This window comes from Vibrio sp. V30_P3S12P165 (genome assembly GCF_009904905.1).
GTDB classification, from domain to species: domain Bacteria; phylum Pseudomonadota; class Gammaproteobacteria; order Enterobacterales; family Vibrionaceae; genus Vibrio; species Vibrio fujianensis.
Genome location: NZ_WXWH01000030.1, coordinates 173,015 through 230,685 on the forward strand (window position 1 = coordinate 173,015; position 57,671 = coordinate 230,685).

The window sequence follows — 57,671 nt, forward strand, 5'->3', positions numbered from 1 at the left end:
GTTCAAAGCCTGACGAAACAAACATCGCCACCGGTAAGATCAATACCATAACTTTATCCGTTAATGAACGCGCACTGAATGTCATCCATACGGCCAGACAGACCAAGATATTACACATTAACCCGAGCGAAAAAGCTTGGAAGAATCCATGGTGCAGCTTATGTTCAGCAATAGCCATCGCATTCAACCCCAACTGACCGCCATCCTCCATAAATTGCCGAGTCGAAAGCATAATAGCCACAAGCAAAACAGAACCGCATAAATTACCAAAATAAACCACGATCCAGTTTTTTACTAATTGAGGCCACGAGATTTTTCCACTGGCTTTGGCTACCAAAGTTAATACTGAACTGGTAAATAATTCACCACCAGTAATCACAACTAGAATAAGGCCTAAACTAAAAGCTAAGCCACCGATTAATTTAGTAATACCATAAGGAATATCTTGGGCTCCGGTCGTGACCACCGTATAAAAAATAAAAGCAATGCCGATATGTATACCCGCAGAAATGGCTAATAAAAATGATTTGTAGATAGGCTTGGTTGCTTTACTTTCCCCTGTTACCGCCGCACGTTCAGCCATTTGTGGTGGAAGAAGAGAGTCAAATTGGTTCAGATCCATAAATAATGTTACATTTTGATACACACAAAAGAATGGCGGATAATCGCTCTATTTCTACGATTATTCAAGAGTTATTGTTCAGGTTTACTAAAAATGTTTTAAACGTGATTCTTAGCACAAAGATAGCACTTTCCCTGACCAGATAAATGCGCAAAAAAAACACATAATGGTTCAAGATAACAGTTCTACCGCATAATAATTGCGTCTTCCAGCGTCGCCCTTTATGGTAAAAAGAAATTAACCATAGAGGGTTTGCGATGAAGTTTTCACCCCATCACCTTGATGAATTAAACCTGCTACTTCAGTTTGATGTCAGCAGTGCAGCAACCGGAATCAAAGTCCACACTGATGCGGCAGAAACAATCAAAAATGCCGTTCAACGCCTGTATGATAAAGGGCTATGTACTTTACCAGACGGTGGGTACCTTACTCATGAAGGCATTGTCATGGCTGAGCAAGCGGATCGCATTTTACAAGTTCTCTCCCACCCTTAATGACGGCTCCCTAAGTCACCGACCATGACTTAGGGTTCTGGTATTTCTAATCAGCACCCCTTAGTATAGACAGTACGTTTACTCACAGAAGTCATCACATGCAACGGATCGCCATCATAGGAGCGGGCTGGTTGGGCCTACCTCTTGCACTGCATTTACAGCAAGCCGGTCATTGGGTTTGTGCTAGTCGTACCAGCCAACAAAGGCTGATAGAATTAGAAGCAAAAGGCATTACTGGTTTTGTTTGCCAATTACCCCAAGCTGAGGCATTAGCGGAGACATTAATCCATAATCGCTGTGACACGTTGATCGGTTGCTTTCCTCCTGGCTTTCGCGTGCGGCAAGAGACACAGTACATGGCAAGCTGGCAAACGTTGGTCGCCCAAGCTAAACGCGCACAAGTAAAAAAAATCATTATGATCAGCTCAACCAGCGTCTATCCAAACCAAGCAAAAGAGATGTTGGAATCAGATGCTTCATTGTCGCTTGCTAAGCATAATGATCTTTTTTCAGAAAAAGCCAACATTTTATTAGCCGCTGAGCAATCTGTGATTGACAGTGGGATTGATTATACCTTACTACGATGTAGTGGGCTTATCGGCCCCAATCGACATCCAGCCCGATTTGCCGCACGACTTTCTCAAGTCAGTGATTTAGCGCCCGCGAACATGCTGCATTTAATCGATGCCATTCGTGCCATTGATTTTTCTCTCCAACACCTAAGCCACCAAGTGGTCAACGTCACGACGCCTAATACCGTGAGTAAAGCTGTGTTTTATCAAGCGGCACTTGAGTCAGTCAACGCTGAGACCCCACTGCCCCCTATCGTGCATCTTGCCGATAAACGTATCCTTTGCAACAAGCTGCTCGATGCCGGTTTTTCTTTTCATTATTCTGATACGCTAAAGGCATTAGATCACCATGAGTAACCATCTTTATCAACATTTAGAAACACTGTGGCAATTTATGCAAATGGGTCATGTGCTTCAGCCTGCCGATGTTATTATTGTGCCTGGGAGTAATGACACTCGGGTCGCCGAAGTGGCCTGCCATCTCTATCAACAAGGGTTAGCACCATGGGTGCTTTTTTCTGGTAATGTTGGACGATTTACCCAAGGGTTATTTGATCAAAGTGAAGCAGAAACCTTTGCACAGATCGCAAAAGAATGCGGTTTACCAAGTGACGCTATTTTAATTGAGCCTCAGGCCACCCATAGTGGTGAAAATGTCTTGTTGAGTTATCAATTACTAAAAGAAAAGGGAATAAAAACAGAGCGTATTTTGGTTGCTCATAAGCCGTATATGGAACGCAGAGCTTATGCGACGTTTATGAAACAGTGGCCTGAACAACTAAAATTACTCCAAGTGACTTCTTCTTCGGACACACTATTTGATTACCTCACTGAAGACTTAACCTTAGATTTTATCATTCAAGCTTTAGTCGAAGATTTTGAACGTATTCAGCATTATCCTGCGCAAGGTTTTCAAATAGAACAAATGATTCCAGATGATGTGTTGCTTGCTCACCAAGCCCTCAAACCACTTACGATTTGACTCGATCAGGATGGGTTTCCCATCCTGATTTAATCTCAAACTTTATCGTCCTAATGCTTCTTTATAGTGCTGACGACACACTGAAACATATCGATCATTACCACCAATATCGACTTGATCACCTTCAGAGATTGCTTGACCATTTTTATCGGTACGAATTACCATGTTGGCTTTTCGTCCGCAGTGGCAAATGGTCTTCAACTCGATCAATTTATCTGCCCACGACAGCAAATATTTACTACCTTCAAACAGTTCACCTAAAAAATCAGTCCGTAACCCATAACATAAGACCGGAATACCTAGTCTATCGACCACTTCTGTTAACTGGTAGACTTGTTGACGAGTCAGAAACTGGCATTCATCGACTAAAACACAATGGCGTTTTTGCTCACGGTTGAGAACCGTGATGGCTTCGAGTAAATCAGTTTCTTGTTGAAAAAGGTGAGCATCCGCTTCCAGACCGATACGAGAACACACTTTACCGACCCCGAAACGATCGTCTATCGCGGCGGTAAAGATAACCGGAGTCATTCCCCGTTCTTGATAATTGAAGGAAGATTGCAATAAAGTGGTCGATTTACCCGCATTCATTGCTGAGTAATAAAAATACATCTGAGCCAACGGAAAGTTTTCCTTTAAAAACATAAAAAGCGCATTATTGTAGCAAATATTTATAAGCTGTGGATTTATCTGACTGACAATATGGCGATAAAAAAGGGTGGCATTGCCACCCTAAAGTAAAAGAATCTTGGTTATTCTGCTTTTGCTTGAGCCAGATTAACCGCAATAGCTAACTCGTCCAAAGCGGCAGGATTAGCCATGCTAGGCGCATCGGTCAATAGACATGCGGCTGCCGTCGTTTTCGGGAACGCAATCACATCACGAATGTTTTCTGTACCACACAACAACATCACAAGGCGGTCTAAGCCAAAGGCTAATCCAGCATGTGGTGGTGTGCCAAATTTAAGCGCGTCAAGTAAGAAACCAAATTTCAAGCGTTGTTCGTGCTCATCAATTCCTAAAATATCAAACACCGCCGCTTGCATGGTTGCATCATGAATACGAACCGAGCCACCGCCGACTTCATACCCATTGAGTACCATATCATAAGCATTTGATAGTGCTTCGCTTGGGTTTGCTTTTAGTTGTTCGGCGGTCATATTCAATGGTGAAGTAAATGGATGGTGCATGGCGGCAATATTGCCTTCTTCATCCGCTTCAAACATGGGGAAATCGATCACCCAAAGAGGAGCCCAAGCCATTCCATTGGTAATGTTAAGATCTTTGCCAACTTTAAGACGCAAAGCTCCCATCGCTTCCGCTACAACATTGGCTTTATCTGCACCAAACAAAATAATATCGCCATCTTGGGCTTGAGTACGCTCAATAATAGCATTTACGATGGCTTCATTGAGAAACTTAGCCACAGGTGACTGGATGCCATCGATACCGGCATTCACATCATTAACTTTTAACCATGCCAAGCCTTTCGCACCATAAATAGCAACAAATGTCGTATATTCATCAAGCTGTTTACGAGATAACGCTGCGCCACCCGGCACGCGAAGTGCGGCAACTCGACCTTTCTCATCATTGGCAGGTGCTGAGAACACTTTGAAGTCAACCGCCTTGAGTAAATCTGCGACGTCGATAAGCTCCATCGGGTTACGTAAATCGGGCTTATCGCTACCAAAGCGGCGCATGGCTTCACTGTATGACATGACAGGGAACGGCCCCAAATCAACATCGAGTAACTCATGCCACATCTCACGAATCATTTGCTCGGTCACCTCACGCACCTGATCCGCTGTCATAAATGAAGTTTCAATATCGATCTGGGTAAATTCTGGTTGACGATCGGCACGTAAATCTTCATCACGGAAACATTTTACGATTTGGTAGTAGCGATCAAAACCAGACATCATTAATAGTTGTTTAAACAACTGAGGAGACTGAGGCAGCGCGTAAAAACTCCCTTTATGAACTCGGCTAGGCACAAGATAATCACGAGCACCTTCTGGTGTTGCTTTGGTCAGTACTGGGGTTTCAATATCTAAAAAACCTTGATTATCAAGGAAGCGACGAACAAAACTTGAGGCCTTAGCGCGTAACTTAATACGGTCACTCATTTCTGGACGACGTAAATCAAGGTAACGATATTTTAAACGCTGTTCTTCTGAATTTTTCTGGTTAAAGTCGAGTGGTAATACATCAGAACGATTAATAATCTGCAATGCTGAGGCCAAAACTTCCACTTCACCGGTTGCCATACTTTGGTTAACTTGGCTATCTGGACGAGCGCGGACTTCACCGGTGAGTTGAATGCAAAACTCATTACGAAGTTGGTTGGCGACAGAAAATACATCGGCCATATCGGGATCAACCACAACCTGAACGATACCTTCACGATCTCGCATATCAATAAAAATAAGACCGCCTAAGTCACGACGGCGATTAACCCAACCGCATAATTCTACGGTTTGTCCTGCAAGGGACTTGTTCAGGTGACCACAATAATGGCTACGCATAATGAAATTCCCAACCTCTATATTTATCATCTAATTTTCAAGCCGCAGATACTACGATTATCCCTACGACACATGATTCCATTTATACGCTGAAAGCGGGTGAAGATCGACCTTCCAGAATATAATTTTACTGTGTTTTATTCCGCACGCTTTACTTTGCTTAATAATCAATCAGATTTTGATTAAAGCACCAGCAATGGAAAAATTGGCGCTGATTATAGCGCTAAAATAGCGTCTTCTTCAAAGAAACGCGTCCTCGTTTTATTGAGTAGGCATGTTGGGGCTCCCCGTAGAAGTAACCGAACAAACCACGTTCCCACCACAGACCCTAATGACAGAAACTGAAAATTTTCATAAAATGTGCCCCTTTTCCATCTTTGAGCGATACATTTAGTTCAATTGATACCGGCATAAGGTGCTCCTATGAGCTCAAAAGACACTATATTCTCAGCCCCAATAGAAAAAATCGGTGATTTTACCTTCGATGAACGGGTGGTCGAAGTCTTCCCCGATATGATTCAGCGCTCAGTGCCAGGCTACAGTAATATTATATCGGCGATTGGCATGCTTGCTGAACGCTTTGCAAAACCGCATAGCCATTTATATGACTTAGGTTGCTCCTTAGGGGCGGCCACACTTTCTATGCGTCGCCACATTAAGCAAGAAGGCTGTAAAATCATTGGGGTAGACAATTCATCGGCGATGGTTGAACGCTGTAAACTACACGTGAATGCTTACCGTTCTGATACCCCGGTCGAAATCATTGAAGCCGACATTCGTGATGTGACGATTGAGAATGCATCGGTAGTGGTACTTAATTTTACTTTACAGTTTTTATCGCCTAACGATCGCTATACACTGCTTGAAAAAGTCTATGCAGGCTTGCGTCCGGGCGGAATTTTAATTATCTCAGAGAAATTTATCTTCCCTGATGAGAGCGCTCATGAGCTATTGATCGATTTACACCATGACTTTAAACGCGCTAATGGCTATAGCGAGTTAGAAATTAGTCAAAAACGCAGTGCTATCGAAAACGTCATGCGTCCTGATTCGGTAGAGAGCCATAAAAAACGCTTTAAACAGTTGGGTTTTTCAAGCTACGAAGTCTGGTTTCAATGCTTTAATTTCGGCTCTATGTTCGCCATAAAATAATTCTATCGACCCCATGGCCAATCACACATCACTTTTGTTTGGACATCGGGTTTGTGCACGATTTAGGAACACATTCCATGTTTAATTTTGGTCCACTTTATCAACGCCTTGCTCAAGATACTCGTCTACAGCCTTGGTTAGACGTTCTGCCTAAGCAACTGTCTGATTGGCAAGAAAAACCTCATGGCGATCTGGATCGCTGGTTACGTGCTTTACATAAAATTTCTGATACTCCACCGGATACCGTTGATTTAAAAACAGCAGTGAATGTCTACAACCACCAGCCACTGACGACCGGAGAGCAGAAGAAGTTAGAAAACTTGCTAAAAACGTTTCATCCATGGCGCAAGGGCCCCTATTTTCTTCATGGTATTCATATTGATACCGAGTGGCGAAGTGATTGGAAATGGGATCGCCTTCTGCCACATATTTCACCGTTAAAAGGTCGCTCAGTATTGGATGTCGGTTGTGGCAACGGCTACCATATGTGGCGTATGCTCGGTGAAGGCGCATACCAAGTGATCGGCATTGACCCATCAGAACTGTTTCTCATTCAATTTGAAGCGGTTCGCAAGTTAATGGGGAACGATCAGCGCGTCCATCTCGTTCCATTAGGCATTGAACAACTCCCGATGTTACAAGCCTTTGATACGGTATTTAGTATGGGCGTCTTATATCACCGACGCTCGCCGCTAGATCACCTGATGCAACTAAAAAGTCAATTGGTCGAAGGCGGAGAATTGGTTCTAGAAACCTTAGTGATTGAAGGGGATGAAAATGCAGTATTAGTGCCGTTTGATCGCTATGCTCAAATGCGTAACGTTTACTTTTTTCCTTCCGCCAAAGCGCTCAAAGGTTGGTTAGAAAAAGTCGGGTTTGTCGATGTCCGTATCGTTGATGAAAATACCACTTCATTCGAGGAGCAAAGAACCACAGAATGGATGACGCATAATTCTCTCCCCGACTACATTGATGCTGATGATGCAAGTAAAACGGTTGAAGGATACCCAGCGCCAAGACGGGCAATTTTAATTGCCAAAAAACCATAATTGACACAGTTTTAACCCGCTCATTGGCGTATAAGTCTACCCTAGCAAAGGATGTGCTGCGCATCTTTTGCTATAATTAATGAAACAAACTACCAATAAAAATAAGGTCGCAAATGTTTAAGCGAATAGTCCCTCTTGTCGCACTTAGCCTGCTCTCTGGTTGCACACTTTTAAAAGGCGACGAATACCATCAAGCGACGCTGGCTGCCATTCATCGCTCCGAATCCAATATCTCCAACAAAATGACAAATTTAGAGCTGCATATTAGTAACCAAATGGATTATATCGACAGCCTCGAAACCCAGCTTGTCGAACTCAAAGACCAGCTCAAAGCACTAAAAACCTTAGCCGATCGTCCTGTCATTGTGACCAAAGAAGTCTCTCAAACTCCAAACTCGTCGGTCGCCAGTAACACCACACCAAGCGTGCCGCGTCATGATGTGGTTTTGGGTGAAATTGAGAAAGTGACCCTTGATGCTATCGAACAAACCTTTGATGCCCGAGTCGATACAGGCGCTGCAACGTCCTCTTTAAATGCCATTGATGTTGAAGAATTTGAGCGTAACGGGAAAAACTGGGTACGTTTCCACCTCGGTGGTGATGACAGTGTCAAAGATGAAACAAATTGGATAGAAGCGCCTATCGTACGGTTTGTGCGTATTCGTCAATCAACCGCCGAACAAACGGAGCGTCGTCCCGTCGTTGAATTATGGGTAAAACTGGGTGCAATTCATGAAAAAGCACAATTTACACTGGCTGACCGTTCGCAAATGAGCCATCCAATTCTACTCGGTAGAGAGTTTATCCGTGACATTGCAGTCGTGGATGTGAGTCGGAAATACATTCAGACAGAAACAAAATAAAATACATAAGGTCAGTTATGACATCACGAGTTCCATTCTATTTATCCATTTTCTTGCTGGTTGCGGTCGGTATTACCTTAAGTATGATACGCCACCAAAGTTATGGCGTACCTTGGACACCGGGAGAAACCCGCCAAGTATGGGATATTGAAGCGCGTATTGAGTTTAATGCCCAAGGAAAAGAAGTTAAAGTTTCCCTAGCCGCGCCTCATACACAAGATGGTTTTACCTTAGTGGGCGAAAATGCTTCCTCGCCCGGTTATGGTATTTCTTACATTAGCACCGATAGCGGGCGACGTGCCGAGTGGTCTATCCGTCAAGCCAGTGGGCCACAAACCATTTACTATAAGGCACAATTTTTAGTCGACCCGCAAGCGAAAAGTACGCCGATTCCTCCGGTTCAAACGCTCAACAAACCCACCTTTGATGGGCCAGAAGAAATCGCAGCGATTGCGCTCATTGAGCAGGCAAATCGTCATTCTGCCGATGAAGTTACTTTTACTCGTGAGCTAATAAAAACGCTCAATGACAGCGAAAACCAAAATGCCGCTTTACTTTTGAATAAAATGAGTAAAGTCGACGCGGCACAAAAATTACTCTCTTACCAGCATATTGCTAATAAAGTAGTCGGCGTGATTAAGCTAGAAGATGGTCGTCGTCGTCAGTCCATTCAACATATGAATCAAGTCTGGGATGGGGGAAAATGGGTTCTATTCAATCCAGAAACGGGGATTCAACCCACTCAACCTAACCTTTTAGTATGGGATGAATCGAATATTTCGCTACTGGATGTGATCGGCGGCCAAAATAGCCAAGTTCATTTTACCATGATTGCGCAAGAGGTTTCTCCCCAGCAAGCCACGACCAGTAAAGTGGAAGCAGATGGTTTACTCAACCTCTCGATTCATAGCTTGCCTTTGGAAGAGCAAGCAATGTTTAAAACGATTATGCTTATTCCTATTGGTGCTCTGATCGTGGTATTTTTACGTATCATCATCGGTTTGAAAACCTCTGGTACTTTTATGCCAGTACTGATTGCCGTGGCCTTTGTACAAACACAACTGACCACTGGCATTGTGGGTTTCCTACTGATTGTCGGTACCGGTCTGATTATCCGCAGTTATTTATCGAAACTCAATTTATTACTAGTTGCTCGTATATCGGCCGTCATTATCTCGGTTATTTTAATTATTTCTGTCTTTACCGTGGTGGCGTTCAAAATTGGGTTAACCGAAGGTTTAACCATCACATTCTTCCCGATGATCATCTTGTCATGGACCATTGAACGTATGTCCATTCTCTGGGAAGAAGAAGGAGCAAAAGAAGTCATTCTACAAGGTGGCGGTTCACTATTAACTGCCGTGCTGATCTATTTAGCGATGACAAATAGTTATGTCCAGCATCTTACCTTCAACTTTATTGGCTTACAGCTGGTTGTGTTAGCCGCTATCTTATTGCTCGGAACCTATACCGGTTACCGTATCACTGAGTTGCGTCGCTTTAAACCTTTGGTGGATGGAGATTAAGATGTTTCTCTCTCTTTCTGAGTACACCTCCCCTTTCAAATTGCGCCGCAAAGGGATCATGGGGATGAACAAACGTAACCACAGTTATATCGGCCGTTATAATGACCGCTCTAAATACCCCTTGGTTGACGATAAACTGCAAACAAAATTAATTGCTCAACGAGCAGGCTGTACGGTGCCTAAATTAATTGGTGTGATCAGCAACCAAGGTGATGTAAAACGAATTCATAGCATGGTTGAGCACTGGCCTGGTTTTGTTATTAAGCCAGCTCGTGGTAGTGGGGGAAAGGGAATTTTAGTCATTAGTTCTCATCAAAATGGGCTATATACCAAACCATCCGGTTCAACCATTACTAAAGAAGATGTTGAAAGGCACATCAGCAACGCTTTAGCTGGATTATTCTCATTAGGCGGTAAAAATGACGTTGCCGTGATAGAAAACCTAATCAAGTTTGACGATTGCTTTGATGGCTTTAGCTATGAAGGCGTACCTGATGTACGAATTATCGTTTTTAAAGGTTATCCCGTTATGGCGATGATGCGTTTATCGACTTCAGCCTCCGATGGAAAAGCAAACCTGCACCAAGGAGCGGTCGGGGTTGGAATGGATATCGCTACCGGTAAGGCTGTGCGTGCCGTTCAGTTTAACCGTCCAGTCACCCATCATCCGGATACCGGCAAAGATCTTTCAACCCTGACCGTACCACATTGGGAACGGCTTTTAACCTTAGCGTCCAGTGCATGGGAAATGACCGGGCTTGGTTACTTAGGGACAGATATGGTACTCGACAAAGAAGAAGGCCCCATGGTGCTCGAACTCAATGCTCGTCCGGGGCTAGCCATTCAAACCGCCAATGGTGCTGGTTTGCTTCCTCGTCTCCAACATATTGAAAATTTAGGTTCATCATTGATTTATCCGACCCCAGCTGAACGGGTAGCTTATGCGGCAAAACAGTTTGGTAACCCAGAAAAATAAGTGACCAAACCGCTAATCTATTTCTGCCGATACAAAAACGCCTTCATATCGAAGGCGTTTTATGATCAAAGCGAACCGTTAATTTAACGCTTCAGCCAATTGTTGCGCTTCACTTTTTACTTGCTCTTGATTTGCAAAACCACGTAAACCTACCACATGGACATGTTCGTGATCTTTAAAGACTTTACGAACAAGCTTGTAAGTTGTGCCCTTCTCTGGGCTAATATTTTCCGGCGCGGCGATCAACAATTGCATATCCAAACGCTCACAAAGCTCAAATAAGGTAGCGATTGACTTTGCATCCAAACGTGCTGCTTCATCTAAGAAAAGCAAGCGACAGGGAACAATATCTTTACTGCGTAAACGACGAGATTCTTCTTCCCAGCTTTGTATCACCATCAGCAGGATCGATTGCCCCGTACCAATAGCTTCACCAGTAGACAATGCGCCAGACTCGGCTTGTAGCCAACCATCGGAGCCACGGTTCACTTCAACACTTAGCTCAAGATAATTACGATAATCCAGCAGCTCCTCCCCCAGCACCTGAGGTGAACGCTGTCCCATATCAATGTGTGGGTTGACTCGTTGGAACAGTTTCGCCATTGCTTCAGAGAAAGTATAACGAGTGCTTTCAAACAGGTCTTTATGCTGCGTTTGTTGCTCAGCTAGCCCACTGAGCAAAATTTCATGACTTTCACGCACTTTGACGTTAAGACGAACGCCTTTCACTTGACCAAAGGCAATATTCGATAGCCCTTGGTTAAGCATGCGAATACGATTTTGCTCACGTTGAATCGTCTTACGGATAATACTAGCAACAGAATCAGAGCTGATCGCCAAGCGATTTTCTCGCTGAGTCAGTTCTTCTGTTAGACGAGCAAGCTCAACCTCCATTTCCTCAATCGCTTCAACTGGATCATCTGTTCGAATGATATCTTGACGAATACGTTCCCGTAGATGCTGATAAACAGCAATATAAAACAGCACCTTACGTTCAGGATGTGCATTATCTTCTGATAAGCGTAACGCATCGCGTAATTCTTCATTATTAGCAACCGCTAAACGCAAAGCCCCTAGTGACTTATCCGACATCGAACGGAGTTCACTGGCTGATAAATACGCCAGTTCACGCTTATGTAAACGACGTTCGACATCATTTTCACGCGCCAGGCGCAATACTGAACACCAACCCGCTTTTGCATTCACCACCAAGGTACGCAGGTCTCGATATTCTTTTTCCAATTTTTTCAGTCGCTTAACTAACGACTTCATTTCCATTTCGGTCGAGGTGATCGTTCGCTCATATTCACTCCGACGACCACGAGAGCTATGTAAACGTTCATGCAGATCATCACGACGTTGCAAAGCACGACTTAATGCGCTCTCATCGGCCTGAACCCCAAATTCTTGTAGCTCTTGCTTAAATTCCTGTACTGTTTCCAGCTTGGCTTGATGAGAGCTTTTTAAAGACGCCAAGACTTGATGATACTGACTCAACTGAGTTTGTGCTTGCTTTAATTCATCGCGACGACGGTTTCGAATGCTTTCCGCTTGTATGAGTTTCCCTTTTAACTGCTCACTTAACTCACTACTCTGGCTAAGTAGATGAACAGAGTCAGAGTAAGAAAAATGCTGGCGACGCTCATAGAGATCAGACAGAGCAAAGATCTGACTTTTTAAGCTTTGCAGCACCTGATCCGCTTGTTGATATTGCTGCTCGAGTGCATCAAACTGCTCTGGATCCAGCTCTAGAGCAGAAGCCAGCGCCTGTAACTGTTCAACCGTTTGACGATGCTGAGCAAGAAAGACCTTCGCTTGGCTCAGATGCTCCAATTTATCATTCAGTACAGTTAAGCGCTCCTGCAAGGTATTTTCAGCCAGCAGACGCCAATTCGGAGCAATACTATCGAGTGTCGATAAGGCTTGTTTACTCAATTGGCGTTGGCTGCGTTGTTGCAGCTCTTGATTTTCCAGCTCAGTTAGCTGACGAAGTACCTGATTGCGTTTTTCACGTGCCATCAATAATGCTTGCTCAGGATCATCTTCAAATGCGCACTGTAAATGCTCAGCCACAAAAAGGTTAAAACTGCTGTATAAACGTTGCAGTTTTTGCGAATCAAAAGCCGATTTGGCATGCACTTCAACAATCTCTTCTCGTTCTAAACGAAGTTGCTCTAAACGTTGCTCACGAGCAGCTCGCCCAAATAAAGGGATCTCTGGAAAACGAGAATAGCGCATTTGTCGATCATTTAACTGAACACAAACCGCCCCGGCTAACTCTTCAACATCAATCGAACTGTCATCAAAGGCATCGATATCCCCTTCGATTAAATAGAGATCTTCAGGACAATCATCCAGCTCAACCAACTTCTCTTTTATGCCAGATAAATCAGAGACCACGATCGCATGCCGAGCAGGGCCATACATCGCACTAAAATAAGGCGCATCCTCCAGAGTAATATCATCATAAATTTCAGACAATAAAACGCCACCTAGTGTATCGGCCAACCCTTTCAAACGAGGATCGTTTGAACCGCCCGGTGAAGCAAGCCGCTCAATTTCGCTATCAAGTAAGGCTCGACGCTGAGCCAGTTTGTCCTTCTCCAGCGATTGTACTTTTTCACGCTCTAGCAGCGATTGCATCTCCCGCATGACAGACTGGCGGTCATTTAACTCAGCACCACTTTGTTCGCGTAAAATTGCTAAAGCATCATTGGCTTGAATCCATGCTGGAGCAATGCTTTCACAACGGGCAATATCAGAGTGTAGTTCTTGCTCAAGGCGACGTTGCTGACTTCTCTGCTCACGTAGCGTTTCTTGGCTCTGCTCCAAACTCTCTAACAACGCTTGGTGGCGTTCACGCTCTAACTCAAGGCTATCTTCTTCACTCAGAAGAACCTGATGGTGCTTGTAATAGTCATTGACTTGCTGCTGTACAAGGTTTTGCTGTTCAATTCGATGGTGCAGATCTCGCTGTTGCTCCAACCACGACTGTTCATTTTGTACTACCTGTTGAGCATCTTGTGCTTGACGTAAAATAGTTTTCGCATGTTCAGCCGCTTGGCTACGGTCGACGTCTCCCACCACGCTTTTCACTAAACTCAGCGCTCGTTCAAACTGCTCAGCCGCCGCTGATGACATATCCAATTTGTGTTTTACTGATAATAGCTCGCTGGTTTTTTGCTCTTGCTGGGCATTCAGCTCACTGATTCGCGCATGAGCAACTTCTGCGGAGAGAGTGGGATCATTAAGCTGCTGGCGAGCTTTGTCGAGGGCTTGTAACGCTTGTTGGTATTGCAAAGCGCGGGTCTGTTGTACATCAAGCGCTTGTTGATAATCAGCCAATTGCGTTTTCAGGCTATCGACTTCTTCCTCGGCCATCGTCGCTTGTTCTTCCGCCAACATGACACGTTCTTGCGCTTCTTCGACCACCATTAACTGCTCTTCAAGACGAATACTGAGCTCTTCTAAATCCTCTTGATAACGAGCAATTTTTTCTTGCTGTCGCAGGGCATTTTGCATCAGTTGTAAATGATCAGAAGCGCCTTGGTAATCTTGCTCTAGTGCAGACTCTTGTTCAGCCAGCATTTCTAACTCTTCATGAACACGATTAAGTAACTGGTTTTGCTCAATTAAGGTTTCACGAGCGGTAAAAAGCTCTTGGCGCAGCGACAAGGTTTGCTCAACGTTAATACGACGCTCATTCGCGTGGCGCATATAGTCAGCAGCAACATATTGGGTTGACTCAGCAATTAGATGTTTGAACAGATCTCGATCTGCTTGCGTGTTTTTAATGGCTTCTAAAGTCATGCGATTTTCACGCAATGCCGATTCCATATCTTGGAACGCTTTTTTCACTCCGCCATTTTGTGGCAATAAATAATCACGCAATGAGCGGGTAATCGCGCTGGAAATACCGCCATATAACGAGGCTTCAATCAAGCGGTAAAATTTGGAACGGTCACTGCTATTTCGCAGTTTTTTAGGCACCACGCCTGATTCAAACATCTGACTGTGGTAATCCACAATCGAAGCAAATGGTTTGAAATGTGCCCCTTCGATACGACTCAGGGCTTCTTTCACTTCATTGAGCTGACGAACACGAGCATGATGATCTGAAACACTTTCTACCAAAATATCCGTCGGTTTGATATGGCTAGGTAGGCCTTGAATAACAAAGGGTTTAATATCAACTTTCTTATCTCGCCCAGCCACTTGCTGAAGTTTGACCGCAAACAAGAAACGTTGATGACGTGAATTCACCACATCAAGTGCCGCATAACAAGCTCCCGGCTGCAATTTACCATACAGTCCTTTATCACGAGAGGCTTGTGAGCTCCCCGCTTCCGTTGTATTACGAAAGTGCAGTAAGCTTTGGTCAGGAATTAATGCGGTGATAAACGCCGCCATTGTGGTCGATTTGCCTGCGCCATTACCACCAGATAATGTGGTCACTAAATTATCGATATCAAAAGTTCGGGCAAAGAAGCCATTCCAGTTGATCATGGTGAGTGATTGATATTTACCTCTTTCAATCATGCTTCATCTTCCCATACTTCATCTTGTTCATGTTGTGGTTGCAATTCAACTTCATCAGTTAATAAGCTTGGTTGGTTAGGCTCTTGGTTATGGACGACCGCCTCACCATCGCGGATCAAACGTAATTGTGCTTGACGCATATCATCCCCTACTCGCACATCGGCCCCAAAACGGAAAACCGCCTCGGTAATACGAAACTTGGTTGTCTCGCCGATATGAATAAGCATACCCAAACGACGTAATCGACGTAACGAAGAGCGAACTTTTTCAAACAATTTTTCTTTATCTAAATCTGAACCTGTGGCACGGTGAGTGACCAATTTCATCAGTTTTTTCTCATCAACTAATGAGAGCAGTTCTTCATACAACTCTTGGTTGGTAAAAATGCCTTCGTGCGCCAACCGCTCAGGGCTTAAATAGAGAAAACAAAGGACTTTACCCACCAGCATATCCAGTTCAGATAGCACGCTGCGGTTAATCAAGGAGGTTGAACGCGGCCGAAGATAGAAAAAACCTTCTGGCGCACGAACTAACTCCGTATTATAACGTTGGTAAAATAATGCCAACTCAGGTTCAAAATCGGATAAGAAAGCATGGTTATCTAGATCATCACTAGACACATGCCGCCCTGCGCGCAATTGGCTATCTAAAGCCGGGAAAAGCGGATTCACTATCGCTTTGGCCAGTTGCTCTGGCATATATTCATTAATATCGGTCGATGACATTTGCTTGTACCTTTGCCCCAAATTCGTTAATGGCTTGCCAGTTTGGTTGAACGGCTCGGTAATCCGATTCAGAATAACCGAGACGCACGGCTTGATCGACGACGATTCTAGCCAGATCAAAGTGCTGTGTACGCGGATGTGAAGCGAGGTAATCACGTAACACGATACCTAAATCGATGGGTAACTGCTGTTCTTTATGAGCTTTAAGCATATGGCCAATACGCTCTGAAATTGCGTCGTGCACTTGCTGAAACTCTTCATATTCCACGTCCATTGGCCGCTGCCCTGTCACCTCATCATCTCGGAGCACTAATGCTTCATCACGCAGATCGGATAAGCGTTCTGCCTCTGCAAATGTTAATAACCATGGCTGGGTAAAATAATCATTCATTGACTGACGAAGACGTTGACTGAAGGCTCGATTTTGATCCATATCAATGGCCGTTCGGATAAATTTATGCACATGTCGGTCATAACCTATCCATAAATCAATCGCTTGTTGGCCCCAATTGATGATGCGATCCAACTTCATTTGCAGTGAAAATAGCACTTCTTCAATAAATTCAAGTTCAGGATCGCCATAAATTTTTTCTTGAATATCGAGAATCTGGGTTTGCAGTTCATCTCCTGCAGCCTGCAAGGTATCTTGCAGTTCTCGCAGTGTCGATGAGGTTTCTGATAATAAACGTTCACACTGTTGAATGGCGTCTCGCCAATCTTGATTGAGCAGGTCAGCAATTTGCTGTTTTACCGATTGCTGCTGTTCATCCAAAACGCGTTGGTTAAGATCAATGCGATCAAAAATCTCTCCGACAGAGTATTTCAGTACGCCATACACGTTTTTTTTCCAGTGCTCTGTTGTACCGCCCTTCTGAGCAGATTCAGCCGCTTTCGCCATTTCATCGGCGACCATCGAAAGCTGAATCGAGAGCTTTAATTTGGAAAACTCACGATGACGAAGGTAGTAGTCAGTGATCCCCATTGCAAGTGGTGAAAGACGATAGATACTCATTCCTTCTGTCACTTCGCTAGTAAATCGACTGATCAAGCGCTGTTTGACTAATTCATTAATGGCATTATTTGCTCGAAAAGCCGAAGGCTCCCCCGTATCCGTAAATAGTCGAGTTACAATGGCAAAAGCATCATGCAACTCGCCTTCACCAAGCTCTTCATCAAACCGTTCATGGCTCAACACGGCAATGGCAATTAAAAAAGCTAACCGCTCTGCACTGAGGTTCAAGGAGAAATCATGCTGCTTAACCCAACTCACCAATTCATCAATGGGCTGCTCTGCAGCGTTTTGAGTTAATTCACTCATGTTATACCTGTTCTTTTTTCTTAGCCCAAACATGGATATAGCGACCTAATGATAGATAAGGTTCTTGACGGCAATAATGTCGTTCCAGAGCCAAAAGATCTTCATATTGATATTCACCCATATTTTGCATGTTACCAATATAGTCACTAAAACAGCGAATACCGGATTTTCCACAAATTTCAAATCCGGCTTGTTCAATCCACTGATAAACGTCGGTCGGCAATAAACCTTGTTGAGGCTGAAGTTTAAAACGTTTGCGGTGGGGCATTCCCGCTAGAATATGAGGAATATTGCCACACACTGCATTTTTGTACACCAAGCCATGTTGGTTATAAAACATAATCGATGCCATTCCACCCACTCGCACTTGGTTCAACAAATGGTGCAATGCCTGTTGAGGATCTGCCAACCATTCCATGACTGCATGGAACATCACGATGTCGACAGGTGCTGGTAAATGTTTATCGATCGCTTGGACAGGGGTATGTACAAAGCAATACCGTTCAAGTAAACCGTTCTGAATAACCGCCTGTTTTGCCAAATGCAACATTTCAGAAGAAAGATCGCATAGAGTGACATTGTGACCAAATTTCGCTAATCTTTGTGACATCTGTGCCAAACCACCGCCCGCGTCTAAAATGTGCAACGGAGCTTGTGCTTCATCGAAATGGGTAAGTAGACTCATGAGGTCTTGCCAAACAATTACTTGGCGAATCTCACCTTTGTCAGAACCATAAATGTTTTTTGCAAATTTGTGGGCAATATCGTCGAAATTACGGTCTTCTGTCACTGTGGCTTGAGCTATGATAATCAATCGTGCTGCTATTCTGTCATAGGAATGGCAGGAATAAAGAATCTTTCGCTGATTTTACTATCAAGTGCTGTTTTTTCGGACTATTTTGTTTATGTTTGAGCTGAAAAAAATCGTTTCCTCGCTTCTGATGCCTTTGCCAGCACTGCTGATCATTGGTTTTGTCGGTTTAATGTTAATCATGTTTACCGCCAAACGTAAAACAGGCTGTCTTGTGGTGCTCTTTGCATTGAGCGGTCTGTTTTTAATTGCCTTTCAACCCCTTTCTAGCCGCCTCTTAATGCCTTTAGAGCGTCAATACAGCGCGTTTCTGCCCGTCGACGGTTCCGTTGATTATGTGATGGTGCTTGGCAATGGCCATGTTGTGGATGGTACGATTCCACCCACCTCGGAGTTAACTCGAACGGCATTGATGCGCTTAACGGAAGGCATCCGTATTTTACACATGTACCCTGGCGCTAAGCTGATTTTATCAGGCTATGCCGGTGGTACTGAATTTAGCCATGCGAGAATGCTCGCCAAGGTGGCTCTCGCGCTTGGTGTGTCAAAATCTGATATTATTTTACTGGAAACCGCACAAGATACTTGGGAAGAAGCGCGGCAAGCTGCTGCTTTTGTTCAGCATAAAAAACTGGTTCTTGTCACTTCTGCAAGTCATATGGCACGAGCGATGAATGAATTTCACTCTGTTGGACTCACGCCTATCCCTGCTCCGACCAACTACCTAGCCCAAACGAAGGTGAGTCAAGCTTGGGATAAATACATTCCCAAAGCCAAATATCTAGAACAAACAGAGCGCTATTGGTTTGAAACGATGGGACTGATGTGGCAATCAATGCGAGATTGGGTCAGTCAGCATAACAACGCTGAACTCAGTGATACTCAATAACCAATAAACCAGCAAATCAAGATACACGGCTCTTGCTCACAAATTGCTACGTTTACTGACAATTTTGTATGGTTATAATGCATATTTAAGCTAAATTTCATTGCGGGTTGAGTCGTTGCAGTCTAAAATCTTGCTCGCTACTGACAAGATGAATGTAAAAATCAAGCCGCTATTTAACAGCGGTTTTTGTTTTTTTATTACTTTTAGGCTAATTAAAGCCGGTGCCCAAATCATGAAGCGTTATCGTCAAGCAACAGGCAAAATGGCTATTTTTCTCAGCCAGTATCATAAAATCAACATCGCCTATCGCATCATAACGCCGAATGCCCCTATCAGAGGGAAGCCTGGGTATAACTACTGCTGCACTCAATGAAGTGAAAGCCTATGCCGGCTCCAGCAGTCATTGATAGGATAAATTTATGGCTACGATTAAAGACGTTGCACGCTTAGCGGGTGTATCCACAACGACCGTATCTCATGTGATCAACAAAACCCGTTTTGTTGCAGAAACGACACAAGAAAAAGTACTCGAAGCAGTTAAGCAACTGAACTACGCACCAAGCGCGGTGGCAAGGAGCTTAAAATGCAACACAACACGTACAATTGGTATGCTCGTCACGCAATCAACCAATCTTTTCTTTTCTGAAGTGATTGATGGGGTTGAAAGTTATTGCTACCGCCAAGGGTATACATTGATTTTATGTAATACCGGTGGGATTTATGAAAAACAACGTGACTACATTCGCATGTTGGCAGAAAAACGTGTCGATGGCATGTTGGTCATGTGCTCTGACTTAACAGAAGAGTTACTGGAAATGCTCGAAAGCCACCCAGACATTCCTAAAGTCATTATGGATTGGGGGCCAGAAACATCTCAAGCGGATAAGATCATTGATAACTCAGAAGAAGGGGGTTATCTCGCAACGAAGTATCTGATTGAGAAAGGGCATAAAGCTATCGCTTGTCTTAGTGGTCATTTTGTCAAAGCCGCTTGCCAAGAACGGATTACTGGATTTCGTCGTGCCATGGCCGAAGCGAACCTTCCCGTTAATGATGATTGGATTTTAGAAGGTAACTTTGAATGTGATACCGCCGTTTTAGCGGCCGATAAAATTCTCGCCATGGATACTCGCCCAACCGCTGTATTTTGTTTTAATGATACGATGGCACTTGGCTTAATCAGCCGTTTACAACAACGTGGAGTTAGAGTTCCTGACGACATGTCCATTATCGGATACGATAATATTGAACTTGCTGAATATTTTTCGCCACCATTAACTACCATTCACCAGCCCAAACGCCGAGTCGGTAAAAATGCCTTTGAAATACTGCTGGAACGAATTAAAGATAAAGAACACGAACGCCGTACATTTGAAATGCATCCAGAAATTGTTGAACGCGATACGGTACGAGACTTAACCAAAAAATGATGGATAAGCGTAACTAAACCGATTAAAATCACTAAAAATCGAACCAGAGTCACATTTTCAAAAAAATGAAAAGTGACAACGGTTCAGTTTTAATGACTTTATCATCCGTATTCTGAGGTAATACTCGGAATACAGTATGTCACGCACAGGGCAAACCATCTGAAAGGGTGGGACGCAAAGCCTCCGGCCTAAACCCGAATGTGGTAGGTAGCGGGGTTGCCGATGGCTAAACTGCATAGACAGGAAGTTAACTTCTTATTGACATCTTTTAGCAGTTTTTTGCTAGTCTCTCGGACCTGATTTGGTGGCGAATTAGTTAATACACCGAGATTTACAACATGGATAAACCCGTATTAAAAGACTCAATGCGACTTTTTGAGCCACTTGGCCGTATCAAATCGCGTTCAATGTTTGGTGGTTTTGGCATTTTTACTAATGACACGATGTTTGCGTTAGTGGTTAATAACCAACTGCATATACGAGCAAACGATAAATTAGCCGCCAAATTTAAACAACAAGGTTATCAACCCTATGTGTATACAAAAAAAGGGTTCCCCGTTGTGACCAAATATTATGCTTTTCCTGAAACGAGCTGGTCAGATCCGCAATTCATCTTATCTGAGGCACAATCCGCTTTAAAAATTGCTCAACTTGAACGAGACAACCAAGAGCAATCAAAACCAGAACGGCTGAAAGATTTACCAAATTTACGACTAGCCACTGAGCGCATGTTGAAAAAAGCCGGCATCAACTCCGTTGAACAACTGCATCAACAAGGCGCACTAGCTGCTTATCAAGCGATACAACAAAGCCATTCCAGCGAAGTTAGCCTAGAGCTATTGTGGGCATTAGAAGGCGCAATTGAAAGAAAGCACTGGTCAGTCATTCCGCTTTCGCGACGCGAGGAACTTATTAAGCGTTTATCTTAAAAACACTCTCTTCATGCTTTTCAGCACTCAAACAATAATTAGTCCCTCAGCGAGTTGTATACCCAACCAACTTGCGTAGGGCTAATTATTGTCATGGTTTAACCTAAATCACACGATACCCAAATATGTTCTATTCTGTATCCATTGGATAACGCTAAATTTTGCCACTAATTAAATTTTTCCACTATAGTATAGGCCGCTCAATGACCCGAAAAATGCTGGTTGGATTGATACTACTTGCGATAGTGATCTTGCTCACTGTCAATTTACAACAATATCTCAATCTAAGCTCGATCAAACAGCACCACACTCAACTATCTCTATGGATTGATGAACATTTTGCCATCGCAGCTCTGCTCTATTTTGTTTTTTATGTCTTATTAACCGCCTTTTCCGTTCCTGGCGCGGCTGTATTTACTCTTCTTGGTGCGGCCTTATTTGGTTTTTGGATCAGTTTATTTTTAGTGTCTTTTGCCAGTACACTGGGAGCAACGATCGCCTTTTTGATTAGCCGCTATTTGCTCAAAGAATGGGTATACCGCCGCTTCTCTGATAAGTTGATTACACTCAATCATGGAATCAGTCAAGATGGTGCCTTATACCTATTTTCGTTAAGACTGATGCCTATTTTGCCTTTTTTTCTGATTAACTTATTAATGGGGCTCACCTCGATAACGACTTGGCGCTATTACTGGGTCAGCCAATTAGGTATGCTACCTGGAACGGCAGTGTATATTAATGCGGGAACTCAGTTGAGTGAAATAGATCAGCTCTCGGGGATCATATCCCCTTCTGTGTTATTTTCTTTTGTATTACTTGGCCTTTTTCCATTGCTGGCCAAATGGCTAATTAAACGATTACGCTATCAGCGGACAAAGCACCATTAATTGCTTTGCTGGTAAATAAAATCGATAGAGACTTGATTAAACAAACGCGGCTGCTCAACGTTACAGACATGGCCGCAATCAGGAATTTCTACTAATTCACTCTGCTGATGTGCTGCAACCATCTCTCTAACGGGATGAAGAAACATATAATCACACGCCCCCATTACATATAACGTAGGAATCGGTAACGCTCTTTCTTTAAAATAACGCATTAATGGATTCACTTCAGCCGTCAAGGTAAACCAGCGTTTAAACTCTTTTTGACAAAGCTTCTGGGCCTCTCTGACAAATAAGTGTCTAGATTCTTTTTGGCTTGATTGCGGCATGACAACGTATGCAAATAAGCGGTAAAGCCACATATAAGGCATGATATGTTTACTCAAGTGGCCAAGTGTCACCAAGACTTGTGAACGAATATTTAATCGAGTAACCGCTCCGCCGAGTACCATACTCTTGACACGCTCGCCAGCCAACTCTGCCATATTTCTAACAATAATCGTTCCCAGTGACATACCAACAAAGTGAGCGGACTGGATTTTGAGATGATCAAGAACACGCAAAACATCCTGCGTTACAGACTTGAAAGTATAGCGCTGAGCCAATAAATCTTTTAACAATTGATTCGACTTACCGTGCCCACGTAAATCAACCAAGAGCAAATTAAAATGCTGTTTATAGTCTTTTATCTGCTTAAACCAGATAGAAGAGCTTCCTCCTGCACCATGAACAAAAACAACCCAGTCTTTACTGGTTGGATGGGGATAAATTTTATGAAACAACAAACCTTGGGGCATGAACACCACATAAACTCAACTTACTTAGTAGAGAAGATTAGCATAATTTACCTTGTACATTTGCTCAGAGTTGTAAAAAATCATGTATAAAACATGCCGATATTGGCTCACTGACAAAGCACAGAGCGCATCAATCACGACTACGCTCAGCCTCCCTTCATTAGTAATCGAAAATTGCCGAACGATACATCTTTAAGTATTCCTGCGCTGAATCAAGCCAACTAAAGTCTTTCTGCATCGCTCTTAATTGAACCTTTAGCATTTCATCCGGATTTTGCAAATAAAATAACAAGGCTCTTTGCATCGTAATCAACAAGGCTGCCGGCGTTGGATCCTGAAAACCAAACCCTGTTGCTTGCTGAGGGTACTTATCATAGTCTTGAACGGTGTCTTTCAGCCCACCAACCTCTCGAATGATAGGCAGAGTTCCATAAGCCATACTGTATATTTGGTTTAGCCCACACGCTTCAAATTCCGATGGCATAATAAAAAAGTCTGAGCCGGCTTCAACCAAGTGAGCAAGACGATTACTATAAGCTTCAATAAAAACAAATTTGTTAGGATGGGTAGCTGCAATCTTATGTAATTTTTCAGCGATTTGAGATTCTCCCGTCCCTACGATCACCAGCTGCACTTCATTGCGCAAAAACTGATCGAGAATCGGTAGTAAATAATGGAATCCTTTTTGGTGGGTTAATCGACACACCATGCCGAACATAGGTATCGCAACTTGTGGTAATGCTAGCTCTTGCTGGAGCGCTTGCTTACTGCTTGCCTTCCCTGATTTTAAAGCATTCTCTTCTGCATGGTAAGTTTGTGGTAGATAACGATCCGTTGCTGGACTCCACTCAGAGTAATCACACCCATTGATGATTCCATGTAGATCGCGCGCACGGCGAACAAAATCGTCGACCAAACCGTGTGAACCTAATGGTGTTAACAACTCGGAAGCATAGTTAGGACTAACCGCATTAATTTTATCAGCAAAGGCAATTCCTGCTCTTAAAGTACTCACATGATCATGGCCATACTGTAAAAATTCCATTCCCGATAGATTCAATTCAGGGATAATTTCCAACTGATGATAAGAAAAAATACCTTTAAAAATAGCATTATGGACAGTTAATATGGTTTTTATGCCGCTGTAATAACCATCATCACGATAACGCGTTTTTAATAAGAAAGGGATTAATGCCGTGTGCCAATCATTCGCGTGAATAATATCCGGGTGAATGGCTAATTTAGGTAAAATATCTAAACAAGCGGCGGAAAAAAAGCCAAAACGCTCGCCATTATCGACATAGGCATGGTTCTGCTCTGCATATAAGTCTGGTCGATCAAAATATTCTTCACAATCAATCAAATAGACAGGCACCTTGTCGAGTTCAGTCAAACGAACTTGATAACGAGTATGTGGCCAATGCAATAATTCTGTTTCAAGAATAACCGGTAAATTTTGTTTTTCATCAATGGTGCGATAACCAGGTAGCACAATGGCTACCTGATGACCAAGATCCATTAAAGCCTTTGGCAGTGCCTTCGCCACATCGGCTAAGCCGCCACTTTTCACTAGTCCTTCAGCTTCTGAAACAGCGAACCAAATGTTCATTTTCTCATGATTAGAATCCAACTTTTGTCCCTTTTGCTATCACAACAATTCCTTCGTCAGAAACATGGAACCGTTGTCTATCCAGTTCTAAATCTTCACCAATAACGGTACCAGGGGCGATTTCTACATTTTTATCAATGATCGTGCGTTTAATCGTACACCCTGCACCAATTTTAACATCACCTAAAATCACCGATTCACTGATCAACGATCCATGGGCAATGTTGGTTCTGAAGCCAAGTACAGATTTATAGATTGTCGACCCTTGTACATAACTTCCTCCGGAAATTAAGCTATCTGTAATCTCCACTTTTTTCTCATCCATATCAACGAACGTGGCAGGTGGTAATGGAGGATAGTAAGTGTGTAATGGCCAACTACGGTTATATAACGAGAATGGCGCATCTTTTTGTAATAAATCCATATGAGCAGACCAGTAAGACTCTATGGTACCGACATCACGCCAGTAGGTTATTCCCTTTTCCCCTTTGATAGTATTAGTTGAGAAGTCATACACATAAACGTCACCTTGAGGAAACATTTTGGGGATGATGTCCTTGCCAAAGTCATGACTCGATTGTTCATTGGTGGCATCTTCACGCAGTTCTTTACATAGCGTTTCCGTTTCAAAGATGTAATTTCCCATTGAAACCAGAGCCCATTCTGGAGCCCCTGGAATCGATTTGGGCTGTTTAGGCTTTTCTTCAAAGCCTATCATTTTCCCATTCGTATCGACTTCAATCACACCAAATTGTGACGCTTGAGACAATGGCATGCGTAGGGCGGAAACGGTCAGTTTTGCTTCTACACGGCGATGGAACTCAAGCATTTGCCGGATATCCATCTTATAAATATGATCGGAACCGAAAATGCAAACATCATCAGCTTCAGAGATTTCGACAAAACGAAGGTTTTGATAGATAGCGTCCGCTGTACCTTCATACCAACGTTTACCATCACGCATTTGAGCTGGAATGGAATCAATAAAACGATCTCGTATACTGGAAACATTCCATCCTTTTTTCATGTGTAAATAGAGTGATTGAGATTTAAATTGTGTTAACACATAAACTCGCATTAAATCGGCATTAACGAAATTATTAAGCGCAAAGTCTATCAATCGATAGCTTCCACCAAACGGAACGGCAGGTTTTGTACGGGATTCAGTCAACGGCATCAAACGCGAACCTTCACCGCCGGCCAAAATCATTCCTAATACACCACTCATATTCTTCTCCATCATTTTCCATTGGTTTGCCGTCATGTCAAATTAGGGGGGGAATGACGACGCTTTCCTTAGTCACTGATTACATTTGTTAACCGAACTTCAGGGAAGTATAAAATGCAATCAGTTGTTTATTACTTTATCGAATTTATGTTGGAATACAAACCCCGAATACAGATTTTGTGCAGCAAGTAAGTCCGATATGTTCAACACTTCGCCTTGTTCACAAAATGAGGCGGCTTAACACCATAAACTCTAACATTTATTTCACGATTTCCATCCCAAAATAAAAAATACTCACACAAAAATAATAGAAAAATGTGACAGTTGATATAGATATATTAAAGGAGATAAATAAGAAAAAACGCTACAAAGGTAGAATATCATCGCTAAAAACTCGATTTAACTATCAATAGTGTACAATTAATAGCCATTCCCTTCCTTTAAATTTGCTCTATATCCCAACAACTGGCAGTTGCAGGTAGGCGGCAAGTAAATAAGTTCCTATGCGCATAGATAGACGCCATTAAGGTGAACGGAACGTAGCCAACACCGCTTCCGCTTCGAGTAGGGAAGGTATATTGAGAACAGTAAAAAAAGCAGCCATAGGCTGCTTTTTTACAATGAATGATTTCATTATTTGGTTTTCTTACGTTTGTCCGTAATATCCCATTGCCCTTCGTGATAAAGCGCCGTCCAACCCGACGGTTTTCCATCAATTTCAGTTCGAACATAGTGTTCTTTACTTTTACGGCTAAAACGAACAACCGTAGGGCGGCCGTCAGGATCAGCCACTGGCGCTGAGGCTAAATATTGATATTTTTCAGACAACCTTTCTTTAAAACGGACTAATTCTTCGACTAAAGGCGCACGAGTTTCTCGTGATTTAGGGAAGTTACTGGCAGCGAAAAATAGACCAGAAGCTCCATCTCTCAAAACAAAGTAAGCATCCGAGTTTTCACAAGGTAATTCTGGGAAATGAACCGGATCTTCCTTCGGTGGCGCAACTTCACCATTTTTAAGTATTTTTCGAGTGTTCTTACAGTTGTCACTCGTGCAGTCCATATATTTACCGAAACGCCCTGTTTTCAGCACCATATCAGAGCCACACTTATCACATTCAACAACGGGGCCGTCGTAACCTTTGACCTTAAACTCGCCCTCTTCCACGATATAACCTTCGCAGTTCGGGTTGTTACCACAAACATGCAACTTACGCTTACCATCAATCAGGTACGCATCCATTGCCGTTTCACAGATAGGACAGCGTTTTTTGGCACGCAATGCAGCCGTTTCGACATCCTCTTCAAGAACATTAATAATGCCCTCTTCATCGCCCAAATTAATGGTGGTTTTACACCGCTCTTTAGGGGGTAAAGCATAACCGGAACAGCCAAGGAAAACGCCGGTCGATGCAGTTCTTATTCCCATAGGACGATCACAAGTCGGGCAAAGAATATTAGTCATCACAATATGGTTCGGTTTCATTCCACCAACCGACTCATCTTGTTCTGCTTGCTCAAGATCACCGCTAAAATCAGCAAAAAAAGCATCCAATACTTTTTTCCAGTTGGCATCCCCTTCTGCGATTTGATCGAGTTTTTCTTCCATTCGTGCGGTGAAATCATAATTCATTAAATCAGCAAAACTACCATCAAGCCGATCCGTAACAATTTCACCCATTTTTTCAGCATAAAAACGGCGTTGCTCTACTTTAACGTAACCACGATCTTGAATTGTTGAGATGATCGAAGCATACGTTGAAGGGCGACCAATTCCCCGTTTTTCCAACTCTTTGACCAACGCAGCTTCGGTATAACGTGCCGGCGGCTTGGTAAAGTGCTGCTTGGGATCTAGCTTTTCAAGCGATAACCTATCACCCACTTGTACTGTTGGTAAGATTTGGTCTTCATTTTTACCTAATGGACGTTGAACCCGAGTCCAACCATCAAATTTAAGAATTCGCCCTTTCGCTTTTAAGGTAAACTCTGCCGCTTTAACACTGATCGTGGTGGAATCATATTGAGCGGGCGTCATTTGACAAGCCACAAATTGGTTCCAAATCAAGGCGTACAATTTGTGTGCATCCGCTTCCATCCCTTCCAAATCATCCGCTTTAATTTCGACACTGGAAGGACGAATTGCTTCATGCGCTTCTTGTGCTCCTTGCTTGCTTCCATACACATTTGGGCTATCCGGCAAATAGGCATGACCAAACTGTTGATCAATATACTGACGAACATTGTCTACCGCTTCAGCACTTAAGTTTGTTGAATCGGTACGCATATAGGTAATGTACCCAGCTTCATATAAGCGCTGAGCTAACATCATGGTTTTTTTTACGCCGTATCCTAAACGAGTACTGGCCGCTTGCTGTAGCGTGGACGTAATAAATGGTGCACTCGGTTTACTACTGGTGGGTTTATCTTCACGTTTACAGACTTCATAAGCCGCTTTTTGCAGGATGGAAACTGCAGCTTGTGCTTCTTGCTCATTGGTTGGCTTAAAGGGCACACCTTCTTTTTGTGCGACCAACAAACGAAAATCAGCTTGCGATTGTGTTTTTGTCTCTGCGTGAATATCCCAAAATTCTTCAGGCACAAATGCCTTAATTTCTCGTTCACGTTCAACCAACAGTTTCACCGCAACGGACTGAACTCGTCCAGCAGAGAGCCCTCGTGCCACTTTTTTCCACAGTAGAGGAGAAACCATAAAACCGACGACTCGATCCATAAATCGACGTGCTTGTTGCGCATTAACCCCATCCATGTTCAGCTCACCGGGTTGTTGGAAAGCTTGCTGAATGGCATTTTTAGTGATTTCGTTAAAAACTACCCGTTTATACCGCTTTTCATCGCCACCGATGATCTCACGAAGGTGCCAAGCGATGGCTTCTCCCTCGCGATCCAAATCGGTTGCGAGATATACGCAATCGGCGTCTTTGGCGAGCTTTTGCAGTTCATTTACCACTTTTTCTTTGCCAGGAAGAATTTGATAATTGGCTTCCCAGCCATGAAAAGGATCAATACCCATTTTTTTTATTAGGGCGTTACGCTCTTTCTCTTTTTTTAAGCGTTCTTTTTCTTCTACAGTCAGTTGTTTATTCGCTGTAGATGGAGTCTTTTTGGTCCCGGTACTACTTTGACCAGCAGTAGGCAGATCGCGTACATGACCGACACTAGACTTTACGATAAAGTCTTTACCAAGGTATTTATTGATGGTTTTAGCCTTGGCTGGTGACTCCACTATAACAAGTGATTTACCCATAATTGACTCAAATGCCCTTAATCACGATGCGAAAAATAAATCGCATGATGTTCTAAAATATTGCTTCTTTTTTTACTATCGAGCCAGACAAGCAGAAGATCAACTTGTTTTTATAAAAAAGCACTTATTTGCTCGACAAATCGACGAAAACTCGTTCCGAGCTTGAAAACCGCACATACTAATCAGAGTCTGATCTAGATGCGACAGAAAAAAAGCAAAACATGGAGCAAATCACAAAATAGTATGATTACAGAATCTTAGTTTTCCTGTTTTTGATCATGGCTTTTACGTGTCACAATCATACACTATGTCCAAAACATCATGGGAATAAAACATGAGCGATAAAAAATCCATTAGTCAATTTGATTTATTGCTGATTGCCAATCAGCTTATTCAAGAACACGAACAGTATATCGAAGGAATGCGCGCAGAAAGCGTGGAAGAAAAAGATCAGGTTTTGGTTTTTAAAGGCCCTTATTTTTTGAATGACGACGGACTACCTACTGAGAAAACAACGGCGGTATTTAATATGTTTAAATATTTAGCTCATCATCTTTCTAAAGAGTTTTCGTTACAAAAATAATCAAAGCCTCAGACGAGGCTTTAATTTTCAACTCAATGACTGATCTGGGAAAATTTTTCGAAATAATCAGGGAAGGTTTTCGAGGTGCATTTGGGATCATTAATCGTCACCGAACTATCACTCAAAGCAACTAATGAAAAACACATCGCGATGCGATGATCATCGTAAGTATCAATCATTGCATGGCGAAATGCTGTAGGCGGTGTAATGATGATGTAATCCTCACCCTCTTCCACAGTTGCCCCGACTTTACGCAGCTCTGTCGCCATCGCCGTTAAGCGATCCGTTTCTTTCACTCGCCAGTTATAAACATTACGAATGGCTGTTGTACCTTTGGCAAATAACGCCGTCGTAGCGATGGTCATTGCTGCATCGGGAATCGCGTTAAAATCAAGATCAACACCGTTGAGCTCTTTTCGGCGAGCGATCACATAATCGTCCCCCCATTCAATCTCCGCCCCCATTTTTTCTAAGGCGTCAGCAAAATGAACATCACCTTGGATGCTATTTTTACCAATCCCCGTCACTTTAACTTCACCGCCTTTAATCGCAGCGGCCGCTAAAAAATAAGAAGCCGAAGAGGCATCACCTTCAACCAAAAAATGCCCTGGGGAAACATAAGATTGACCTGCTGGGATCACAAATTGTCGGTAATCGTGGTTGATCACTTGGACACCAAATTGCTGCATGATGTGTAAGGTAATATCAATATAAGGTTTAGAAACTAGCTCACCTTCAATATTAATAATAACCTCTCCGTCAGCTAAGGGAGCTGACATTAAAAATGCCGTCAAAAATTGGCTAGAAATGGATCCGTCAATCGATACCGCTCCAGCATTTAAGCCGGTGCCACGAATACGCAGGGGAGGATATTGTTCATTTTCCAAATAGTCAATCTGAGCCCCCGCTTGACGTAAGGCATGGACTAAATGACCAATCGGACGCTCCTTCATTCTGGGTTCACCTGTCAAAGTAAACGCTCCTCGCCCTAGACAAAGTGCAGCCGCTAGCGGGCGCATTGCTGTGCCAGCATTACCTAAAAAAAGCTCTAACGGTTGTGAATGCTCAAACGGTTGTCCTAACCCTTCTATTTCACATTCTGTTTTATCTTCCGAAAGACGGTACACAACACCTAGCTGATTTAGTGCATTCAGCATATGGCGAATGTCGTCACTATCGAGTAAATTGGTCAAGCGAGTGGTACCACGGGCTAATGCTGCTAAAAGAAGCGCTCGGTTCGACACGCTTTTTGAACCGGGAAGGTTCACTTCACCATTAATTTTGGTAATTGATTTTAACGTAAGGCTTTCCATTAAAGTTGTGTTTCCTTGCACTGCCACTATGCCTATTTTTATCTAGCGCAGTAAAATTCTTGGTACTAGCAGACTACCCAAAATAACCTAAAATCGCCAGTGTTAATCGACCTTTGCCAAGGATAGCGTTTACTACCTTTCTTTATCCACACGTACGCCTTCATCAAAATATAAAATACGCACCCGATTACCGGTATGAAATAGCATATGGCTGTCGACATCTTGAATCACATCAACAAGCTTACCCGTTGAAGTGCGAATTAATATTTCGACCAAATGATAGTCAACCTGAACAGCTTGTTTTCCTTGGTGTTGAGAAATACTCGCGCCAGCCAATACCCCAACCGCAGTTGCCACTTGCTTGCCTCTTCCATCACCCAATTGGTGCCCTACTAATCCACCCACCACTGCACCAAGTAGTGTTTCCCAGCCTTGCGTTTTTGATTGAAAAATCTCTTGCTGAGAGATATAGCGGACGGTTTCCACCTGACCAAAAACAACATCATTTACTGGACGAGCTTGATTCCGTTGATAAGTGGCATTGGCAAATAGAGGAAAAATCAATAAGATCAAAATCCATCGTTTCATCTTGTGCTCCGATTAAAATAAGTGACTAAGTGATGACAATTTATCTGACCGAGTTGGCTGCGGACCATTTTACCTTCCCCTCTCCCGATATGGCGTTAACCGAACCAAATGGTTTGCTCGCCTACGGTGGCGATTTGCGCCCTATGCGTATATTGTCCGCTTACCATCATGGTATATTTCCTTGGTACGGACCAGGAGAACCGATCCTCTGGTGGAGCCCCGCCCCTCGTGGGGTCTTTAATCCTAAGACATTTAAACCCGCCAAAAGTGTAAAAAAATTTCAAAAAAAACACGCTTATCGAATGAGCCTAAATCATGCGACTGACCGTGTTATTGAGTTATGTGCAGCCGTGCGGCCGGCAAATGAAACATGGTTAAATCATGAGATGCGCAACGCTTACCAGCACTTGGCAAAACAAGGGGCTTGTCATTCCGTTGAAGTTTGGGAAAATGAAACATTGGTTGGAGGGCTATATGGGATTGAAGTCGGACAGCTGTTTTGTGGCGAATCCATGTTTAGCCTTGCGACCAATGCTTCTAAAATTGCACTTTGGGCTTTTTGTCAGCATTTTTCGCATCACCAAGGTAAATTAATTGATTGCCAAGTCATGAATCCGCATCTTAGGTCATTAGGGGCGGCTGAATTATCACGGAGCGAGTTTATGCAATCATTGCTAAGGTTAAAAGAGGTATCTGTCTCTCACTCTTGTTTTCAGCCACAATGGTTACCTTGCCCCTTAACGAATTCGATAGAGGAAAAGGATGAGTGCAGAACCGCAACAGATTAGAGTTGGCCTAACCGAAAATCATTCATGCAGTTATCTGCCTGAACGGATGGAACGGGTTGCGATCGCCCTTGATCCATCAATGAGGACGAGTGAACATTATGAGTTGCTTCTTGCGAATGGTTTTCGCCGTAGCGGGGATGTAATTTATCAACCGTATTGCGATTATTGCTCCGCTTGTCAGGCATTACGCGTTTCTGTCAATGATTTTCGGCCCTCAAAAAGTCAAAAACGCTTATTAAATAAAGCAAAAACGGTTCAATGGCAGTTGAAACCAACGATGGATAAAGATTGGTTCCCACTCTATGCTCGTTATATTGAAGCGCGTCATCAGCAAGGAAGCATGTATCCTCCGCGCAAAGATGAATTTGATAAGTTTGCATGCTCAAACTGGCTACAAACACAATACTTACATCTTTATATCTGCGGCCACCTTGTCGCGATTGCCATTACCGACATTTTACCCAATAGCGCCAGCGCTTTTTATACCTTCTTTGAACCAGAGCACTCACTCTCTTTAGGCACTTTAGCGGTTCTCGTCCAAATCGAACTATGCAAACAAATGAATAAAGGGTGGCTCTATTTAGGCTATCAAATTGATGAATGCCCTGCGATGAATTATAAAGTACGCTTTCAACCGAATCAAAAGCTAGTCAAACAGCGTTGGCAAGGGTAGAATACGCCCCAACTTTACATATTGTTGTTTTAACGGCAGAATGCGCCGTTGATTATTTTCGCCAAATTTCTAAAGAGGATTAAATGGCTAAAGAAGACGTAATTGAGATGCAAGGTACTGTCCTTGATACTCTTCCAAACACAATGTTCCGTGTTGAGCTAGAAAATGGTCACATCGTGACAGCTCACATCTCTGGTAAAATGCGCAAAAACTATATTCGTATTCTTACTGGTGACAAAGTTACTGTAGAGATGACTCCATACGATCTATCTAAAGGTCGCATCGTCTTCCGCGCTCGTTAATCTCTGATTGCCGAATGCAACAAAAACGGAGCCTATCGCTCCGTTTTTGTTGCATAAGACTAACACTTAACACTCGATTATAAAAACGCACCATATTTACGGTGCGTTTATTATTTATAAGGCCAGCCTACGGCTATTCAAATTTGTTCCAGACAAATTTATCACCCGCTTGTCGCCTACCTGCAACTTCACATTGGTTAGGTATATATTTCTTAATTCACAACTTCTTCCCGAGAACCTAAGCATTTAAAGGTGAGTTGATCATCGGCAAGCTCAACTTTGACCGTACCACCATCAACCAAAGCGCCAAATAATAATTCATTAGCAAGTGGTTTTTTCAATTGATCTTGAATGACTCGCCCCATTGGACGAGCGCCCATATCTCGATCATACCCTTTGATAGCAAGCCAATGCCTTGCATCTTCAGAGACCTCAAGTGACACGCCTCTTGCATCCAGTTGAGCTTGTAACTCAACAATAAATTTATCAACTACTTGATGAATGACTCGTTCATCTAAGCTATTAAACCAAATGATATGATCTAAGCGATTACGAAACTCTGGAGTAAAGACTTTTTTAATCTCCGCCATTGCATCATGACTATGATCTTGTTGAATCATACCAATCGATTGTTTTACCGTTTCAGCCACACCCGCATTGGTCGTCATCACTAAAATTACATTACGGAAATCCGCTTTTCGACCGTTATTATCCGTTAATGTGCCATTGTCCATCACTTGCAACAGGAGGTTAAAGACATCTGGATGGGCTTTTTCAATTTCATCAAGCAAAACGACCGCATGAGGGTGCTTAATCACAGCATCGGTCAACAAGCCACCTTGATCGTAACCAACATAGCCAGGAGGCGCTCCAATTAAGCGGCTAACCGAATGACGTTCACCATATTCCGACATATCAAAGCGTAGCAGCTCGATCCCCAATAACTTGGATAATTGGACGGTAACTTCCGTTTTACCAACCCCAGTTGGCCCTGCAAAAAGGAACGAGCCAACCGGCCGATTATCTGAGCCGAGACCTGCGCGAGTGAGTTTGATCGATTCACTCAGCACTTCTATCGCTTGATCTTGGCCAAAGACTAACATTTTCATCTTCTTATCAAGATTTTTCAAAATATCTTTATCGGATGAAGAGACCGATTTTTCTGGAATTCGTGCCATTTTTGCTACCATAGCTTCGATTTCAGCAACCCCAACGGTTTTTTTACGCCGGCTAGCAGGCATCAGTCGGACTCTTGCACCGGCTTCGTCGATCACATCAATCGCTTTATCCGGCAAATGGCGCTCATTAATATATTTTGCTGATAACTCTACTGCGGCCCGTAATGCTTTATGGGTATAGCGTACATCATGGTGTGCTTCATATTTAGGCTTTAACCCCATTAAAATCTTGGTGGTATCATCCAATGACGGTTCTAATACATCAATTTTCTGAAAACGACGTGATAACGCGCGCTCTTTTTCAAATATCGTGCTGTATTCTTGATAGGTGGTTGAACCTATACAACGTAATTTGCCACTGCTTAATAATGGTTTAATCAGATTCGCGGCATCCACTTGCCCACCCGATGCTGCACCAGCACCAATAATCGTATGAATCTCATCAATAAAAAGAATCGCGTCTTGTTCTTTCTCTAATTGTTTAAGAATCGTTTTAAAACGTTTTTCAAAATCACCACGATACTTGGTTCCAGCAAGTAACGAACCAATATCTAATGAGTAGATGACACTGTTTTGAATGACGTCAGGAACTTGCCCTTCCACAATCCGCCAAGCTAGACCTTCAGCAATTGCCGTTTTACCGACCCCAGCCTCACCCACTAAGAGCGGATTATTTTTACGACGGCGGCATAATACTTGAATCGTACGCTCAAGCTCTTTATCTCGACCAATAAGAGGATCAATCTGTCCTTGTTTCGCGAGTTGATTAAGGTTGCTAGCAAAGCTTTCTAATCGCTCATCGCCATTGGTGTCATCTAAATTCCCAGGACTAAAAGCGTCAGCAGCAGGATCATCACTCGCGCCGGAAATTTTAGTAATCCCGTGAGAAATGAAGTTCACGATATCAAGTCGACTAATATCATTTTTTTTCAGTAAGTACGCCGCGTGGGACTCTTGTTCACTAAAAATAGCCACGAGAACATTCGCGCCTGTGACTTCATTACGTCCAGAAGACTGAACATGAAAAACAGCGCGTTGTAGCACTCGTTGGAAGCTGAGAGTTGGCTGAGTTTCACGCATGTCATCATTCGCAGGGATAAGAGGCGTGGTTTGATCAATAAATTGATCCAGCTCTTGTCGTAATGTGTCAATATCAGCTTGACAGGCCAATAATGCATCCTTCGCTGCATCGTTTTCCAACAATGCCAGTAGGAGGTGCTCGACGGTCATAAATTCATGTCGTTTGTCTCGCGCTCGAGCGAACGCGCCATTTAGACTAGACTCTAGTTCTTTATTAAGCATAAGGCCTCCTTAAGGAACAACCACATTGTCTGACAAGCCTAAGCTTGCTCCATAGTACACAGTAGTGGATGCTCATTTTCCCTTGAGTACATGGTCACTTGCGCTACCTTTGTCTCTGCAACCTCTGCAGTATATGTGCCACAAATGGCTTTTCCTTCATAATGTACCCTAAGCATGACTTGTGTTGCTCTTTCGATGTCCATTGAGAAAAAACGCTCAAGAATCTCAATCACAAAGTCCATCGGGGTATAATCATCATTATTGAGTACTACGTGATACATTGCCGGGGGGCTTACCTCGGTCTTTTCTTTCTCCAGTAAATCTGAGCCTGGAGTTACCCATTCAAAGTTTCTACTCATGACGGCCATAGATCAGAGTGTTTCTCAAATTATTACCCATTGTCATCCTATCCATCAGCGCGGTTTATTCACTTAACTTGCTGTCTGTTCAGGTGAAAAACAACCCTTACCTAGAGACTAATCCAGCAATGGTACCGCTGCAAATAAAACATGACGATTCCTTATCGGTTACGGTTGTAACCGTTCAAAAAAACAGCTAAATATGCACTTAAATTCACAATATGCATTGCTATTTGCAAATTTCATTGCATTTTTCCATCCTTCATCACTCAAGCAGCACCTCTTTTAGACAAAAAACTCAATGCGCTGACCCCTTAAAGTGATTTACTTATAAAAGTGACTATCTTTATACCGCTCCCCTATTGACTGTGCTCTATCATTGACTACATTGGTCAATTAGTGAGTAAAGATTTGGCAGCGGCTAAACCAGCATTCACACCAGAAACGCTCGTTTATGGAATCAGAGGAGCGAGTATTTCTGTCAACACTATCAGTTACAAATGCATGAGGGATGTATAGCATGGCTACAGGTACAGTAAAGTGGTTCAATAATGCCAAAGGGTTCGGTTTCATTTGTCCAGACGGTGGAAATGAAGACATTTTCACCCATTATTCAACGATTAAAATGGATGGCTACCGCACACTAAAAGCGGGGCAACAAGTCGCCTATGAAGTTGAGCAAGGCCCCAAAGGCTTCCACGCCAGCAGTGTTGTTCCTATTGAAGGACAACACGCAAAATAAATCCGCTGCCATACTCGGAGTGATCGTTTTATAACTCAATCAGAGATGAACTCATCCCCAGCGTCACTGCAGATTTAATGGATAAGAATCGAATTAACGTCACCATTAACTGGCTATTGTTCCTCTTTGATACTTCACACCAAGTAACATATAAAACCCCAATATAATATTGGGGTTACTTAAATTTTCCATCAACCATTAAGCACAAGGTTAATGGTGCTCTTCATTGAGCAGATCGCCCTTCGCTGCAGATAAATATTGCATCATTGACCAATAAGTAAGAATAGTTGCAATATAGATAGCCACATAGCCCATCCAAACCATCCAGTCGTCATAACGCCAGATCAATACCCACAGAGCAAACATTTGTGTTAATGTTTTAACCTTCCCAATCCAAGACACGGCCACACTGGCTCGTTTGCCAATTTCAGCCATCCATTCGCGTAAAGCTGAAATAATAATCTCACGACCAATCATGGTCACCGCAGGAATAGTAATCCAAATAGAATGGTAATGTTCCGTGATAAGAATTAACGCAGTTGCAACGAGCACTTTATCTGCAACCGGATCAATAAAAGCCCCAAACCGAGACGTTTGACCGAGTTTTCTGGCTAACATGCCATCCAACCAATCAGTAAATCCGGCGATCCAGAAAATCATCGCGGCGGCAAAGGGGGCCCAGTTGTATGGCAAATAAAACGCCACAACAAATACAGGAATGAGGAAAAGTCTTAATAAAGACAAGATATTGGGGATGTTAAAACGCATATTTTTAGGCCCTTATTAGTTGCGGCTTTATGGTGCGGCATTTTTACTATTGTTTCAATGCTTGGTAGATATTTTCCGCCAAAGAATAACTAATCCCAGGGATTTTGGCGATTTCTTCAACAGTTGCTCGTTTAAGCTCCTGCATTCCTCCCATATATTTCAATAGAGCTTGACGACGTTTAGGGCCAACGCCTTCAATGCTTTCTAGTGAACTGGTTCGGCGAGTTTTTCCCCGTTTGGCTCGATGTCCAACAATCGCATGGTGATGGCTTTCATCTCGAATGTGTTGAATGAGGTGCAAGGCGGGAGCATCACTGGGAAGATTAAACTCTTTTCCTTCCGTAGTGATCAAGGTTTCTAAACCTGGCTTGCGAGTTATACCTTTAGCGATACCAATCAACAATGGCCGCTTAGGCCAATCTTGCCAACACTGGCTAATGATCTCATGCGCACGGTTGAGTTGTCCCTTACCACCATCGATAAAAATAACATCGGGGATCTTATCAATATCGAGCTGTTTAGAATAACGTTTTTCTAGTGCCTGTCCCATCGCTGCATAATCATCACCTCCCGTTATCCCTGTGATATTATAACGACGATACTCAGCTTTAACTGGCCCATCTTGGTTAAAAACCACGCAAGACGCGACGGTGCTTTCTCCCATGGTATGCGAGATATCAAAGCACTCCATGCGAGTAATGTTGCTCAAGCCAACGACCGATTGAAGCGCTTTAACCCGCTGATGGATTGTCATTTGATGATTCACTTTTGCCGTCATGGCACTGAGCGCATTGGTATTAGACAATTTTAAATAGCGGCCCCGAATTCCAGTAGGTTTTACATGAAAAACCACTTTACGCCCAGCTAATTGACTCAGCGCCGCTTGTAACGGCACGGTATTCTGCAATAACCCCTCATTGAGAATAATTCGGCTAGGAATAGTGCGCCCTTCATTATGACTAAGGTAATATTGGCTTAAGAAGCTTTCAAACACTTCTTGTTGCCCAGTGCGGATTGGTATTTTAGGGAAATGACTACGACTACCAAGCACCTTTCCTTGCCGAATCATCAAAATATGAATGCAAGCCAGCCCTTTTTCTTCAGCAAACCCTAGCACATCCATATCATCCATCGAATCGTCAGACACATATTGCTGTTCCTGAACTCGACGGATAGCCTGAATTTGATCTCGATATTTTGCCGCATCTTCAAAGCGCAATGCTCTGCTCGCCTGCTCCATCTTCTCGACCAAAACTTCCAGCACTTGATTATCTTTACCTTGCAAAAATAGACGCACGTAGTTCACGAGTTCAATATAATGCGTATCGGAAATGGTGTGCTTAACACAAGGAGCAACGCATCGACCAATCTGATACATCAAACAAGGACGAATGCGGTTGCTATATACGCTATCTTCACATTGACGGACAGGAAAAATCTTTTGAATTAAATGCAACGTTTCACGGACGGCACCGGAATCAGGATAAGGACCAAAATATTCCCCTTTGCGCTTCTTCGCTCCCCGATGTAAAGACAAACGGGGGTGTTTATGAGCACTGATAAAAATATACGGGTAGGACTTATCATCACGCAGCAATACATTATATTTAGGTAAGTACTGCTTAATATAATTATGTTCGAGAATAAGCGCTTCTGTTTCCGTGTGTGTCACTGTCACATCAATTTTGTCAATATGACTGACTAGCGCTCGAGTTTTTTCGCTATCGACTTTGCTACGAAAGTAACTGGATAAGCGTTTTTTCAGATCTTTCGCTTTACCAACGTAAATCACCTCAGCGTCGGTATTATACATACGATAAACACCGGGCTGATGGGTGACCGTTTTTAAAAAAGCGTGCGCATCAAACTCAGACACTATAATTTCTCGGTATCGAGCATCCCATGCCGAATCGCCAAATGAGTCAATTCAACATCACCACTTATGTCTAATTTAGCAAAAAGACGATAACGATAACTATTGACTGTTTTTGGACTCAGGTTCAGTTGATCTGAAATGTCGGTTACTTTTTGTCCTTTAGTGATCATCATCATAATTTGAAGTTCACGCTCAGACAGGCCTGCAAATGGATTTTCAGAAGCGGGTGAAAACTGGCTTAATGCCATTTGCTGAGCGATTTCAGGAGAGATATATCGCTGGCCACTATTCACAATACGAATAGCATTCACCATTTCATCGGGCGCGGAACCTTTGGTTAAGTAGCCCGCCGCTCCGGCTTGCATCACTTTGGTTGGAAACGGATTCTCAGTATGAATCGTCAGAACAATAATTTTAACATCTGGATTTAGACGCAAAATTTTCTTGGTCGCTTCTAAACCGCCAATACCTGGCATGTTCATATCCATTAATACGACATCAGTATGGTTGCTACGGCACCATTTTACTGCATTTTCACCGCTATCAGCTTCCCCTACTACGTTCATTCCACGGACGTCTTCAATAATACGTCGTATCCCTGTGCGAACCAGCTCGTGATCATCTACAAGGAAAACATTGATCAAACTTGTATCTCCACGCTTATCTATTCGCTCTGTTATCACAACGATGGACAACAGTATGGCTGCTTAGTTTAACCTAAATGGCTAACCTGCTGCCAATGAATATGTGCCTAAAGCTAAATTTTGGCAAGAATTTCTTTAATAATCTGTGGGATGACATGCGCATTTAACGCTTATATAACCTGATAAGCATAGTTTTGAGCAATTTGATGTAACCACCGATCTAATTTGAACACACAGCAATGGAACCAGTGCAACAAAATCAATACAAAAATTGAAATAAATCACTATTTTTAGTTGAAAATGCAGCTTATTTCATATATTTATATTGGCGGTCAATCAATGTTATATCTGACACTTTTATGATTAGTGAAATGTTTCTCAAAACTAATCCGTGAATGATTCCATTTGTATTGATACTAAAATGATAATTAAGGGAAACTTATGAAAAAATTACTTGCAGTGGCCGCTCTAGCGGTACTTCCTCTTTCCAACGCGGCTATGGCAGACTCAGACATTGGTTGTGGTTTGGGTACCATGATCTTTGATGGTCAACAAGGTAAAGTGTTTAAAGTGCTTGGTGCAACCACCAACGGTACTTCAGGCAACCAAACCTTTGGTATCACTTTCGGTACGCTTGGTTGTGATGGTACTGGCACCATCGATTCTGCGCAAAAATTAGCACTCTTTATTGACGGTAACTTAGACAATCTCGCTCGTGATATCGCACGTGGTGAAGGTGAAACGCTAGCGACACTTGCTGAAGTTTGGGGTATCCAAGAAGCAGATAAAGCGACATTCAACCACATGGCAAAAGAAAACTTTGCCCACGTATTCGAATCTGAAAATGTAACGTCTCAACAAGTGTTTGCTAACTTAAATACTTTAGTTGCACAAGATCCAGCGTTAGCCGCTTACTCAATCTAAGTGACTGACACACGAAGTCTCCCAACTTCTCGGTTGTAAAGCTGACTTCGTTGCTCAATAAACGTTATTAGTGCCCGTCAGGGCACTTTTTATTGCTCGGCACATCACAATAATGACTCTATCGGCATGAGACTCTCTTTTATTACTCGTCGCAGTTTACTTTCCTGTTGCCTACTCGCAAATGGGTTGCTATTCAACTCGAGCGCTTTGGCTCGTTCCCAAGTGGATATTCCATCCCTAGCCCAGCATCCATACTGGCTAAAACTTGGGCATTACTTACCTTCTTATCTGTCAGGTTATCGCAGTACAATAGATTCTCGCGAGTTTTTTCTCGCTCACAATGGAAAGCAAGATCCAGAAGCAGAGTTAAGAGCAACGCTTGAGCAGCTTTATCACTCAGAGACTGCTATCGCACATCAAGCACGTTGTACTTATCCAGCCCGATATCGTTGGATTGAGTCTCAATATGGCAACGATGATGTCACGCTTAACTGCCCTGAATTAGACAATTGGCGCACCGTGATTGACCCAGCAGGGATGACACTCATTTTCCCGACAGCATTTATGAATAATCCTTCCTCCATGTTTGGTCATACCCTACTCAGAATTGATGCGAAAGATCAAACTCGTCATAAAGAATTGGTTGCGTTTGCGATTAATTTTGCGGCCGAGCCTGAAAGTAATGACAATGCTGCATTGTATGCTATGAAAGGGTTGTTTGGTGCTTATCCCGGTCGATTTACCGTCATGCCGTATTATCGTAAAGTGCGTGAATACAATGACATTGAGTCTCGTGATATTTGGGAATACCCACTTAATTTAACCGAACAAGAAGTCGAGCGGGTGCTACTGCATTTGTGGGAAATGCAATTAGCCGAGTTTGATTATTATTTCTTGGACGAAAACTGCTCTTATCAACTGCTTGCTTTGTTACAATTGGCCCGTGATGACTTACAATTAGTCGCAGATTTTCCACTACAAGCCATCCCTTCAGATACTGTCGGTGCATTAGCGAAACAAGGACTTATTGCCACACCACGTTATAGAGAGTCTTTTGGCACGCGTTTAATGCATCAATCACAACAAGTCTCTCCAGAGCTTTTTCAAGCCGCAAAACTGGCGACCCAAGGTCAATTTCCTGATCCTAACCAGTTTAACGATCAGGAATTGGCCACCATTTATGAATTTGCCTATGAATGGCTCAATTTTCAATTGTATGATCAAGGCTTGGAACGCGATCCTACTGCGCAGCGACTAACCAAATTGTTACGACTGCGTAGCCAAATCAACGCCCCATCACCTTTTGAGCCCGTCCCGATACCGGCTTTTTCTCCTGAACAAGGGCATGGTTCGGCACGACTCGGCATTGGTGGCCAATATTGGCACCATACACCATCAGCGTTGAATCTTGAGTGGCGCGCCGCCTATCACGACTTATTCGATGCTCAACAAGGCTTTATTCCTGGCGCGCAAATTAGCTTTTTGGATCTGCAATTAAGCCAAGACCAAAATAGCACCACGCGTTTAGAAAAGTTGTATCTGCTTGATGCCATGACGGTAGCGCCAAATCACAATCTATTCTCTAGTGCATCATGGAATATGCGAATTGGCTTTGACCGTCAGCCGAGTCAACAACAACGTCAAGGACGATGGTTTTTGCAAGGTGGTTATGGACAAGCGTGGGGCGATCCTAACCGTCTGCATGGCTATGGATTAGCATCATTGGCATTCAATCATGGTTCATTGACCGATTATCGTTTCACGACTGGTGCGGGAATTGAGGCTGGCTTACTCTGGCAAGCAGCAGATAAGCACCGTTTAGGGCTACAAGGACAATACTTAGCTTTATTTAACAGTCATGCTGATCATCATAGCCAGCTTAATTTGACTTGGAACTGGAGCCTTGCTCGCCATTGGGCACTGCGCAGTGAAGTTCGCTATCAGCATTGGCAACAAGAAGAAATGAGTGCAAAAGTCACTGGTTATTTTTATTACTAAGTGCCAAAAGTAAATCGCAGTGACCCATTATAATCATGTTCACTTTAGTTTATAAATATCATGAAATTGGTAAGGTTCACTGCCAGACCGACCTCAACGCGTCCTGACGCGAATAGCAGAAGATGATATTATCTTCTGCTATTTTTTAGGTATCCCCAAACGACTTGCTGTAGCAGGTAGACGACTAGCAGCAAAGGAAGATATTTTCTGCCTAAATACTGCCATCAATAAGGTTGACCGTGACTCTCGAATCAGGTTTTGTTCTCACTCGTCAAACAAGAGATATCAATGGCAAAAGCCATATTGAGCTGTGGCTGGCGACAGATCAAGGGCCAACACAGTTGATTATCGAGGGCGAACAAGCGGTGTTCTTTATCGAACAAACGCAGATTCAAGCTTGCCAAGCCATCGCCAAACAACAGCAAATAGCCGTTGATGTTCGGCCTCTTGAGCTTAAAGACTTTAACCAACAGTCACTGGCAGGTTGTTATTTTGCGAGCCATTATCAAGCATCCAAACTGGCTCAAGCGCTCCAGCATGAGAATATCATCACTTTAGAAGCCGATATTAAACTGGCGGATCGCTATTTAATGGAACGATTCATTCAAGGCAGCCTTGAGTTTACCGGCACCATAACCCACTACGGCGACTATCGCCAAGTCCGTCAAGCAAAATGCCGACAAGCCGACTATTTACCACAACTCCATGTGGTTTCATTAGACATTGAATGCTCAGAGAAAGGCTTACTCTACTCCATCGGCCTGCATAGCCCCATCGACAGCCGTGTGATCATGGTCGGCCAGCCACAGTCCGCTGAAACCACTATCGAATGGGTCAGCGATGAATATCACTTACTGAGTGCTTTAGTCGATTGGTTTCAACGCTTTGATCCGGACGTGATCATTGGCTGGAATGTGATTGATTTTGACTTTCGCTTACTGCATAAGCGGGCCGAATGGCATCAATTAAAGCTGAAAATTGGCCGAGCTAAGCAGGCCAGTTATTTTCGATCAGCTGCGCAAACGAACCAAGGCTTTATTACCATTCCCGGACGCGTAGTACTGGATGGAATCGATACCTTAAAAACCGCCACCTATCAGTTTCGCTCTTGGTCTTTAGAGGCCGTGTCCCGTCAACTGTTAGGAGAAGGTAAAGCCATTACTCAGCCGCACGATAGAATGGAAGAAATCAATCGCCTTTACCGACAAGATAAACCTCAGCTCGCCCACTACAATCTGCAAGATTGCATTTTAGTTGAGAAGATTTTCCAACATACCCATTTATTGGACTTTGTTATTCAGCGCTCTCGATTAACCGGATTAGAGTTAGATAGAATTGGCGGTTCAGTCGCTGCGTTTACAAACCTCTATCTGCCTCAACTACACCGTGCTGGGTATGTTGCGCCCAACCTGCACTCCGAAAACTGGATGGCCAGTCCAGGTGGTTATGTCATGGACTCTCGCCCTGGCTTGTATGACTCAGTCCTACTACTTGATTTTAAAAGCCTTTATCCCTCAATTATCCGCTCGTTTTTAATTGACCCTTTAGGGCTGATTGAAGGTCTACCACTTGAGATCGGCAATAAACCACATCAAGCGGTCGCTGGATTTCGTGGCGGCCAATTTCATCGTCAACGCCATTTTCTGCCGGCAATGATCGAAGCACTGTGGGCCGCTCGGGATATTGCTAAGCAAAACAACGAGCCCGCCTTTTCGCAAGCGATCAAAATTATTATGAACTCCTTTTATGGCGTACTTGGATCCTCTGGCTGTCGGTTTTTTGATACTCGTCTGGCTTCAAGTATTACCATGCGCGGCCACGAAATCATGAAGCAGACCAAAACCTTAATTGAGGCGCAAGGTTATCAGGTCATTTATGGTGATACCGATTCAACCTTTGTTTCATTAGGTGGCGCATTTAGCCAAACACAAGCAGACAAAATCGGACGTGACTTGGTCTGGCACATTAACCAGTGGTGGGCAACCCATCTTCAGCAAGCCTACGGATTAAGTTCTTTTTTAGAACTAGAGTATGAAACTCACTACCGCAAATTTTTAATGCCGACCATTCGCGGCTCAGAAACGGGATCGAAAAAGCGCTACGCTGGCCTGATTGGTGAGCCCGGCGCGGAAAAAATGGTATTTAAAGGCTTAGAGAGCGCCCGCAGCGATTGGACGCCTCTTGCCCAACGTTTTCAGTCTGAACTGTATTGGATGATATTTCACGATCAGCAGCCCGATGAGTATATTCGCACGACCGTTGAGCAAACGTTGGCTGGAGAGTTTGATCAGCAGCTAACCTACCAAAAGCGCCTGCGACGCAAGCTGCACGAGTACCAAAAAAACGTGCCTCCTCAAGTACGCGCCGCTCGCCTAGCAGATGAAATCAATGCGCGTTTGGGCCGAGCTTTACAATATCAAAACAAAGGCACGATTGAATACTGCATGACACTTAATGGCCCGGAACCTAAACAGTACTTATCGAGCCCTATCGATTATCAGCATTACATTGATAAACAACTCAAACCCGTTGCCGATGCGATTTTGCCTTTTATTAACCGTCAGTTTGAGCAAATTATCGCGCCGCAACTCGGGTTATTTTAACTCCGAGAACATTAACCTATCTTAAATTCAGTCTTTTGGTATTGCTTAACTAACCAAGGGCCAAAGCTATCTAATAAACCGATCACCGAACGCTTGGCGATCACTCGCCCTTTCAGTAGAATCTTTAAACGGTCAATCTCGGTTTGTTTCTCTGGGTAATAACGTAAAAACTGCTCGCCACACTGCCGTGGATCATCAAACCAATTTTTGTCTTGATACATCACCAATGAATAACTGGCGCGCAGTAGTTTTTTAGCAATAATCTGTTGTGCTTGGACTTGCTGATCATCACGCTTCGCTTTGACAATACTCTCACGATAGAACAATAACCAATCTTCAACATCCATATTCCAATGTTTAGCAATTTCCCAACTCGGCTCATAGTCACCAAAACATTCTGCAAGGTTATCGCCATAAACACAAACACTGCAATGACGTAACAAGAAGCCCCAAGAAAATAAACTGTCTAAACTTGCCACCTCTTTTACTTCCGCAGTTTTAAAACTGACATCAGTGATAAACGCAAAGCGTTTTTGAAAACGCCAGCGAATGGTATTAATTAACGCTGTTCGAGTCTCTTCAATCGAACCATAAGTCACCACAATCACATCCAAGTTAGAATGATGAGGACGGGCGGTTTTGCGTGCCACGCTACCATACAAATACACACTATGTAATTGTTTGCCTAATCCGGCACGTAATAAAGCGAGTAACTCTTTAATCGCGGGTTGATAAGCGGTTTGAAAAAGTTGTTGGGGGTCGATTGGCGACAAGGTCATGCCGGAAAATAACTCTATAAGCTCAACATAAGGTTATGATCTCTTATGCGTTAGCTTGAAGCAATAGTCAAAACATGACTAAACCGATTTGATTAGGCTTGTTAATCGTAGTGCAAGTATTTCTTTTCTAGTGAAGCTTTAGTTATAATGCGCCGAAATCAAGCACAAAGGGTATTTTCCATGCCAAAAGCAAGTGAACTAAAAAAAGGTTTTGCCATTATTTCTAACGGCAAGACATTGTTAATCAAAGATATTGAAGTGACGACTCCCGGTGGTCGAGGGGGTTCTAAAATCTATAAACTGCGTTGCACAGACTTAACCACGGGGGCTCGTGTTGACGAGCGTTATAAATCTGACGATTTTCTTGATACGGTAGAGATGAACAAACGCAACGTTTCTTTCTCTTATGTCGATGGTGATGATTATATCTTTATGGATAATGAAGATTATTCACAGTTCACCTTCAAAAAAGCAGATATTGAAGATGAACTGCTGTTTATCACTGAAGAAATTCAAGGTCTGCAAGTGGTCTTGGTTGATGGTGCTCCCGTTGCGATTGAACTGCCTTCTTCGGTAGAGATGGTCATTGAGGAAACCGATCCTTCCATTAAAGGAGCATCGGCATCTTCACGAACCAAACCGGCTCGCTTTGCGACAGGCCTCGTTATCCAAGTACCTGAATATATTGCAACCGGTGATCGTGTTGTTATTAATACGGCAGAACGCAAATTTATGAACCGAGCATAATCATGGCTGAATTGCTCAGTTACGATAAAGCCATCGACACCGCTTACGACATTTTTTTAGAAATGGCGGAAGATAATCTTGAACCCGCTGATGTGCTACTTTTCGTCGCTCAATTTGATGAACGTGGCGCAGCTGAAGTGGTTGATATTAGTGATGATTGGGATGCGGAAGTTGGCTTTAGCGTCGATAAAGAGCGCTATGCTGAAATACGAATTGGCTTAGTGAACGAAACCAATGACGTATTAGATGATGTTTTTGCGAGCTTATTGCTAAGCCGCGATCCAACGCATAAATCTTGCCATATTCGCTGGAAACGTGACTAACGTTAGTCATGTCAACCTAACCGTCAAAATGCCAACTTATCACGAGCTGGCATTTTTTATGCGGTGACCAAACCACTTGACGTGACAGGTAACAAAAAGAGTCGTTATTCTACTAACTGATAATGAATCACATACAGTTGCTTTATTCCTGGGTAAATATCGCTGATCACCTGTTTCAACTCCGTTAGCGTCATATTTTCCTGCTGAGCATGAAACTCATTTAAGTCATCAAACTGGATGGGTTCAACATTAATGATTTTTAAGCGACAAAACCAACGGCCTTCCTCTAACGTACTGACTTCAACAATGGAATTGGGTTGATAATTTTTCTCACTTTCATCACGGATGGTAATCACTTTTTTCCCTGCTAGAATATCGCTTTCAAAACGTGAGAAAAAGGTCATTTGAGTGGGAATGGTCGCTGATGGCGTTAACATATTTTACTATCCAATAAGGCAATGGCTAAATTAATGGCCGATTAAGTGTCAGGAATAGACCTCGATTTTACACTAACCAAGCGTTAATTCACTCGATTTAGTTTCCCCAGCGACACCAGTTAACACTGATTGGACCATTAAAACTTTTCTTGGGGCTATAATCGGTAACAGTTTTTATCGACAAGTATTCATTATGCTCAAACCTTATTTTTCATCGACTGAACATCAGTTCCAATTTACTCGTCAACAAGCCAGCCACTTTGCAAAAAAAGTTGCCGGTGATTTTAATCCGATCCATGACGAAGATAGCAAGCGTTTCTGCGTACCAGGCGATCTGTTGTTTGCCGTGTTATTGAAAAAAACGGGCATCAGCCAAAAAATGCGCTTTAACTTCTCAGGAATGGTCAGCGATGGCGTTGCGCTGCATGTCGAAAGTCAATCTAGCCAAATGAGTGCATTGGTCGATCAATCGGGTAAAGAGTATCTATTGATGCAACGCGATGGTGATGTGTGCCATGACCCAATATTTATTGAGCATGTGATTCAAAACTATGTGCAGTTTTCTGGGATGAACTTTCCACATATTCTGGTACCGCTCATGGAGCAGCAACAAGTGATGATCAACTGCCAGCGGCCACTGGTCATTTATGAAAGTATGGAAGTGGAATTTGAGCGGCTGGATCTAAGCCAACCGGAAGTGGAGTTTAGCGGTGCCACCTTTGATGTGAATGGTAAACGAGGCGTCGTCACCTTGAACTTCACCTTTAATGATCAAGGCCAATTAGTCGGTAAAGGCACGAAACGGATGGTGGCTAGTGGGCTCAAACATTATGTTCAATCAGATATCGATGATCTCGTTCAGCGTTTTAATGATCGTAAACAGCAGTTTTTGGCTGGATTAGCGCAAGCGGCGTAAACCACTCTGCTCCACCGACTTCGGTGGAGCAATCTAATTATATCCAACGCCTAACCCGTGATTTATAATTCGTGTATGCTGTGCCAAATACCCGTTCTAACACCCGTTCCTCAGGCTGAATTTGAAAACGATTCATATAAAGCACAAAACATATCACAATAAAACCGCCCCCCCAGTTTTGATGCCAATAAGCGCTCCCAACAATCAATAATAGTAACCCCAAATACATCGGATTACGGCTAATATGAAAAATACCAGAATCGACTATCGTCACTGCCTGTTCAGGCTTAGTGGGGTTGACCGTTGTTTTCGCTAAACGAAACTGTAGCACAGCGGCCAAACCAACAATCCCAGATAAGACAAAACAGAGCGCAAAAATTGCTTCTCGATACGGAAGATTCATATTGGCATATGGAATAAAATAAGGCAGTCGATTAATCAACACCAGAGTCACTAAAAAAAGGGCGACTGGCGGGATTTTCAATTCTAAATATCGCATCTTGACTCCTCAGGTTTATTGACCTTTCCAGCTGTTTTACAACGATTTGTGATTTATTTACACAAGGCAGAGACTTTAAAATGTGGTTACTTTACATGATAAGCTGATAACGCCATAAAAAGGAGCCACGAACGCTGGCCGAGGGGTCAACCGCCCCGAAAAACGCCCTCGATGAGGGCGAAAATACTCAAAACTTACGTCAGGTTTAAATGCCAAACAACCGTCAAACCGATGGCCTCTTAAATCAATTGCAGTAAAGCCTGTAGTGGATGTTTCGGTTGTATTTTTTCGAACCGTTTTACTTGGCTACGGCAAGAATACCCAGTCACTAAACAGCGATCTTTAGGTAACTTATCTAGGGTTGGTTGCCAGCTCAATGCATAAATATCTTTGGACATTTGCAGTTTATCCAGCTCATGTCCAAAGGTGCCCGCCATCCCACAACACCCCACAGCAACAGCTTGTAGCACTGCACCAAAATGATTAAATATTGCCATCCACTCCTTTTCTGCATTAGGCAATTTAGTTTTTTCGGTACAATGCGCTAATAAATACCAAGGCTCAGTATCGCCCATCTCTTTGCTATTAAACTCACTCAAACGCGGTAACAACCATTCATGTACAGTGAGCACCTCAAAATCACCACGCTCATCGCCTAACATTTCCACATATTCATCGCGATAGCAAAGGACTAACGCTGGATCAACTCCAACCATCGGGATATTAAGATCCGCCACCTGTGATAAAAATCCTGCTGCATTTTCAGCAGTTGAACGAAATTGCTTCAGGAACCCTTTGATATGCTGCGCCTTACCATTGGGTTTAAAGGGTAATAAAATAGGATTTTTACCTAATTTAACCAACAGAGCGATAAAGTCTTCAACCACTCCCGCATCATAATAGCTCGTAAATGGATCTTGAACGATAATAACGTGCTGCTCACGTTCTTGTTGACTCAACGACATCAAATGTTGCATATCAAAAGCAAGCAGCGGGTGGCGACGTATTCGAGCGGCTAACGTAGGCACTGATAATAACGGTGTATCCACATAACCAACGGTCTTGGCGGTTAAACTTCTTACCCATTTTTGAGCGACAACACCATTCACGACTCTAGGCGCTTTAGCCATTATAGGGAGCAGGGTTTCGATATTCGCCACTAAATAGTCTTTCACTGGACGAGGATAGCGCGAATGATAAATATTCAGAAAACGTGAGCGAAAACTAGGAACATCGACTTTAATGGGGCACTGGCTAGCGCACGCTTTACAGGCTAGACAACCATTCATAGCTTCATACACTTCATGAGAGAAATCATACTGACGATGCTTTTGTATTCCATGGCGTACGCGGTCAAGCAACGTTTTTATCGTCGCGGTTTTCTGTAATGTTTGCTGTTCTAAATCTAGAATATCAATGCCTTGCTCGGTCAATTGACGCAACCACTCACGCACTAATCCTGCGCGACCTTTTGGAGAATGACGTCTATCGGCAGTAACCTTCATTGATGGGCACATCGGGGAACTGGTGTCGTAGTTAAAACACAAACCATTGCCGTTGCATTCCATCGCTTGTTTAAAGCTATCACGGACTTTGACATCAATTTGTCGGTCAAAATAACCACGTTTAGTACCTGATACTTTAACCAACTCAAAATTGCTATTGAGCGGAGTACAGATTTTACCCGGATTCATTTTATTATGTGGGTCGAAAGCCGCCTTAACCCGCCGAAGTTCGGTAAATAATTCTTCGCCAAAAAATTCAGGCCCATACTCTGAACGATACCCTTTACCGTGCTCACCCCACATTAAACCGCCATATTTAGCGACTAATTTCACGACCTCATCCGACACTTCATGCATCAATAGCTCTTGCTTTGGATCGCACAAATCCAATGCCGGGCGTACATGTAATACACCGGCATCGACATGACCAAACATACCGTAGGCGAGACCTTTACCATCAAGCAACGCTCGAAACTCAGCAATAAAATCGGCAAGATGTTCCGGAGGAACACACGTATCTTCAGTAAACGCGACAGGTTTGGCTCGCCCTTTTGCTGCTCCCAACAAGCCGACCGCTTTTTTACGCATATTGTAAATTCGATTAACACTAGCGAGATCACTGCACACTTGATAGCCAATAATACCAGCTTGCTGATTCGCCATCATATCGTCTAGCCGCGCAGTCAATTGAGTGACCAAAGCGCTCACCGTGCTTTCATCATGATCGGCATATTCCACCATGTTAATCCCTTGCATTTCTTTGCCAGGGACATCGGTAAGGAGATCGTTAACACTGTGCCAAACGATATCCTCTTTTGCTAAATTAAGCACTTTAGAATCGACCGTTTCTACTGAAAGGGCATTCGCTTCCACCATCAACGGCGCATTGCGCAACGCTGAATCAAAACTGTCATATTTTACATTAACTAACGTACGAGCTTTAGGAATTGGAGTGAGATTCAGTTTTGCTTCAGTAATAAAAACCAAAGAACCTTCAGCCCCGCATAATACGCGGGTGAGATTAAACTGGTCGTTCTGTTCATTAATGGCATTTTTTAGATCATAACCGGTTAAAAAACGGTTTAAGGGTGGAAATTTTGCGAGAATTTGCTCTCGATGACGACGACAAACGTCTTCTGTCACCCGCTTGGCAATAAAGGCATACTCTCCCTCTTTCGGCTCGCCCCGTGACCCATCAGTTTCCCAAATAGAACCATCGGCAAACACCGCTTGCAGCGAAAGTACATGATCGGAGGTTTTACCATACTTGAGTGAACCTTGTCCGGAAGCATCCGTGTTGATCATCCCGCCGAGAGTTGCTCGATTACTGGTTGAAAGATCAGGCGAGAAAAAAAAGCCGAATGGACGCACTGCGTCATTTAGTTGATCTTTGATCACTCCCGCTTGTACTCTCACCCATCCCTGCTCAGGATTGATTTCAAGTATTTGATTCATATAGCGAGAAAGATCAACCACAACCCCTTTGGTTAATGACTGACCATTAGTACCCGTCCCACCGCCACGCGGGGAGAAGGTTACTCGTTCAAATTCTGCCTTAACACTAATTTTACCAATCAGTGAGGCGTCATGCGTGGACTTTGGATAAATAACCGCTTGTGGTAACTGTTGATAAACACTGTTGTCGGTCGACATTGCTAAGCGGCTTGCATACTGTGTTTCTATATCACCGCTAAAACCTGCCGTTTTAAGCTCATGTAAAAACGTTAACACAACAGGGTCAACATCAGATTGAAGATGAAGTCTTGGTAACATTTGCTTCCTGCCCGTACTACGCTGATCCAATCAGCATTGGCTTATGGGTTAGTTTGATTTTATTCTTTGAATCTGATCACTTTACAACATTTAAAAAGGTGATCAAATCAGAATCTCTGCTACACATCCGTTGAAAGGGTATTTTCTTATGTTATGACCTGTTTATATCGCCAAACATTTGCAAATGTCCGTTGACAACCCACCCATAACCAGACATAAACGCTATGATTATAAAATGTGCGCAGCTATCTGGCTGCTTACTACCTACTAAACGAGGAAAAGGATCATCCCATTTCCGCTAAAAATGAGTCTCTACGGGTGTAGTTATGAAAAAGAATAAAATTGTTACCACAGAAGACATCTTACTAAAACTTTGCCAATCCGTTTCTTCGGTGCTGTCAGCTGCGACAGATACCCATATCACCTATTCTGCAATGGTACAGAAGATTAGCAAAACCTCACTCAAACCAGATTTTGGCTGTTTTGTCTTATTTGATGGCGGGTTTTCAGGTTTAGTCGTGATTAACTTTACCGCCAAAGCCGCCTTGGAAGTATATTCTCAATATATGCGAAATATGGGCATACCCGAGGAAGAACTTGCCGTGTTACACACATCCGATGAAGTGGGAGATGTGTTAGGCGAATTAATGAACCAGTTAGTGGGTGATTTCACTAACAAGGTGCGTAAAGAACTACAAACCAATATTACTCAAAATCAGCCCAAAATGTTGTCATTAAATAAGCAAGTTATCTTATCGGTAGACACTAATCTCGACCGACCACAAGCTCGTCGTGTTACATTCTCTACTGAAAATAACCATATTTTTTATTTAGAACTTGCTATGGATAAAACGGAATTTATTCAATTAGAAGAATTTGAGGTACAAGATGATGAAAGCCCGGATTCCATCCTAGAGGCAACTCGGCAAAAAATGTCATCCGAACCGAAAAAAAACGAAACGCCTAATGCAGACTTGGCTTCCGATTTGCTCGATGAACTCGGCCTATAATAGGCTCAACATCGTTAGATAATCATGAGCGGTTGTCCTTTTCATCATATGACTATCGCTCACTCCCCTCTTCTTGCATAAATAACAGTTGAGTCAGTATATGTCTGGCCTACTGTGCTTTAATTTCTGCAATAAAAACGGTAAAATGTCTGACTTTTCTCAACGCCATGGAACCGTTTTTATAACTCGATGGATAAACAAAAAGCCTTAAAGAAAATTGCCAAATGCCTTGAATTAGGCAATTCAGCTAATGTGAATGAAGCCGCGAATGCTATCAAGATGGCTCATCGGCTTATGCTCAAGTATGGTCTAGATAAAGACGATATTGAGTTTATTAAAATGGGGAAAACACAATCAACCCACTTACTCCCCGCCTCTATTAGCGCTGGAATTCTGCGTGTGATTCGAGGCATCAATACTAAATTTGGCGTCGAGGCGGTATTACTTAATCACAAAGGCTTAAAGCGGGTTGAATTTATTGGTGAAGCCGATCGTGCCATCTTTGCCGCCTTTGCTTTTGACATTATCTACCGTGAAATGAATGAACAAACGGGACAATTTCGTAACAGTTTCGCAGGCAGTGGAACTCCCACCAGTGAAGTCTCGCGTCGAGTTAACTCATTTCTATCAGGTTGGGTTGAAGGCGCTTTAGAAAAACTACCGACCATCACGCCTGATGAAGACTCAACCAATAAAATTAATAATTATATTGATAAAGAATTTCAAAATATTGATAGAGAAACCTTTAAACAGCAGCTCAAAGAGGCTATGAAAAATCTAACGGCTGACTATGAAGTGGGATTAAAAAAAGGACGAAAAGTATCCGTAAATCGCCCCATCGACGGTGCACAAACACCGAAGTTATTAAAGTAATCGGGTTTATGAGTTCTAGACATTAGCCGCTGATACGATGACGCACTAAAACAGCTCACTCAAGTAAGTGACTTAATCTCATTCACAAAGCCCTATTTGGGCTTTTTGCTATTCTCACTACCCTATAGGAAATAATAGGCTAAAAAATTCTATAATCAGCTAAGGTCACCAAAATCACTGTAGCTTCAAGTCGCAAGGGTATCAAATGAAACCGTTGATGTCACAACTCCTCATATTACTGATGCTGATTCCCTCTCTCAGCCACGCTAACCAAGTGCAATTATGGCAAAGCCAAACAAGACAAAGTAACACCCAACCTACGCAATACACCTCACACACCAGCGTCGAGCACCACACAACACCAGATAATCTCTATCAGCTAGAGCAAGCCGCGCAGCAAGGAGACACATCAGCGATGGAGCAATTAGCTGATCACTATTTAGCTGATACTCATCAGCCAATGCACACAGCGCAAGCACTACGTTGGCTGATTAAGTTAGCAAATTTAGGCAATACTCAAGCTGCCATGACCATTGGTGAAATGTACCAACGGGATGTTCCTTTCCCTGAAGCATTAACAATGGCGGAACTTTGGCTCTATAGCGTTGCCGATCGCGACCCTGAAGCCGAACGTCATTATTCTTTGATTTTACAAAAGAAATTCAACCGGCAACGAGCAAAACAGATTGCCAATATTAACGCATTAGAGCAAGCAAACGTCGATTCAGGCTTACAAACATTACCAACTCCTGATATCTCACAACGTAGCCCTGCTAATTCATCAAAGACTTATCCGCTGATCATTGGCTTACTACTGATAATTATTGCTGCGACGCTGTCATGGTCTTTTTTACTGAAACCTGATTTGCGCTTATCTAGCACACTTCCGAGTAACCAAATAGAACAATTACATCAGCAATTACGTGGACAAGCTCAAATGATCCAGCAACAAAAACAGCAATTAAATAAGCTTTATCGAGAGCTTTCTCGTCGTCAGCAGAAAGATGGCGAACAACAATGGAAACTCGCCTGTGCCTTGTTTGGCTTTAATCCAGACCAACTCCCGAATGAACGTATGATTAAAGCACGCTATAAGCAACTTTCAAAAATTTATCACCCAGACTCACAAGGCAGCAATGCTGAAATGCAAAAACTTAACGAATCACTCAAACTAATACTACAAAAAACCAACAAATAAATACAGGTCAGGTACTAAACTTGTTTAATCCTCCCGTTTCTTTGAATTAATTTTGTAATCCGACCGATTCTTGTCGCAATAAAATAACAAAAAGTTAACTTAATGCTGCTTTTATGTGATAATACGCCGCGATAAAAAAACAAGATGATCAAGGTGGGAAAATGTTTAATAGCGAAGGCATGTGTGACTGGTGTAAGCAACTAGGATTACTGACCAAACATGAATATATTGATGGAAAAGCCCATTATGCTTGCCACCGTTGTCATGATTTAGCACGAATGGATGTACGGCTATTTAATTTAGCTGAAATTGCCCAGCAGCAACGGCGAGCAACACAACAGATATAAAAAGCGCCACATGGCGTTTTTTTGTACTGCAAGCTCCGATATTTACTGGCATGTAAATAACGACAGATCGATACCCCCACACGAGAAATTTCTACTTGATCACAAAATAAGATTTTCTTCTCTCTTTACGACAAAAAATAACCTGCCTTATTTATCAATAGAATAAAGAAAAATACTTACTCCAAAAGCCATTTTAGAATGGATAAGATAGCGACGCATGGCTTGATCCAGATAACAATTCATAATACTGTATAAACATACAGCATGTATTAAAGGACAGTATTATGCTCAACACTAATTTCGTCCCCTCTCTTATGATTGGTGGAAATGCTTCAACGGCCTCTTACCCAACACCATCTGCCGTTTATGGTGGAATAAACGATAGAGTCATGATGCGATTGGCTAAACTGTCACAACAAAAACAATGGATTTTTTATACTGCGCAATGCCCTCGTCCCCAATATCATCAATTAGCGGCTTATCAAATCCAATGTGAAAAAATTATCCACTTAAAAGCCTCTCAGACCCGATCTGAAATTGAAATCGTGATGAAAGCGATTCAATCAAACAATGCAAGCGCTATTGTTGCCTCTGGCGATATTGATCTCATCAGTCAAAAACTACTGGCACATATGGCAGCCGAGCATCAATGTGAGGTTTTTTTCCTAACCTCATCGACACGCGCCTTCCATTAAAATCGCAACATACCGGAAAGAGACAGCAACCAAAGCAATCGTTTGCTTTTTTCTGGCGAACATCAATAATTCTGGTATGATGCGCTCTGTGACCAAGGCAGTTGTCCTGATGCCGACTGCTTTCTTTTCTCTACGACGTTTAACCCAGATAGGAATGTCTCAATGAGCCTTGCTGATCAAGTTCTTGCCGTCAATGACGACCTCCCCATTCGTACCCATCACCCCGTTCATAGCGGTAAAGTTCGCTCTGTTTACTGGCTAACGGAACAAGATAGTAAACGTCTGATTCAGCAAAAGGGCTACCCCATTGCTGAAGATGCCCCTCTAGCTATTATGGTCATCAGTGATCGGATATCCGCTTTTGACTGCATTTGGCATGCGGAGGGAGGCGTTCATGGTGTTCCCGGCAAGGGAGCAGCTCTAAATGCCATTTCAAATCATTGGTTTAACCTGTTTAAGCAGCAAGGTTTGGCTGATAGCCACATTGTCGACATTCCTCATCCATTGGTGTGGATCGTTCAAAAAGCCAAACCGATCAAAATTGAAGCGATTTGCCGTCAATATATTACCGGCTCCATGTGGCGAGCCTATGAAAAAGGGGGACGAGAATTCTGTGGTATCGCTTTACCTGAGGGGTTAAAAAAAGATACCGCGCTACCCGAGTTGTTGATTACCCCTTCCACGAAAGGGATTTTAAAAGGCATTCCCGGCGTACCAGAAGCGGATGATGTTAATGTGACA

Annotated in this window: 50 protein-coding genes, 2 pseudogenes and 1 riboswitch (2 of these 53 running past the window's edge); of the genes and pseudogenes, 30 read left to right on the forward strand and 22 right to left on the reverse strand. The window is 43.0% G+C overall.

Going from position 1 to position 57,671, the window contains the following annotated elements; translation table 11 throughout:
* On the reverse strand, positions 1-622 hold the 5' portion of the coding sequence (focA, locus tag CAG57_RS06440) for a formate transporter FocA (protein ID WP_161433753.1). Its footprint begins 221 nt before the window's first position; 622 of the gene's 843 nt are visible here — the first part of the coding sequence; the start codon lies at positions 620-622; the stop codon falls past the left edge of the window.
* A gap of 257 nt (positions 623-879) precedes the next feature.
* Here focA and CAG57_RS06445 point away from each other — a divergent pair, with 257 nt between their 5' ends.
* From CAG57_RS06445 to CAG57_RS06455, 3 genes are all read left to right on the forward strand, one after another.
* Positions 880-1,116, forward strand: a complete 237-nt coding sequence (locus CAG57_RS06445) for a TIGR02647 family protein (RefSeq protein ID WP_099612342.1) — start codon at positions 880-882, stop codon at positions 1,114-1,116.
* Between the two features lie 98 nt (positions 1,117-1,214).
* Positions 1,215-2,045 carry an NAD(P)H-binding protein gene (locus CAG57_RS06450; RefSeq protein ID WP_161427097.1) on the forward strand — a complete coding sequence of 277 codons (831 nt, stop codon included), beginning with the start codon at positions 1,215-1,217 and terminating at the stop codon, positions 2,043-2,045.
* Positions 2,038-2,670, forward strand: coding sequence for a YdcF family protein (locus CAG57_RS06455; protein WP_099612340.1), 633 nt, complete (start codon positions 2,038-2,040; stop codon positions 2,668-2,670). Before CAG57_RS06450 ends, CAG57_RS06455 begins: the two co-directional genes overlap by 8 nt.
* Positions 2,671-2,712: 42 nt before the next feature.
* On the opposite strand, the gene CAG57_RS06460 is transcribed toward CAG57_RS06455, so the two are convergent.
* The gene (locus CAG57_RS06460) at positions 2,713-3,291 is read right to left on the reverse strand and encodes a thymidine kinase (RefSeq protein WP_099612655.1); all 579 of its coding nucleotides are present in this window, start codon (positions 3,289-3,291) and stop codon (positions 2,713-2,715) included.
* Between the two features lie 131 nt (positions 3,292-3,422).
* Positions 3,423-5,198, reverse strand: coding sequence for an aspartate--tRNA ligase (gene aspS / locus CAG57_RS06465; protein ID WP_161427096.1), 1,776 nt, complete (start codon positions 5,196-5,198; stop codon positions 3,423-3,425).
* Positions 5,199-5,621: 423 nt separating this feature from the next.
* On the opposite strand from aspS, the gene cmoA reads away from it, so the two are divergent.
* From cmoA to CAG57_RS06490, 6 genes and pseudogenes are all read left to right on the forward strand, one after another.
* Positions 5,622-6,350: a carboxy-S-adenosyl-L-methionine synthase CmoA gene (cmoA, locus tag CAG57_RS06470; RefSeq protein WP_099612339.1), complete on the forward strand. Its 729-nt coding sequence runs from the start codon at positions 5,622-5,624 to the stop codon at positions 6,348-6,350.
* A gap of 77 nt (positions 6,351-6,427) precedes the next feature.
* Positions 6,428-7,399, forward strand: coding sequence for a tRNA 5-methoxyuridine(34)/uridine 5-oxyacetic acid(34) synthase CmoB (gene cmoB, locus CAG57_RS06475; RefSeq protein ID WP_161427095.1), 972 nt, complete (start codon positions 6,428-6,430; stop codon positions 7,397-7,399).
* 113 nt (positions 7,400-7,512) lie between these two features.
* Positions 7,513-7,726: pseudogene (locus CAG57_RS16285) on the forward strand (ATP-dependent Zn protease); the annotation flags it as partial.
* A 101-nt stretch (positions 7,727-7,827) separates the two neighbouring features.
* Positions 7,828-8,262 (forward strand): annotated as a pseudogene (locus tag CAG57_RS16290) (ATP-dependent zinc protease family protein); the annotation flags it as partial.
* Positions 8,263-8,279: 17 nt separating this feature from the next.
* Positions 8,280-9,788: an inactive transglutaminase family protein gene (locus CAG57_RS06485; protein ID WP_161427093.1), complete on the forward strand. Its 1,509-nt coding sequence runs from the start codon at positions 8,280-8,282 to the stop codon at positions 9,786-9,788.
* 1 nt (position 9,789) lies between these two features.
* Positions 9,790-10,764, forward strand: coding sequence for an alpha-L-glutamate ligase-like protein (locus CAG57_RS06490; protein ID WP_099612337.1), 975 nt, complete (start codon positions 9,790-9,792; stop codon positions 10,762-10,764).
* A gap of 78 nt (positions 10,765-10,842) precedes the next feature.
* Here the strand turns inward: CAG57_RS06490 and mukB are convergent, their stop codons facing one another.
* The 4 genes from mukB to cmoM are packed head-to-tail and all read right to left on the reverse strand — an operon-like array spanning position 10,843 to position 18,136.
* Positions 10,843-15,303 (reverse strand): chromosome partition protein MukB, encoded by a 4,461-nt coding sequence (gene mukB, locus CAG57_RS06495; protein WP_161427092.1) that lies wholly within the window; start codon positions 15,301-15,303, stop codon positions 10,843-10,845.
* Positions 15,300-16,028: a chromosome partition protein MukE gene (gene mukE, locus CAG57_RS06500; RefSeq protein ID WP_161427091.1), complete on the reverse strand. Its 729-nt coding sequence runs from the start codon at positions 16,026-16,028 to the stop codon at positions 15,300-15,302. Before mukE ends, mukB begins: the two co-directional genes overlap by 4 nt.
* Positions 16,009-17,346 carry a chromosome partition protein MukF gene (gene mukF, locus CAG57_RS06505; protein ID WP_161427090.1) on the reverse strand — a complete coding sequence of 446 codons (1,338 nt, stop codon included), beginning with the start codon at positions 17,344-17,346 and terminating at the stop codon, positions 16,009-16,011. The genes mukE and mukF overlap by 20 nt, the downstream gene beginning before the upstream one ends.
* A gap of 1 nt (position 17,347) precedes the next feature.
* Positions 17,348-18,136 carry a tRNA uridine 5-oxyacetic acid(34) methyltransferase CmoM gene (gene cmoM / locus CAG57_RS06510; protein WP_099612653.1) on the reverse strand — a complete coding sequence of 263 codons (789 nt, stop codon included), beginning with the start codon at positions 18,134-18,136 and terminating at the stop codon, positions 17,348-17,350.
* A gap of 88 nt (positions 18,137-18,224) precedes the next feature.
* Between cmoM and elyC the strand changes: the two genes are divergently transcribed.
* From elyC to CAG57_RS06530, 4 genes are all read left to right on the forward strand, one after another.
* Positions 18,225-19,046, forward strand: a complete 822-nt coding sequence (gene elyC, locus CAG57_RS06515; RefSeq protein WP_099612335.1) for an envelope biogenesis factor ElyC — start codon at positions 18,225-18,227, stop codon at positions 19,044-19,046.
* Positions 19,047-19,465: 419 nt separating this feature from the next.
* Positions 19,466-20,476, forward strand: a complete 1,011-nt coding sequence (gene purR, locus CAG57_RS06520; RefSeq protein WP_099612334.1) for an HTH-type transcriptional repressor PurR — start codon at positions 19,466-19,468, stop codon at positions 20,474-20,476.
* A 139-nt stretch (positions 20,477-20,615) separates the two neighbouring features.
* Positions 20,616-20,700, forward strand: a riboswitch (cyclic di-GMP riboswitch).
* Between the two features lie 114 nt (positions 20,701-20,814).
* On the forward strand, positions 20,815-21,405 hold the full coding sequence (locus tag CAG57_RS06525) for a TfoX/Sxy family DNA transformation protein (RefSeq protein WP_161427088.1): 591 nt from the start codon (positions 20,815-20,817) through the stop codon (positions 21,403-21,405).
* Positions 21,406-21,608: 203 nt separating this feature from the next.
* Positions 21,609-22,292, forward strand: a complete 684-nt coding sequence (locus CAG57_RS06530; protein WP_161427087.1) for a TVP38/TMEM64 family protein — start codon at positions 21,609-21,611, stop codon at positions 22,290-22,292.
* Here CAG57_RS06530 and CAG57_RS06535 read toward each other — a convergent pair.
* The 4 genes from CAG57_RS06535 to topA all read right to left on the reverse strand — a co-directional run bounded on the left by CAG57_RS06535 (position 22,289) and on the right by topA (position 29,187).
* The gene (locus tag CAG57_RS06535; protein ID WP_099612331.1) at positions 22,289-23,086 is read right to left on the reverse strand and encodes an alpha/beta fold hydrolase; all 798 of its coding nucleotides are present in this window, start codon (positions 23,084-23,086) and stop codon (positions 22,289-22,291) included. The genes CAG57_RS06530 and CAG57_RS06535 overlap by 4 nt on opposite strands.
* A 160-nt stretch (positions 23,087-23,246) precedes the next feature.
* A complete protein-coding gene (gene glgA / locus CAG57_RS06540) occupies positions 23,247-24,695 on the reverse strand; it encodes a glycogen synthase GlgA (RefSeq protein WP_099612652.1) in 1,449 nt (482 codons plus the stop codon).
* A gap of 10 nt (positions 24,696-24,705) precedes the next feature.
* The gene (gene glgC / locus CAG57_RS06545; protein ID WP_161427098.1) at positions 24,706-25,935 is read right to left on the reverse strand and encodes a glucose-1-phosphate adenylyltransferase; all 1,230 of its coding nucleotides are present in this window, start codon (positions 25,933-25,935) and stop codon (positions 24,706-24,708) included.
* A 621-nt stretch (positions 25,936-26,556) separates the two neighbouring features.
* Complete coding sequence (gene topA / locus CAG57_RS06550; RefSeq protein WP_161428182.1) at positions 26,557-29,187, reverse strand: type I DNA topoisomerase; 2,631 nt, start codon at positions 29,185-29,187, stop codon at positions 26,557-26,559.
* A gap of 334 nt (positions 29,188-29,521) precedes the next feature.
* Here topA and CAG57_RS06555 point away from each other — a divergent pair, with 334 nt between their 5' ends.
* Complete coding sequence (locus CAG57_RS06555) at positions 29,522-29,770, forward strand: YciN family protein (RefSeq protein WP_099612329.1); 249 nt, start codon at positions 29,522-29,524, stop codon at positions 29,768-29,770.
* Between the two features lie 32 nt (positions 29,771-29,802).
* Here the strand turns inward: CAG57_RS06555 and aroA are convergent, their stop codons facing one another.
* A complete protein-coding gene (gene aroA, locus CAG57_RS06560; protein ID WP_161427500.1) occupies positions 29,803-31,083 on the reverse strand; it encodes a 3-phosphoshikimate 1-carboxyvinyltransferase in 1,281 nt (426 codons plus the stop codon).
* A gap of 132 nt (positions 31,084-31,215) precedes the next feature.
* Positions 31,216-31,671 (reverse strand): glycine zipper 2TM domain-containing protein, encoded by a 456-nt coding sequence (locus CAG57_RS06565; protein ID WP_161427499.1) that lies wholly within the window; start codon positions 31,669-31,671, stop codon positions 31,216-31,218.
* A 32-nt stretch (positions 31,672-31,703) separates the two neighbouring features.
* Here CAG57_RS06565 and aat point away from each other — a divergent pair, with 32 nt between their 5' ends.
* The 3 genes from aat (at position 31,704) to infA (ending at position 33,434) form a co-directional block, all read left to right on the forward strand.
* On the forward strand, positions 31,704-32,459 hold the full coding sequence (gene aat, locus CAG57_RS06570; RefSeq protein WP_161427501.1) for a leucyl/phenylalanyl-tRNA--protein transferase: 756 nt from the start codon (positions 31,704-31,706) through the stop codon (positions 32,457-32,459).
* Complete coding sequence (locus tag CAG57_RS06575) at positions 32,434-33,132, forward strand: arginyltransferase (protein ID WP_161427498.1); 699 nt, start codon at positions 32,434-32,436, stop codon at positions 33,130-33,132. Before aat ends, CAG57_RS06575 begins: the two co-directional genes overlap by 26 nt.
* Before the next feature lie 83 nt (positions 33,133-33,215).
* Positions 33,216-33,434 (forward strand): translation initiation factor IF-1, encoded by a 219-nt coding sequence (gene infA, locus CAG57_RS06580; RefSeq protein WP_001040191.1) that lies wholly within the window; start codon positions 33,216-33,218, stop codon positions 33,432-33,434.
* Positions 33,435-33,646: 212 nt separating this feature from the next.
* On the opposite strand, the gene clpA is transcribed toward infA, so the two are convergent.
* On the reverse strand, positions 33,647-35,914 hold the full coding sequence (gene clpA, locus CAG57_RS06585) for an ATP-dependent Clp protease ATP-binding subunit ClpA (RefSeq protein WP_161434014.1): 2,268 nt from the start codon (positions 35,912-35,914) through the stop codon (positions 33,647-33,649).
* Between the two features lie 38 nt (positions 35,915-35,952).
* A complete protein-coding gene (clpS, locus tag CAG57_RS06590; protein WP_099612651.1) occupies positions 35,953-36,273 on the reverse strand; it encodes an ATP-dependent Clp protease adapter ClpS in 321 nt (106 codons plus the stop codon).
* Positions 36,274-36,793: 520 nt separating this feature from the next.
* Between clpS and cspD the strand changes: the two genes are divergently transcribed.
* A complete protein-coding gene (gene cspD, locus CAG57_RS06595) occupies positions 36,794-37,015 on the forward strand; it encodes a cold shock domain-containing protein CspD (protein WP_161428237.1) in 222 nt (73 codons plus the stop codon).
* 210 nt (positions 37,016-37,225) lie between these two features.
* Here the strand turns inward: cspD and pgsA are convergent, their stop codons facing one another.
* Genes pgsA through uvrY form a run of 3 tightly spaced genes read right to left on the reverse strand, consistent with a single transcriptional unit; the run spans position 37,226 to position 40,303 of the window.
* A complete protein-coding gene (gene pgsA, locus CAG57_RS06600) occupies positions 37,226-37,783 on the reverse strand; it encodes a CDP-diacylglycerol--glycerol-3-phosphate 3-phosphatidyltransferase (RefSeq protein WP_161428238.1) in 558 nt (185 codons plus the stop codon).
* Positions 37,784-37,829: 46 nt separating this feature from the next.
* Positions 37,830-39,662 (reverse strand): excinuclease ABC subunit UvrC, encoded by a 1,833-nt coding sequence (gene uvrC, locus CAG57_RS06605; RefSeq protein ID WP_161428239.1) that lies wholly within the window; start codon positions 39,660-39,662, stop codon positions 37,830-37,832.
* Positions 39,659-40,303 (reverse strand): UvrY/SirA/GacA family response regulator transcription factor, encoded by a 645-nt coding sequence (uvrY, locus tag CAG57_RS06610; protein ID WP_099612323.1) that lies wholly within the window; start codon positions 40,301-40,303, stop codon positions 39,659-39,661. The genes uvrC and uvrY overlap by 4 nt, the downstream gene beginning before the upstream one ends.
* Positions 40,304-40,744: 441 nt before the next feature.
* Here uvrY and CAG57_RS06615 point away from each other — a divergent pair, with 441 nt between their 5' ends.
* The 3 genes from CAG57_RS06615 to CAG57_RS06625 all read left to right on the forward strand — a co-directional run bounded on the left by CAG57_RS06615 (position 40,745) and on the right by CAG57_RS06625 (position 45,828).
* Positions 40,745-41,227, forward strand: coding sequence for a DUF3015 domain-containing protein (locus CAG57_RS06615; RefSeq protein ID WP_099612322.1), 483 nt, complete (start codon positions 40,745-40,747; stop codon positions 41,225-41,227).
* Positions 41,228-41,449: 222 nt separating this feature from the next.
* Positions 41,450-43,225, forward strand: a complete 1,776-nt coding sequence (locus CAG57_RS06620) for an Lnb N-terminal periplasmic domain-containing protein (protein WP_443083783.1) — start codon at positions 41,450-41,452, stop codon at positions 43,223-43,225.
* Positions 43,226-43,464: 239 nt separating this feature from the next.
* Complete coding sequence (locus CAG57_RS06625) at positions 43,465-45,828, forward strand: DNA polymerase II (protein ID WP_161428112.1); 2,364 nt, start codon at positions 43,465-43,467, stop codon at positions 45,826-45,828.
* A gap of 11 nt (positions 45,829-45,839) precedes the next feature.
* Here the strand turns inward: CAG57_RS06625 and CAG57_RS06630 are convergent, their stop codons facing one another.
* Positions 45,840-46,607, reverse strand: a complete 768-nt coding sequence (locus tag CAG57_RS06630; protein ID WP_161428111.1) for a nucleotidyltransferase domain-containing protein — start codon at positions 46,605-46,607, stop codon at positions 45,840-45,842.
* 180 nt (positions 46,608-46,787) lie between these two features.
* Here CAG57_RS06630 and yeiP point away from each other — a divergent pair, with 180 nt between their 5' ends.
* Positions 46,788-47,354 (forward strand): elongation factor P-like protein YeiP, encoded by a 567-nt coding sequence (gene yeiP / locus CAG57_RS06635; RefSeq protein ID WP_099612319.1) that lies wholly within the window; start codon positions 46,788-46,790, stop codon positions 47,352-47,354.
* Between the two features lie 2 nt (positions 47,355-47,356).
* Positions 47,357-47,677 (forward strand): HI1450 family dsDNA-mimic protein, encoded by a 321-nt coding sequence (locus CAG57_RS06640; RefSeq protein WP_161428110.1) that lies wholly within the window; start codon positions 47,357-47,359, stop codon positions 47,675-47,677.
* A 104-nt stretch (positions 47,678-47,781) separates the two neighbouring features.
* On the opposite strand, the gene yqfB is transcribed toward CAG57_RS06640, so the two are convergent.
* Positions 47,782-48,081 carry a N(4)-acetylcytidine aminohydrolase gene (gene yqfB, locus CAG57_RS06645; RefSeq protein ID WP_212752244.1) on the reverse strand — a complete coding sequence of 100 codons (300 nt, stop codon included), beginning with the start codon at positions 48,079-48,081 and terminating at the stop codon, positions 47,782-47,784.
* A 223-nt stretch (positions 48,082-48,304) separates the two neighbouring features.
* Between yqfB and CAG57_RS06650 the strand changes: the two genes are divergently transcribed.
* Positions 48,305-49,030, forward strand: a complete 726-nt coding sequence (locus CAG57_RS06650) for a DUF3581 domain-containing protein (protein WP_161428114.1) — start codon at positions 48,305-48,307, stop codon at positions 49,028-49,030.
* Positions 49,031-49,067: 37 nt separating this feature from the next.
* Here CAG57_RS06650 and CAG57_RS06655 read toward each other — a convergent pair whose 3' ends face one another.
* Positions 49,068-49,529 carry a methyltransferase family protein gene (locus tag CAG57_RS06655; protein WP_161428109.1) on the reverse strand — a complete coding sequence of 154 codons (462 nt, stop codon included), beginning with the start codon at positions 49,527-49,529 and terminating at the stop codon, positions 49,068-49,070.
* 239 nt (positions 49,530-49,768) lie between these two features.
* Positions 49,769-52,807, reverse strand: a complete 3,039-nt coding sequence (gene ydiJ, locus CAG57_RS06660) for a D-2-hydroxyglutarate dehydrogenase YdiJ (RefSeq protein ID WP_161433938.1) — start codon at positions 52,805-52,807, stop codon at positions 49,769-49,771.
* A gap of 326 nt (positions 52,808-53,133) precedes the next feature.
* Between ydiJ and CAG57_RS06665 the strand changes: the two genes are divergently transcribed.
* From CAG57_RS06665 to CAG57_RS06690, 6 genes are all read left to right on the forward strand, one after another.
* Complete coding sequence (locus CAG57_RS06665; protein ID WP_161428253.1) at positions 53,134-53,817, forward strand: DUF3334 family protein; 684 nt, start codon at positions 53,134-53,136, stop codon at positions 53,815-53,817.
* A 189-nt stretch (positions 53,818-54,006) separates the two neighbouring features.
* Positions 54,007-54,690, forward strand: coding sequence for a DUF2786 domain-containing protein (locus CAG57_RS06670; RefSeq protein ID WP_099612313.1), 684 nt, complete (start codon positions 54,007-54,009; stop codon positions 54,688-54,690).
* A 217-nt stretch (positions 54,691-54,907) separates the two neighbouring features.
* Positions 54,908-55,888 (forward strand): J domain-containing protein, encoded by a 981-nt coding sequence (locus tag CAG57_RS06675; RefSeq protein WP_161427085.1) that lies wholly within the window; start codon positions 54,908-54,910, stop codon positions 55,886-55,888.
* Between the two features lie 161 nt (positions 55,889-56,049).
* Complete coding sequence (locus CAG57_RS06680; protein ID WP_099612311.1) at positions 56,050-56,235, forward strand: hypothetical protein; 186 nt, start codon at positions 56,050-56,052, stop codon at positions 56,233-56,235.
* Positions 56,236-56,519: 284 nt separating this feature from the next.
* Entirely contained in the window at positions 56,520-56,930 is a 411-nt protein-coding gene (locus CAG57_RS06685; RefSeq protein WP_237665855.1) for a hypothetical protein, read from the forward strand.
* 162 nt (positions 56,931-57,092) lie between these two features.
* On the forward strand, positions 57,093-57,671 hold the 5' portion of the coding sequence (locus CAG57_RS06690) for a phosphoribosylaminoimidazolesuccinocarboxamide synthase (RefSeq protein ID WP_161433658.1). It continues 525 nt past the right edge of the window; only the first 579 of its 1,104 coding nucleotides appear in the window; its start codon is at positions 57,093-57,095; its stop codon lies off the right edge, out of view.

Coding starts and splice junctions, on each gene's coding strand:
- CAG57_RS06445 (WP_099612342.1), top strand. CDS start 880: ATGAAGTTTTCACCCCATCACCTTGATGAATTAAACCTGCTACTTCAG.
- CAG57_RS06450 (WP_161427097.1), top strand. CDS start 1,215: ATGCAACGGATCGCCATCATAGGAGCGGGCTGGTTGGGCCTACCTCTT.
- CAG57_RS06455 (WP_099612340.1), top strand. CDS start 2,038: ATGAGTAACCATCTTTATCAACATTTAGAAACACTGTGGCAATTTATG.
- aspS (WP_161427096.1), bottom strand. CDS start 5,198: ATGCGTAGCCATTATTGTGGTCACCTGAACAAGTCCCTTGCAGGACAA.
- cmoA (WP_099612339.1), top strand. CDS start 5,622: ATGAGCTCAAAAGACACTATATTCTCAGCCCCAATAGAAAAAATCGGT.
- cmoB (WP_161427095.1), top strand. CDS start 6,428: ATGTTTAATTTTGGTCCACTTTATCAACGCCTTGCTCAAGATACTCGT.
- CAG57_RS06485 (WP_161427093.1), top strand. CDS start 8,280: ATGACATCACGAGTTCCATTCTATTTATCCATTTTCTTGCTGGTTGCG.
- CAG57_RS06490 (WP_099612337.1), top strand. CDS start 9,790: ATGTTTCTCTCTCTTTCTGAGTACACCTCCCCTTTCAAATTGCGCCGC.
- mukB (WP_161427092.1), bottom strand. CDS start 15,303: ATGATTGAAAGAGGTAAATATCAATCACTCACCATGATCAACTGGAAT.
- mukE (WP_161427091.1), bottom strand. CDS start 16,028: ATGTCATCGACCGATATTAATGAATATATGCCAGAGCAACTGGCCAAA.
- mukF (WP_161427090.1), bottom strand. CDS start 17,346: ATGAGTGAATTAACTCAAAACGCTGCAGAGCAGCCCATTGATGAATTG.
- purR (WP_099612334.1), top strand. CDS start 19,466: ATGGCTACGATTAAAGACGTTGCACGCTTAGCGGGTGTATCCACAACG.
- CAG57_RS06525 (WP_161427088.1), top strand. CDS start 20,815: ATGGATAAACCCGTATTAAAAGACTCAATGCGACTTTTTGAGCCACTT.
- CAG57_RS06530 (WP_161427087.1), top strand. CDS start 21,609: ATGACCCGAAAAATGCTGGTTGGATTGATACTACTTGCGATAGTGATC.
- CAG57_RS06535 (WP_099612331.1), bottom strand. CDS start 23,086: ATGCCCCAAGGTTTGTTGTTTCATAAAATTTATCCCCATCCAACCAGT.
- glgA (WP_099612652.1), bottom strand. CDS start 24,695: ATGAACATTTGGTTCGCTGTTTCAGAAGCTGAAGGACTAGTGAAAAGT.
- glgC (WP_161427098.1), bottom strand. CDS start 25,935: ATGGAGAAGAATATGAGTGGTGTATTAGGAATGATTTTGGCCGGCGGT.
- topA (WP_161428182.1), bottom strand. CDS start 29,187: ATGGGTAAATCACTTGTTATAGTGGAGTCACCAGCCAAGGCTAAAACC.
- CAG57_RS06555 (WP_099612329.1), top strand. CDS start 29,522: ATGAGCGATAAAAAATCCATTAGTCAATTTGATTTATTGCTGATTGCC.
- aroA (WP_161427500.1), bottom strand. CDS start 31,083: ATGGAAAGCCTTACGTTAAAATCAATTACCAAAATTAATGGTGAAGTG.
- CAG57_RS06565 (WP_161427499.1), bottom strand. CDS start 31,671: ATGAAACGATGGATTTTGATCTTATTGATTTTTCCTCTATTTGCCAAT.
- aat (WP_161427501.1), top strand. CDS start 31,704: ATGACAATTTATCTGACCGAGTTGGCTGCGGACCATTTTACCTTCCCC.
- CAG57_RS06575 (WP_161427498.1), top strand. CDS start 32,434: ATGAGTGCAGAACCGCAACAGATTAGAGTTGGCCTAACCGAAAATCAT.
- infA (WP_001040191.1), top strand. CDS start 33,216: ATGGCTAAAGAAGACGTAATTGAGATGCAAGGTACTGTCCTTGATACT.
- clpA (WP_161434014.1), bottom strand. CDS start 35,914: ATGCTTAATAAAGAACTAGAGTCTAGTCTAAATGGCGCGTTCGCTCGA.
- clpS (WP_099612651.1), bottom strand. CDS start 36,273: ATGAGTAGAAACTTTGAATGGGTAACTCCAGGCTCAGATTTACTGGAG.
- cspD (WP_161428237.1), top strand. CDS start 36,794: ATGGCTACAGGTACAGTAAAGTGGTTCAATAATGCCAAAGGGTTCGGT.
- pgsA (WP_161428238.1), bottom strand. CDS start 37,783: ATGCGTTTTAACATCCCCAATATCTTGTCTTTATTAAGACTTTTCCTC.
- CAG57_RS06615 (WP_099612322.1), top strand. CDS start 40,745: ATGAAAAAATTACTTGCAGTGGCCGCTCTAGCGGTACTTCCTCTTTCC.
- CAG57_RS06630 (WP_161428111.1), bottom strand. CDS start 46,607: ATGACCTTGTCGCCAATCGACCCCCAACAACTTTTTCAAACCGCTTAT.
- yeiP (WP_099612319.1), top strand. CDS start 46,788: ATGCCAAAAGCAAGTGAACTAAAAAAAGGTTTTGCCATTATTTCTAAC.
- CAG57_RS06640 (WP_161428110.1), top strand. CDS start 47,357: ATGGCTGAATTGCTCAGTTACGATAAAGCCATCGACACCGCTTACGAC.
- yqfB (WP_212752244.1), bottom strand. CDS start 48,081: ATGACCTTTTTCTCACGTTTTGAAAGCGATATTCTAGCAGGGAAAAAA.
- CAG57_RS06655 (WP_161428109.1), bottom strand. CDS start 49,529: ATGCGATATTTAGAATTGAAAATCCCGCCAGTCGCCCTTTTTTTAGTG.
- ydiJ (WP_161433938.1), bottom strand. CDS start 52,807: ATGTTACCAAGACTTCATCTTCAATCTGATGTTGACCCTGTTGTGTTA.
- CAG57_RS06665 (WP_161428253.1), top strand. CDS start 53,134: ATGAAAAAGAATAAAATTGTTACCACAGAAGACATCTTACTAAAACTT.
- CAG57_RS06670 (WP_099612313.1), top strand. CDS start 54,007: ATGGATAAACAAAAAGCCTTAAAGAAAATTGCCAAATGCCTTGAATTA.
- CAG57_RS06675 (WP_161427085.1), top strand. CDS start 54,908: ATGTCACAACTCCTCATATTACTGATGCTGATTCCCTCTCTCAGCCAC.
- CAG57_RS06680 (WP_099612311.1), top strand. CDS start 56,050: ATGTTTAATAGCGAAGGCATGTGTGACTGGTGTAAGCAACTAGGATTA.
- CAG57_RS06685 (WP_237665855.1), top strand. CDS start 56,520: ATGCTCAACACTAATTTCGTCCCCTCTCTTATGATTGGTGGAAATGCT.